This is a genomic window from Enterococcus sp. B2E4 (genome assembly GCF_030499455.1).
In the GTDB taxonomy this organism is placed as follows: domain Bacteria; phylum Bacillota; class Bacilli; order Lactobacillales; family Enterococcaceae; genus Enterococcus_D; species Enterococcus_D casseliflavus.
Genome location: NZ_JAUKPK010000001.1, coordinates 519,043 through 576,713, shown reverse-complemented (window position 1 = coordinate 576,713; position 57,671 = coordinate 519,043). Strand labels below are relative to the sequence as shown.

Annotated in this window: 48 protein-coding genes, 1 tRNA gene and 2 other annotated features (2 of these 51 only partly in view); of the genes, 36 read left to right on the top strand and 13 right to left on the bottom strand. The window is 45.1% G+C overall.

Annotated elements, in window-relative coordinates:
- The 5 genes in view from allD (Q1X33_RS02745) to arcC (Q1X33_RS02725) are tightly spaced (at most 38 nt apart) and all read left to right on the top strand, a layout consistent with a single transcriptional unit that may run on beyond the window.
- Positions 1 to 1,054 carry the 3' portion of an ureidoglycolate dehydrogenase gene (allD, locus tag Q1X33_RS02745; protein ID WP_118214765.1) on the top strand. 23 nt of this gene lie to the left of the window's left edge, so only the last 1,054 of its 1,077 coding nucleotides appear in the window; the start codon falls outside the window, past its left edge; it ends in the stop codon at positions 1,052 to 1,054.
- Positions 1,055 to 1,062: 8 nt separating this feature from the next.
- The gene (fdrA, locus tag Q1X33_RS02740) at positions 1,063 to 2,817 is read left to right on the top strand and encodes an acyl-CoA synthetase FdrA (RefSeq protein ID WP_301969532.1); all 1,755 of its coding nucleotides are present in this window, start codon (positions 1,063 to 1,065) and stop codon (positions 2,815 to 2,817) included.
- A 12-nt stretch (positions 2,818 to 2,829) separates the two neighbouring features.
- On the top strand, positions 2,830 to 4,092 hold the full coding sequence (locus Q1X33_RS02735; protein WP_005234461.1) for a DUF1116 domain-containing protein: 1,263 nt from the start codon (positions 2,830 to 2,832) through the stop codon (positions 4,090 to 4,092).
- Positions 4,093 to 4,130: 38 nt separating this feature from the next.
- Positions 4,131 to 4,994, top strand: coding sequence for a DUF2877 domain-containing protein (locus tag Q1X33_RS02730; protein WP_301969531.1), 864 nt, complete (start codon positions 4,131 to 4,133; stop codon positions 4,992 to 4,994).
- On the top strand, positions 4,967 to 5,902 hold the full coding sequence (gene arcC, locus Q1X33_RS02725) for a carbamate kinase (protein WP_015509188.1): 936 nt from the start codon (positions 4,967 to 4,969) through the stop codon (positions 5,900 to 5,902). Before Q1X33_RS02730 ends, arcC (Q1X33_RS02725) begins: the two co-directional genes overlap by 28 nt.
- A gap of 30 nt (positions 5,903 to 5,932) precedes the next feature.
- On the opposite strand, the gene Q1X33_RS02720 is transcribed toward arcC (Q1X33_RS02725), so the two are convergent.
- On the bottom strand, positions 5,933 to 7,564 hold the full coding sequence (locus tag Q1X33_RS02720) for a PucR family transcriptional regulator (protein ID WP_301969530.1): 1,632 nt from the start codon (positions 7,562 to 7,564) through the stop codon (positions 5,933 to 5,935).
- 130 nt (positions 7,565 to 7,694) lie between these two features.
- Between Q1X33_RS02720 and Q1X33_RS02715 the strand changes: the two genes are divergently transcribed.
- The 4 genes from Q1X33_RS02715 to abc-f all read left to right on the top strand — a co-directional run bounded on the left by Q1X33_RS02715 (position 7,695) and on the right by abc-f (position 13,426).
- On the top strand, positions 7,695 to 8,909 hold the full coding sequence (locus Q1X33_RS02715; protein WP_301969529.1) for an alanine--glyoxylate aminotransferase family protein: 1,215 nt from the start codon (positions 7,695 to 7,697) through the stop codon (positions 8,907 to 8,909).
- A gap of 150 nt (positions 8,910 to 9,059) precedes the next feature.
- Entirely contained in the window at positions 9,060 to 10,310 is a 1,251-nt protein-coding gene (locus tag Q1X33_RS02710) for an MFS transporter (protein WP_005225368.1), read from the top strand.
- A gap of 18 nt (positions 10,311 to 10,328) precedes the next feature.
- Positions 10,329 to 11,597: a dicarboxylate/amino acid:cation symporter gene (locus Q1X33_RS02705; protein WP_301969528.1), complete on the top strand. Its 1,269-nt coding sequence runs from the start codon at positions 10,329 to 10,331 to the stop codon at positions 11,595 to 11,597.
- A 359-nt stretch (positions 11,598 to 11,956) separates the two neighbouring features.
- Positions 11,957 to 13,426: a ribosomal protection-like ABC-F family protein gene (gene abc-f / locus Q1X33_RS02700; protein WP_301969527.1), complete on the top strand. Its 1,470-nt coding sequence runs from the start codon at positions 11,957 to 11,959 to the stop codon at positions 13,424 to 13,426.
- 156 nt (positions 13,427 to 13,582) lie between these two features.
- Here abc-f and Q1X33_RS02695 read toward each other — a convergent pair whose 3' ends face one another.
- The 3 genes from Q1X33_RS02695 to Q1X33_RS02685 form a co-directional block, all read right to left on the bottom strand.
- Positions 13,583 to 14,728 (bottom strand): cation:proton antiporter, encoded by a 1,146-nt coding sequence (locus Q1X33_RS02695; protein ID WP_060791741.1) that lies wholly within the window; start codon positions 14,726 to 14,728, stop codon positions 13,583 to 13,585.
- Between the two features lie 203 nt (positions 14,729 to 14,931).
- Positions 14,932 to 15,729: an alpha/beta hydrolase gene (locus tag Q1X33_RS02690; RefSeq protein WP_121262033.1), complete on the bottom strand. Its 798-nt coding sequence runs from the start codon at positions 15,727 to 15,729 to the stop codon at positions 14,932 to 14,934.
- Positions 15,726 to 17,303: a PucR family transcriptional regulator gene (locus Q1X33_RS02685; RefSeq protein WP_005225373.1), complete on the bottom strand. Its 1,578-nt coding sequence runs from the start codon at positions 17,301 to 17,303 to the stop codon at positions 15,726 to 15,728. Before Q1X33_RS02685 ends, Q1X33_RS02690 begins: the two co-directional genes overlap by 4 nt.
- A 116-nt stretch (positions 17,304 to 17,419) precedes the next feature.
- Between Q1X33_RS02685 and fdrA (Q1X33_RS02680) the strand changes: the two genes are divergently transcribed.
- The 11 genes from fdrA (Q1X33_RS02680) (at position 17,420) to Q1X33_RS02630 (ending at position 33,111) form a co-directional block, all read left to right on the top strand.
- A complete protein-coding gene (gene fdrA / locus Q1X33_RS02680) occupies positions 17,420 to 20,428 on the top strand; it encodes a DUF1116 domain-containing protein (protein WP_301969526.1) in 3,009 nt (1,002 codons plus the stop codon).
- Positions 20,421 to 21,239 carry a DUF2877 domain-containing protein gene (locus Q1X33_RS02675; protein WP_228077377.1) on the top strand — a complete coding sequence of 273 codons (819 nt, stop codon included), beginning with the start codon at positions 20,421 to 20,423 and terminating at the stop codon, positions 21,237 to 21,239. Before fdrA (Q1X33_RS02680) ends, Q1X33_RS02675 begins: the two co-directional genes overlap by 8 nt.
- Before the next feature lie 15 nt (positions 21,240 to 21,254).
- Positions 21,255 to 22,505: an MFS transporter gene (locus Q1X33_RS02670; protein ID WP_301969525.1), complete on the top strand. Its 1,251-nt coding sequence runs from the start codon at positions 21,255 to 21,257 to the stop codon at positions 22,503 to 22,505.
- A complete protein-coding gene (gene arcC / locus Q1X33_RS02665) occupies positions 22,502 to 23,434 on the top strand; it encodes a carbamate kinase (RefSeq protein ID WP_008379201.1) in 933 nt (310 codons plus the stop codon). The genes Q1X33_RS02670 and arcC (Q1X33_RS02665) overlap by 4 nt, the downstream gene beginning before the upstream one ends.
- 13 nt (positions 23,435 to 23,447) lie before the next feature.
- Positions 23,448 to 24,665 (top strand): dicarboxylate/amino acid:cation symporter, encoded by a 1,218-nt coding sequence (locus Q1X33_RS02660; RefSeq protein WP_010747683.1) that lies wholly within the window; start codon positions 23,448 to 23,450, stop codon positions 24,663 to 24,665.
- A gap of 48 nt (positions 24,666 to 24,713) precedes the next feature.
- Positions 24,714 to 25,775 (top strand): ureidoglycolate dehydrogenase, encoded by a 1,062-nt coding sequence (gene allD / locus Q1X33_RS02655; RefSeq protein WP_010747684.1) that lies wholly within the window; start codon positions 24,714 to 24,716, stop codon positions 25,773 to 25,775.
- 228 nt (positions 25,776 to 26,003) lie between these two features.
- Positions 26,004 to 26,486: a single-stranded DNA-binding protein gene (gene ssb / locus Q1X33_RS02650; protein WP_034695396.1), complete on the top strand. Its 483-nt coding sequence runs from the start codon at positions 26,004 to 26,006 to the stop codon at positions 26,484 to 26,486.
- Positions 26,487 to 26,779: 293 nt separating this feature from the next.
- A complete protein-coding gene (locus tag Q1X33_RS02645) occupies positions 26,780 to 27,490 on the top strand; it encodes a gamma-glutamyl-gamma-aminobutyrate hydrolase family protein (RefSeq protein WP_010747687.1) in 711 nt (236 codons plus the stop codon).
- Positions 27,491 to 27,518: 28 nt separating this feature from the next.
- On the top strand, positions 27,519 to 29,162 hold the full coding sequence (locus Q1X33_RS02640; protein WP_010747688.1) for a peptide ABC transporter substrate-binding protein: 1,644 nt from the start codon (positions 27,519 to 27,521) through the stop codon (positions 29,160 to 29,162).
- 462 nt (positions 29,163 to 29,624) lie between these two features.
- Entirely contained in the window at positions 29,625 to 31,379 is a 1,755-nt protein-coding gene (locus Q1X33_RS02635) for an ABC transporter ATP-binding protein (RefSeq protein WP_301969524.1), read from the top strand.
- Complete coding sequence (locus tag Q1X33_RS02630; RefSeq protein WP_060791748.1) at positions 31,363 to 33,111, top strand: ABC transporter ATP-binding protein; 1,749 nt, start codon at positions 31,363 to 31,365, stop codon at positions 33,109 to 33,111. The genes Q1X33_RS02635 and Q1X33_RS02630 overlap by 17 nt, the downstream gene beginning before the upstream one ends.
- 137 nt (positions 33,112 to 33,248) lie before the next feature.
- Here Q1X33_RS02630 and Q1X33_RS02625 read toward each other — a convergent pair whose 3' ends face one another.
- Both Q1X33_RS02625 and Q1X33_RS02620 read right to left on the bottom strand, forming a co-directional pair.
- Positions 33,249 to 34,160, bottom strand: coding sequence for a LysR family transcriptional regulator (locus Q1X33_RS02625; RefSeq protein WP_060791749.1), 912 nt, complete (start codon positions 34,158 to 34,160; stop codon positions 33,249 to 33,251).
- 135 nt (positions 34,161 to 34,295) lie between these two features.
- Positions 34,296 to 35,135: a MetQ/NlpA family ABC transporter substrate-binding protein gene (locus tag Q1X33_RS02620; RefSeq protein ID WP_301969523.1), complete on the bottom strand. Its 840-nt coding sequence runs from the start codon at positions 35,133 to 35,135 to the stop codon at positions 34,296 to 34,298.
- Between the two features lie 49 nt (positions 35,136 to 35,184).
- Positions 35,185 to 35,416: a binding site (T-box leader), on the bottom strand.
- 201 nt (positions 35,417 to 35,617) lie between these two features.
- On the opposite strand from Q1X33_RS02620, the gene Q1X33_RS02615 reads away from it, so the two are divergent.
- Positions 35,618 to 36,223, top strand: coding sequence for a short chain dehydrogenase (locus tag Q1X33_RS02615; protein ID WP_010747693.1), 606 nt, complete (start codon positions 35,618 to 35,620; stop codon positions 36,221 to 36,223).
- Between the two features lie 81 nt (positions 36,224 to 36,304).
- On the opposite strand, the gene Q1X33_RS02610 is transcribed toward Q1X33_RS02615, so the two are convergent.
- From Q1X33_RS02610 to Q1X33_RS02595, 4 genes are all read right to left on the bottom strand, one after another.
- Positions 36,305 to 36,889, bottom strand: coding sequence for an SOS response-associated peptidase (locus tag Q1X33_RS02610; protein WP_005225388.1), 585 nt, complete (start codon positions 36,887 to 36,889; stop codon positions 36,305 to 36,307).
- A 218-nt stretch (positions 36,890 to 37,107) separates the two neighbouring features.
- Positions 37,108 to 37,254: a hypothetical protein gene (locus Q1X33_RS02605; protein WP_005234527.1), complete on the bottom strand. Its 147-nt coding sequence runs from the start codon at positions 37,252 to 37,254 to the stop codon at positions 37,108 to 37,110.
- Positions 37,255 to 37,721: 467 nt separating this feature from the next.
- Positions 37,722 to 39,326, bottom strand: coding sequence for an amidohydrolase (locus Q1X33_RS02600; protein WP_010747694.1), 1,605 nt, complete (start codon positions 39,324 to 39,326; stop codon positions 37,722 to 37,724).
- Positions 39,327 to 40,406: a PotD/PotF family extracellular solute-binding protein gene (locus Q1X33_RS02595; RefSeq protein ID WP_010747695.1), complete on the bottom strand. Its 1,080-nt coding sequence runs from the start codon at positions 40,404 to 40,406 to the stop codon at positions 39,327 to 39,329.
- A gap of 267 nt (positions 40,407 to 40,673) precedes the next feature.
- Between Q1X33_RS02595 and Q1X33_RS02590 the strand changes: the two genes are divergently transcribed.
- The 4 genes from Q1X33_RS02590 to Q1X33_RS02575 all read left to right on the top strand — a co-directional run bounded on the left by Q1X33_RS02590 (position 40,674) and on the right by Q1X33_RS02575 (position 43,942).
- Positions 40,674 to 41,642, top strand: a complete 969-nt coding sequence (locus tag Q1X33_RS02590) for an NADP-dependent oxidoreductase (protein WP_060791754.1) — start codon at positions 40,674 to 40,676, stop codon at positions 41,640 to 41,642.
- 14 nt (positions 41,643 to 41,656) lie between these two features.
- Positions 41,657 to 42,019, top strand: coding sequence for a TIGR02328 family protein (locus Q1X33_RS02585; RefSeq protein ID WP_010747697.1), 363 nt, complete (start codon positions 41,657 to 41,659; stop codon positions 42,017 to 42,019).
- A 152-nt stretch (positions 42,020 to 42,171) separates the two neighbouring features.
- The gene (locus Q1X33_RS02580; protein WP_010747698.1) at positions 42,172 to 43,233 is read left to right on the top strand and encodes an LLM class flavin-dependent oxidoreductase; all 1,062 of its coding nucleotides are present in this window, start codon (positions 42,172 to 42,174) and stop codon (positions 43,231 to 43,233) included.
- Positions 43,226 to 43,942: an NADPH-dependent F420 reductase gene (locus Q1X33_RS02575; protein WP_010747699.1), complete on the top strand. Its 717-nt coding sequence runs from the start codon at positions 43,226 to 43,228 to the stop codon at positions 43,940 to 43,942. Before Q1X33_RS02580 ends, Q1X33_RS02575 begins: the two co-directional genes overlap by 8 nt.
- 236 nt (positions 43,943 to 44,178) lie before the next feature.
- Here Q1X33_RS02575 and Q1X33_RS02570 read toward each other — a convergent pair whose 3' ends face one another.
- Positions 44,179 to 44,631 (bottom strand): DIP1984 family protein, encoded by a 453-nt coding sequence (locus Q1X33_RS02570; protein WP_010747700.1) that lies wholly within the window; start codon positions 44,629 to 44,631, stop codon positions 44,179 to 44,181.
- A gap of 561 nt (positions 44,632 to 45,192) precedes the next feature.
- Here Q1X33_RS02570 and Q1X33_RS02565 point away from each other — a divergent pair.
- Positions 45,193 to 46,845 (top strand): peptide ABC transporter substrate-binding protein, encoded by a 1,653-nt coding sequence (locus Q1X33_RS02565; protein ID WP_060791756.1) that lies wholly within the window; start codon positions 45,193 to 45,195, stop codon positions 46,843 to 46,845.
- Between the two features lie 93 nt (positions 46,846 to 46,938).
- Here Q1X33_RS02565 and Q1X33_RS02560 read toward each other — a convergent pair.
- Positions 46,939 to 47,020: transfer RNA gene (locus Q1X33_RS02560), tRNA-Leu, on the bottom strand.
- A 451-nt stretch (positions 47,021 to 47,471) separates the two neighbouring features.
- Positions 47,472 to 47,711 (top strand) — a binding site (T-box leader).
- A 91-nt stretch (positions 47,712 to 47,802) separates the two neighbouring features.
- On the opposite strand from Q1X33_RS02560, the gene Q1X33_RS02555 reads away from it, so the two are divergent.
- The 6 genes from Q1X33_RS02555 (at position 47,803) to Q1X33_RS02530 (ending at position 53,896) form a co-directional block, all read left to right on the top strand.
- Positions 47,803 to 48,651 carry an S-adenosyl-l-methionine hydroxide adenosyltransferase family protein gene (locus Q1X33_RS02555; RefSeq protein ID WP_005225399.1) on the top strand — a complete coding sequence of 283 codons (849 nt, stop codon included), beginning with the start codon at positions 47,803 to 47,805 and terminating at the stop codon, positions 48,649 to 48,651.
- Positions 48,648 to 49,202, top strand: a complete 555-nt coding sequence (locus Q1X33_RS02550) for an ECF-type riboflavin transporter substrate-binding protein (RefSeq protein ID WP_005225401.1) — start codon at positions 48,648 to 48,650, stop codon at positions 49,200 to 49,202. Before Q1X33_RS02555 ends, Q1X33_RS02550 begins: the two co-directional genes overlap by 4 nt.
- Before the next feature lie 25 nt (positions 49,203 to 49,227).
- Positions 49,228 to 50,937: an ABC transporter ATP-binding protein gene (locus tag Q1X33_RS02545; protein WP_301969522.1), complete on the top strand. Its 1,710-nt coding sequence runs from the start codon at positions 49,228 to 49,230 to the stop codon at positions 50,935 to 50,937.
- On the top strand, positions 50,927 to 51,757 hold the full coding sequence (locus Q1X33_RS02540; RefSeq protein WP_005225404.1) for an energy-coupling factor transporter transmembrane protein EcfT: 831 nt from the start codon (positions 50,927 to 50,929) through the stop codon (positions 51,755 to 51,757). Before Q1X33_RS02545 ends, Q1X33_RS02540 begins: the two co-directional genes overlap by 11 nt.
- 442 nt (positions 51,758 to 52,199) lie before the next feature.
- The gene (locus Q1X33_RS02535) at positions 52,200 to 53,084 is read left to right on the top strand and encodes an ABC transporter ATP-binding protein (protein WP_081116807.1); all 885 of its coding nucleotides are present in this window, start codon (positions 52,200 to 52,202) and stop codon (positions 53,082 to 53,084) included.
- Positions 53,081 to 53,896, top strand: coding sequence for an ABC transporter permease subunit (locus Q1X33_RS02530; RefSeq protein WP_016610651.1), 816 nt, complete (start codon positions 53,081 to 53,083; stop codon positions 53,894 to 53,896). The genes Q1X33_RS02535 and Q1X33_RS02530 overlap by 4 nt, the downstream gene beginning before the upstream one ends.
- A gap of 284 nt (positions 53,897 to 54,180) precedes the next feature.
- Here Q1X33_RS02530 and Q1X33_RS02525 read toward each other — a convergent pair whose 3' ends face one another.
- A complete protein-coding gene (locus Q1X33_RS02525) occupies positions 54,181 to 55,071 on the bottom strand; it encodes a neutral zinc metallopeptidase (RefSeq protein WP_010747705.1) in 891 nt (296 codons plus the stop codon).
- A 201-nt stretch (positions 55,072 to 55,272) separates the two neighbouring features.
- On the opposite strand from Q1X33_RS02525, the gene Q1X33_RS02520 reads away from it, so the two are divergent.
- The 4 genes in view from Q1X33_RS02520 to Q1X33_RS02505 are tightly spaced (at most 12 nt apart) and all read left to right on the top strand, a layout consistent with a single transcriptional unit that may run on beyond the window.
- Positions 55,273 to 56,913, top strand: a complete 1,641-nt coding sequence (locus Q1X33_RS02520) for a PRD domain-containing protein (protein WP_060791760.1) — start codon at positions 55,273 to 55,275, stop codon at positions 56,911 to 56,913.
- On the top strand, positions 56,910 to 57,338 hold the full coding sequence (locus tag Q1X33_RS02515; protein WP_005225412.1) for a PTS sugar transporter subunit IIA: 429 nt from the start codon (positions 56,910 to 56,912) through the stop codon (positions 57,336 to 57,338). The genes Q1X33_RS02520 and Q1X33_RS02515 overlap by 4 nt, the downstream gene beginning before the upstream one ends.
- Positions 57,339 to 57,350: 12 nt before the next feature.
- The gene (locus Q1X33_RS02510) at positions 57,351 to 57,632 is read left to right on the top strand and encodes a PTS sugar transporter subunit IIB (RefSeq protein WP_005225413.1); all 282 of its coding nucleotides are present in this window, start codon (positions 57,351 to 57,353) and stop codon (positions 57,630 to 57,632) included.
- A gap of 2 nt (positions 57,633 to 57,634) precedes the next feature.
- Positions 57,635 to 57,671, top strand: the 5' portion of a protein-coding gene (locus Q1X33_RS02505) for a PTS ascorbate transporter subunit IIC (protein WP_005225414.1). Its footprint extends 1,214 nt past the window's final position; the window shows 37 of its 1,251 coding nt (coding positions 1-37); the start codon lies at positions 57,635 to 57,637; its stop codon lies beyond the right edge, outside the window.

Below are 57,671 nucleotides of genomic sequence, written 5' to 3'. Positions count from 1 at the left end.
GTCACAAGAGTTACAGCAATTGATCCAAAACAAATTAGCGGCTGCTGGTTTGTCTGAAGAGCACGCAGCCATCGTTGCAGAGCATTTGGTTTTTGCCGATGCCAGCGGGATCCACTCTCACGGGGCTGTGCGGGTAGACTATTACGCAGAGCGGATCGCTAAAGGTGGGATGAATCGCACTCCACAGATCACGTTTGAAGAGACTGGGCCGAGCAGCGGGATCGTTCACGGTCAAAATGGCGCAGGGCAGGTCGTCGTATTAGAAGCGACAAAGTATGCCATTGAGATGGCCAAACGTTCTGGGATCGCGGCGGTTGGTGTACGGAAAACGAGTCATAGTGGGGCGCTATCCTATTATGTCAAAAAAGCTGCAGAAGCTGACTTGATTGCATTATCTATGTGCCAATCGGATTCAATGGTGGTTCCTTTTGGCGGCAAAGAAAATTATTTTGGTACCAATCCGATTGCCTTTGCGGCACCGCGAAAGCATGGTGCGCCGGTGGTTTTTGATATGGCAACGACGGTCCAAGCGTGGGGCAAAATTTTAGATGCTCGTTCCAAAGATAAAGAGATTCCAGCAACATGGGCCGTTGATGCCCATGGCAAGCCAACGACAAATCCGCATCATGTTCATGGGTTATTGCCAATCTCAGGACCAAAAGGCTTTGGGTTGATGATGATGGTGGATATCTTGTCTGGAATGCTCCTTGGGCTGCCTTTTGGCAAGCATGTTTCCTCTATGTACAACGATCTGACGAAAGGCCGCGACTTAGGGCAATTTATTTTGCTGATCGATCCGCAACGATTTACAGATTTAGAGACATTTAAAGAGTCAGTCGAAACGATGATCGAAGAGCTACACGCCATACCGGCTGCTGAACAGTTCCAGCAAGTCTATTATCCAGGCGAGATCAATCAACTAACCTATGAAAAATATATGGCAGAAGGCATTCCTATCGAAAAGAACATTTATCGCTATCTCATTAGCGACACGGTTCATTTTGACCAGTATTCTGGGTCAGATGCCTTTGCACAGACAGGAACAGGAAAGTGAGGAGACCCATGTTACACACTATTATTCAAAAAAACAATTACCAAGATTCCATTGTTTTAATGCTTTTGACCAATCGTTTACTGACGATCGAAGGGATCAACAACGCTTCGGTCATGATGGGTACACCTGCCAATAAGGATATCTTCAAGACGGGTGGTCTTTATACCGAGGAGATGAGCAATGCGACCTCCAACGATATGGTGCTCGTGTTAGACATTGAAGAGGAAGAAATCATCGAAACAGTCCTGTCAGAAATCGATGCCTTCTTATCGGACCAAAGCAATAGCGCAGGAGAAGAAACCCAAAGCGTCAAAACTTGGGAAAAAGCCTTAGATCTTGGAAAAGATGCGAAGGTCGCTGTCTTATCGATTCCTGGTACTATGGCAGCACCAGAAATTGAAACCGCATTAGCAGCGGGCAAACATGTTTTTTGTTTCAGTGATAATGTTTCATTGGAAGAGGAAGTTCGGCTAAAGAAAATGGCTCATGAACAAGGACTTCTTTTAATGGGACCAGATTGTGGCACAGGGATTCTCAATGGGATACCAGTAGCCTTCACGAACGCCGTTCGTAAAGGGAAAATCGGTGTTATCGGCGCTTCGGGTACGGGCATCCAAGAAGTCACCACCATCATTCATAAATTGGGTGCCGGTGTGACACAAGCCATCGGAACCGGTGGACGAGATCTCAAAGAAGCCGTCGGTGGGATCACCATGAAAGACAGCATTCTTGCCTTGGAACATGATCCTGATACGGAGGTGATCGTGGTGATCTCCAAACCACCTGCACCACGTGTCCGAGATGAAGTGTTGGCATTATTAAGAAGAGGAACAAAACCTGCAGTCACGATTTTTCTGGGGGAAGAGCCAACGGACCACGAAGAAAATCTTTACCGAGCTTACACGCTGGAAGAAGCGGCTCAATTAGCCGTGCAGCTACTACGTCAAGAACAGATTGGATTAGAGCCAGTAAAAGAGGAAACGGCAGCTGCCGCTTTTGGACCTGAACAGCAAAAAATCAAAGCTTACTATTCTGGCGGAACATTGGCGTACGAAGCAGCGATGCTAGTCAAAGCAGGATTAAATCTAGAACAAGAAGATGCCCATCAGGAAGGGTACATCTTAAAAGCAGCTGGCCATGAGATCATCGATTTAGGTGATGACATCTATACGCAAGGCAAGCCCCATCCGATGATCGACCCAACAAAGCGGATCGAACTGTTGAAACAAGCGGGAGAAGATCCTGAAACGGCAGTGATTTTGTTAGATATCGTTTTAGGGTACGGCTCTCATCAAGATATGGCGAGTGAATTGGCACCGACCATCAAATCGTTGAAGGAAGCAGCACAAGCAGCTGGCCGGGAGTTAGCGGTGATCGCTACGATCGTCGGAACTGATTTAGATCCCCAAGACAGCAACGAGCAAGCAGAGATTTTAACCGCAGCTGGCGTGATTTTGTGTCAAAGCAATGCCCAAGCAGTCAAACAAGCTTTAGCAATGCTCGGTCACCCGTTTTCCCCAATTAGTCGTAAGCTGTTGCCAAAAGCAGTGACAACTGCCGATGCGTTGCCAGAGCCATCTGAAAAGAGCCGTGAATTGTTGGCGAATGACGCGTTCATCAATGTAGGATTGCGTAGCTTTGCGGAAGCAATCCAGGCGCATCACGGTCAAGTCGTTCAATATGACTGGCAGCCAATTGCTGGTGGAAACGTAACGTTACAAAAAGCCTTACGTTTCTTAGCACAAGTGTCACTATCAGAGTAGGAGGAAGTTATCGTGTACGAAACTATTGAAGAAGCAAACCAAGCCGTTATTGCCAAAATCGTTGCGGGTTCGCCTTTTTTGTTGGATGTCGTTCCAGCAGTCAGTGTCATTCCAGAGTTAGGTGAAGGAAAAGTCCTATTGCATGCAGGACCACCGATCCGCTACGATCAGATGATCGATCCGATTCAAGGTGCTTGTGTTGGTGCGGGGCTTTTTGAAGGCTGGGGCGAAACGGAAGAAGAGGTACGTCATTTATTAGCATCTGGGGAGGTTCAACTGATTCCTTGTCACCACGTGCAAGCGGTTGGCCCAATGGGGGGCATCACCTCTGCCAATATGCCAGTGCTCGTGGTGGAAAACAAAACCGATGGCAACCGAGCATATTGTACGATGAACGAAGGGATCGGGGCAGTTTTACGTTTTGGCGCCTATTCTCAAGAAGTCATTGATCGCTTGCATTGGATGAAAAATACGTTAGCACCAGTTTTAAGTGCTGCACTACAAACAAAACCCGATGGCTTGAACATCAATGTCTTAGTCGCAAAAGCTATCGCCATGGGGGATGAGTTCCATCAACGGAATATCGCTGCTTCGTTGGCGTTCTTAAAAGAAGTAGCACCAGCGATCGTTACCCTGGAAGGATTTGAAAAAGAAAAACCAGAAGTCATTCAGTTTCTTGCAGACACGGATCAGTTCTTCTTGAATATCATGATGGCTTCTTCCAAAGCGGTGCTTGATGGCGCCCGGACGATTGAAGAAGGCACGGTTGTGACCGCAATGTGTCGCAACGGGCATGAATTCGGTATCCGTATTTCTGGCATGGGAGACGAGTGGTTTACTGGTCCTGTCAATACACCAAAAGGGCTGTATTTCTCAGGATTCAGTGAAGAAGATGCCTCTCCAGATATGGGCGACAGTGCCATTACGGAAACCTTTGGTGTTGGGGGAATGGCAATGATTGCTGCCCCAGCTGTGACACGCTTCGTTGGTTCTGGTGGATTTCACGATGCGTTGAAAACCAGCAATGAGATGTTAGAGATCTCCATTGATACCAATCCGAATTTTCCCGTTCCTACATGGGACTTCAAAGGGATCTGTTTAGGGATCGATGCTCGTAAAGTCGTGGAAACAGGGATCTTACCGGTGATCAATACAGGGATCGCCAACAAACAAGCTGGACGAGGACAAATTGGTGCCGGGACAGTGACACCACCAATGGATTGCTTTGAAAAAGCTGTCTTGGCTTATGCAAAAAAATTAGGATTTGAAGAATAAATCAGGGACTGAAAACGTGAAAAAGGAGCAACCTAACGATGATACAGGCAAAATGGATCGACCAAGCTTTATTTGAACCCGCATTTATCAATGGCAACTGGCTCGTTCACAGTGTGTTTCAGCATAGTTTCAATCTGCAAGATCCTCGTCAGGATCAGCTGATCTGTGTTTCCAAACAAGCGACTCGCGTGCCCAAAGGGATGATTTTAGCTGCCGACGATTATGCAGCGTTGGCGACAGGCTTAGTTGCTGGTACCACTCTTTTGGTTCAGCAACGGGTGATCCATTTTCCGCATCATCGTCTGTCTTTTCAAAAGGCAGCCCAATTTACAACGACCGTTCCGGCTGGCACAGTCCCATTTGATCGAGAACTGTTTTGGTCAACCCTTCAAAACGTCACGGAAAAGACGGGAATTCAAGAAGCTGTTTCAGCAACCATCCGCAGCAATCATCCGTTTTATGACGCAATCGATCAGCTATGCACGCCTTCATTTAAGGAACAACGGCAAGCAGTCGCTTATTTAGTCGGACGGGGTGTCGGATTGACCCCCACAGGAGATGATATGCTAGTTGGTCATTTGCTGGCTCGCCGAGTGATGGGGCAAGCAGATACCCGCTTGGTGGCTTATCTACAAAGAAGGCTATTGACAGTCAATGATTTAACGACTGACGTCAGTAAACACTATCTTCTGCATGCACTGACAGGCGCATTCAATCAATCGGCATTATCCTTGACCAGGTGTACCGATTCAGGCTCTTTTTCCCAAGTAATCAAAGAGATACTAGCGATCGGTTATACCTCGGGGGCCGACTTTTTGGCAGGGTTTGCTCGCAGTATCGATCAATTTCAAAACAATAGAAATGAGGAATTCATATGGCAAAACGAGTGGTCATCGCTCTAGGGGGCAATGCAATTTTAAAACCGAATCAACCAGCGACCGTAGAGACACAGCTTGCAAATATCCAGTTAAGTGCGGAACAGATCGCTAAAATCGAGAAGCTTGACCATCAAATCGTCGTGACGCACGGCAATGGTCCGCAAGTCGGCAATATTTTACGACAAAATGAAGAAGCCAAAGAAGTCGTGCCGCCTTTTCCACTGGATGTCTGCAATGCAGAGTCACAAGGCTTTATCGGTTATTTAATGGAGCAAAGCATCAAAAATAAAATCGAGCAAGAAGAACTGACCAGCAATGTCGTGACCTTATTGACCCAAGTGGAAGTGGCAGCGGATGATCCCGCGTTTGAAAAGCCAACGAAGCCGATCGGCTTGTTCTACTCAGAAGAAGAAGCAAAAAAGATGGCTGAGGAAAAGCATTGGGTGATGGAAGAAGATGCTGGACGTGGGTACCGTCGCGTCGTGCCATCTCCACAACCTGTGACGATCCACGGCGTGGAATCAATGGTTCATTTATTGAATCAAAATACCATCGTGATCGCTGGTGGTGGCGGAGGGATTCCAGTCGTAAAACAAGCGGAAGGCTTGAAAGGGATCGAAGCAGTCATCGATAAAGACCGAACCGGAAAGAAATTGGCAGAACAAGTGGATGCCGATGTATTTATGATGCTGACCGACGTCAACAACGTTTATATCAATTACGGAACACCGGAGCAAGAAAAATTAACGGGCTTATCCGTAAGTGAAGCGCAAGCATATTTTGATGCGGGGCATTTTGCAGAAGGTAGTATGGGGCCGAAAATGGAAGCGGCGATTGCGTTTGCCAAACAAGGAAAGACAGCAATCATCTGCTCATTGGAAGAAGCGGACTTAGCATTGTTAGGTGAAGCAGGCACAAGGATCGCTGGGTAACACCAGCGATCCAACTGCTTGATTCGCCTATTAGTCGCCTTCTTCGGACAGCTCAAGGGCTAAACGCAAATCCAGGCTGATGCTAGGATCATGCACGTTTTTTCCTAGTAGCTTTTGACACTGTTCGATGCGGTATTTGATCGTGTTGCGATGAACGAACAAGGCTTTGGCGGTGCGGGTGATCTCACATTGATAATCCAAGTAAGCTCGTAAGGTTTTGCGCAATTCGATGGTGGCATCTTCTTGCGGAAACGCCAATTCTTTAAGAATCGTACGGCAGAAATAATGGATATCTTCAGGACTCATTTTTTCAAATAGACTCCGCATTCCCCGTTGATGGTAGAAAGAGACGATGGACGAATCATGTTGGCCTCTTCGTTCTTCATAAGCAGTCTTTGCTTCGATGTAGGAGCTGGCTAAATCATTGATACTTTCACAGATACTCCCTACCCCAAAGGCCATTCGAAATGGCAACCGATTGGTCAAAGCATTGGCGGTCTCGATCAAATGGTCTTCTAAGGCGTCACACTTGTGCTGCACGAAAATCGCAAAGTGATTGCTGCCCTTTAAGCGAAAGAGACAAACATCTTTGATGCGATAAGGCAGTTGTTCACTAAACCACTGATAAACCAAGTCACTTTCTTCTTTTAAGTATTTGTCTTTGCCTTTGGTTTCTTTGGTTGGTTCGCAGGCACCATAGATGACACGATAATGGCGGGCTTTGACTAACCCGTAAGTCTTTCCGAGATCTAACCAATCCTTTTGTTCTTGCTTGGTGGATTGCTGGTATTCGATCATCCGTGTTAAAAAGTCACTTTTTAAATCTTCAAAAGATTCTTGCACTTTTTGGTTTTTGTAGAGCATAAATGACAAGACCAGTGCTGCTTGTTCCAGCGCAAAATCCGAGACAGGATAAGGAATTGCCTCAGGATTCAAAATGACTAAATAATGCGGGAAATAAGTGGAGGTTTCAATGGCATAATAAGAAATTTGTGACGTTTTTTCATGGAGATCTTTGATAGGGATCGCCCCGCTTTTTTCACCAGTAAAAACCCCTTTCGTTTGTCCTAATTGATGGATGTAGTACTCCGCGGGTTTTGACATGCGGGTGAAATGCTTGGAGTGGGCAATCACTTGTTTAAAAGGATTCAACAAAATGATCGGTGTATTGACCATTTGGCCAAAATCAGCGATAAAGCGAGCGATGCTGACATCCTTCATCAAGGAAGCAGAGAACCGTTTTTGGATATCTAAGGCATAACTCAACTGCTCGGTTTTGGTGTTCCATAGTAAATTCAAAAGCTGGTGCATCAAACGACCTAGCGGCATCGTGGCAGGTACTTCTACGATGGGGAAACCTAAACTATCGGCGTAGGCGATGACTTCAGGATCGATGACATCCAAAAAACGACCAATCTTGATGCCTAATCCAGCGGCATTTTTGGCTACGAGAGAATCGATCAGCTCTAGAAGCGCTCCTTGATTATCTTTATAAACCATCGCCGTGCTTAAGATAAAGGTATGCTCAGGAATATAGTGGGCGATATCGGGGGTCTCGGTGATTTCGATACTGTCGACGGGAATTTCCGCGGTAATGGGACCTGTCAACAAACGCAAATTGGAAAAGCGTGGTGTAGCAAGCAATTCAGCAACTAACTTCATAGAGAAACTCCTTTTAGAATTGAACAAAACAAACAAAAACATGTCCTTTTTTAGCTTTATTGTACAACAAACTTGGAAACGTTGACAAGACGATGGACAGTGAAATCAAAAAGAGAAATGAGGGGAAAAGATGTATAAAGAGTTAACGATCGCACAACGTACGATCATGACACCTGGGCCTGTAGAAGCCCATCCTGCTGTTCTACAAGCAATGACCAATCGCATTTTGGGGCAGTTTGATCCGAATTTTTTGGTGATCATGGATGAGGTCAAAGAAATGATCAAACAACCGTTTGGAACCAAAAACAAAGAGGCATTTGCCATTGACGGGACTTCCCGAGCTGGTTTAGAAGCGGCGCTGATCGCTTTGATCGAACCAGGGGACAAAGTCTTGATCCCAGCCTATGGGCGCTTTGCTTTCTTACTGGGAGAAATCTGTGAACGTGCTCAAGCACAAGTCAAATATGTAGAAAAAGAGTGGACGGCTCCTTTTGCACCCGCAGAGGTCATCAAAGAAATCGACGCATTTCAACCCAAGATCGTGGCGATGGTCCACGGGGAAACCGCCAATGGGCAAATGCAGCCGTTAGCAGAAATCGGGCAGTATTGTCGCGCAAAAGATATTTTCTTTGTCGTTGACATGGTGGCGACTTATGGTGGCGTGGCCCTGTCAGTCGATGATTGGTGTGTCGATTTGGCAATTGCGGGTACACAGAAGTGTTTAAGTGTGCCGTCTGGTCTTTCATTAGTGACCTACAACGAGCGAGTCGAAGCCGTCCTTAATGCTCGTTACCAAAAAGAATTAGGCTTGAGTAAAACGGATCGAAACAAGCGGCACATTATGAGCAATTACCTGGATTTGAGTCAACTGCAACGCTATTGGAATAAAGAGCGAATCAACCATCACACAGAAGCGACGAGTATGATCTATGCGCTTCATGAAGGATTACGGATGCTGCTAAACGAAGGCCTTGATGCAGCCTACCAACGTCATTTGACGAATGAAGGCGCGTTGGTCGCTGGACTGGAGGCAATGGGGCTGTCGATTTATGGCGAAAAAGCAACCAAAATGCCGACAGTTACCCCCATCTTTATTCCAAAAGGTGTTGATGGCGAAGCTGTCCGAGAAGAGATGCTTCACTCCTTTGGTGTAGAGATCGCTAGTTCATTTGGTGATCTAAAAGGAAAAATCTGGCGGATTGGAAATATGGGCTACAGCAGCCGCAAAGAAAATATTTTACATGTCCTAGCCGCGTTAGAAGGGGCACTATTGTACCAGCAAGCACCAATTTCTGCTGGCAAAGCGCTCATCGCTGCGTTAAATTACTACCAAAAAACGACTTAAATTTTTAGCACAAATGCACAACGACTGAAAGCGCTTTGTGAAAAATGACAAATGCAATCGTCGGCAAAAAAACGTACACTAAGACTATCTTAAAGCGCTTTCGTTGGCGTGCTTCACAAACTTTACTTGTGTAACTGATGGAGGGAAAAAATGGAAATCAATAAAGAACGTGGTGGGCTTGCCTACTGGAAACAAATTATTATCTTAATGTGTTCAGGCTGGGTCACTATCTGGATTTATCGTGCTGCGTTATCACCGGTCTATCCGCAAATCAATGAGTCACTTGGCGGCAATATTTCTGATACAGCATTAGGATCGATCGCCAGCTTTTACTTTTTCGGCTATGTGATCATGCAGATCCCTGCCGGCTTTTTAGTGGATAAGATTGGGAAGAAAACAGTTCTGCTTCCGGGATTTGTGGTATTTGCACTGGCAGCTTTACTGATTTCACAAGCCTCTTCAATCTCCATGATCTATACCGGTAGCTTTTTAGCAGGGATCGGCTGTGGGTCATTTTATGGTTCCGCGTATTCTTTGACCTCACAGAACATTCCGAAAGAAAAGAAGAGCTTCTCAACAGCGATCGTCAATAGTGGTTCTGCCGTTGGTTCAGGGTTTGGGATGATCTTATCAAGCTTTATCGTTATTCAGATGAACATGCCTTGGCAAACAATGATGTATTTATCCGCTTTCTTGATCGTTTGTATGACGATCGCTTTTGCATTGGTGATCCGCAGCAACAAAGAAGACGTGGCTTTCTTGGAGAGCCAAGCAGCAGCTGAAGAAGAAACAACGGATCAGCCGAAAGAAAAAGTTTCCCTTTCGACCTTGTTCTCACTGCGGATGCTCTTTACTTATGTGTTATATTTTGCGACGTGTTATGCCTACTATATGACGGTTACTTGGCTACCAAACTTCTTAGGAACAGAACGAGGCTTCCAAGGAGTCGCGATCGGTTTCTCTTCTTCATTAGTAGCATTTGCTTCCATTCCTGGGGCATTGTTCTTTAGCCGCTTGGCAGACAAATACATGCACAAAAAAGTAACTTTTATCGTTATTTTAGAAGTATTGGCGGCGTTGATGTTATTAGTAACGGTGCAAGCGACAAATTCGACCTTCTTAATGATCGCGTTGATCTTGTACGGGTTCCTTGGGAAATTAGCGGTTGAACCAATCATCATTTCTTGGCTAGGGGAAAATGCACCCAAAGTTGGGGTCGGTACGACATTAGGGGTCTTCAACTTTTTCGGCATGATGTCTTCCGTTATCGCACCAACATTGACCGGATCGATCTCGGATGCAACAGGGTCAAAAGTAATGGGCTTTTATATCGCAATTATTTTGTTGATCGGTGGTACATTCTTATTCTTGACTGTAAACTCTAAGAAAACAGCCAAGTAGAAAAGTGAGGCAAAACAGATGAAAAAACGATCCTTAAAAATCAGTTTGACCAACCAAATCATGATTGCAACGGTATTGGGGATTTTTTGGGGCGTTTCCTTTCCCGGGTTAGGTGATCAAATGCAGCTAGTCGGGGACTTCTTCTTGCGACTGATTCAAATGTCTGTGGTCGTGCTGGTCATGGGCTCGGTGATTGAAGCGGTGGGAGGACTTGATCCAAAAGAATTAGGTGGGATCGGCGGGAAAGTCTTCCTCTGGTTTACTGGATCGACCCTCGTCGCCGCTATTTTCGGTCTCTTGTTCGCCTTGATCCTCAAGCCTGGCGCCGGCCTTGATCAGTCCCTGCTGCAAAGTACAGAAACCGCATTAAGTACCAGCAGCATGGAAGAAGTCATCTTAAACTTTGTTCCACTGAACATTATTCAAGCCATGGTGGAGCAGAATATGATCCAAGTGATTATTTTTTCGCTCTTCTTTGGCCTTGCCTTGAGCTTGATCAAGCATGAAAAAAAGAATCAGTTGTTTCTAGATATGATCAGCAGTTTTAATAATATTTTGATAAAAATGGTCAGCATGATCATGAAGTTGGCGCCGATCGGGATTTTCGGCCTTGTTGCTTCCTTAGTAGAAGATACCGGTATTCGTGTGTTGGGAATGTTAGCCAGTTTTTTATTGACGTTAGCAGCAGCATCTTTGCTCTTTTTGTTTCTTTGGTTTCTCTTGACGTCACTCTATTGCAAAGTTTCCTTGTTTCGTTTGATAAAGAACATGTGGCGACTCTCGGTGATTTCCTTTACGACCACCTCTTCTGCTGTTTCATTGCCGTTTCAAATCGAAGATGGCAAAGAACGATTTGGGATCAGTGATCGAATCAATAAGCTCGTGATGCCTCTGGGCATGACCTTAAATAGCAATGGGCTCTCCTTATTTTTAGCCCTGGCAATCATAACCGTTGCTCAGGCGTACCAGATCCAATTGAGCTGGGGGGATCTTTTGCAAGTGGTCTTGTTGTCCTCGTTGGCATGCTTGGGAACGATCGTCGTTCCAGGCGGCGGATTAGTCACACTGGCTACGGTTTTACCTATGTTAGGACTGCCTAATGAAAGCATCGCCTTACTGGCTGGGATCGATTGGTTTTCTGGGATGTTTCGGACCCTCTTGAATGTTGACCCTGACGTCACGGTGGCGTTGATCGTTGCTCATGATGAAGGAGAACTGGATCATGCAGTCTTCAATGGTGAAAAAGCCTCGGTTAAATTAGCAGAAAAAATCACCGATGGCGTATAAGACCAATCATTCTTGTGATGAAACTTTACTCTTTTTTGAAAACGTGTTACGATTGATTCGTTGATAGACGAAAGAAGCTTCCTGAAATACCGTAAACGGTAAACAGTAGCGGCTGATTTTCCGCTCGTCATTCAACAGACAACTACGATAAAAAGAGGAGGAAAAAACATGACAGCATCGATGAAATTGTGGATTGACCTTTTGAATAGCTAATTTAAATCTATTTCAAAAGTCTAGGCAATCGTGATTTCAAGGGATGAGTGTCCTCTTTTTTCCAATTTCTTATTAAAATCAGGGTATAGCGGTAGGCTATGCCCTTTTTTTGTGCTTGCGTTTTCCTAGACGGGAAGGACAGACTGATGGAACAATTAAGTGTAAAAATAAACAATCTAATCAAAAATTATGGGTCCAAAGAAGTACTGAACATTGAAGAACTGAGCACCTATCAAACGGATCGTATCGGGATCGTGGGAGCAAACGGGCAAGGCAAGTCTACCTTGCTGAAATTGATTGCGGGAGTCGTCGATCCTGATTCAGGAACGATCCAAAAAGAAAATTCGTTTCACTATTTCCCGCAAATCGCTGAGGTGACTGAAAAGACGGAGGCCCTTGACTGGGCGCTGTTCGGTCGTTTTTCGATCCCAACAAATGAATTGGCGACACTAAGCGGCGGGGAGGAGACCAAATACCGGTTGGCACAAACGTTATCTTCCTATCAGTTAGGACTTTTGCTCGATGAGCCAACGACCCATTTGGACCAGCAAGGAATTCAAGTCTTGATTGAGGAATTGCAGTATTATTATGGCACCCTGATCGTGGTCAGTCATGATCGGTATCTATTGAATCAGCTGGCAACGAAAATCTGGGAAGTCGATCAAGGAAAAGTCACCGAGTATGCTGGCAATTATGACAGTTACCGACAGCAAAAAGAGCAAGCGGCACAGCGTATTGCCTGGGAGGCTGCGCAGTATCAGCAACAAAAACAGCAGTTGACCCAAGCAATCCAAAAGAAAAAAGAACAAGCGATCAAGAGTAGTCGCATTTCTGAAAAAAAGCGACAGCAGAACATCCGACCAGACCGTTTGTCGTCATCAAAACAAAAAGACACGGTGCAAAAGTCATTGCAAAAAACAGTCAAAGCCATGGAAAGCCGCTTGGATCAGTTGGAAGAAGTGAAGGGCGTCGCCCGGCAGCAGGTGATTCGTTTTCCAGTAGTCCCTGCAGTGGAGCTGCATAATAAACGACCGATTCGTGGGGAGCAAGTAACCATTCAAAGAGGGGCGAAACGTTTGCTAGACAGCAGCAGTTTCCAGTTTGCTGCCGGGAAGAAAATCGCTATCGTGGGTCCGAACGGTTCGGGAAAGTCGACTTTACTAAAAGAAATCATCGCAGGCGGAGAGGGAATCTATGTATCACCGAAAATCGTCTTTGCGGTCTACGAGCAAATGGGCTATCGAAAAAACAGCACCACACCGCTTTTGACGGAATTGATGGCTCAAACAGACTATCAGGAACCACTGGTCCGCAGTATTTTACACAATCTGGGATTTAGCCAGATTGACGTGATGAAGCCAGTCAATGTGCTAAGCGGCGGAGAAGCGACACGGGTCGAGCTCGCACGCATCTTTACTCAACCTGCCAATGTTTTGATACTTGATGAACCGACGAACTTTATTGATCTGCCGACAATCACCGTCTTGGAACAATTGATTCGCAGCTATCGAGGCATGGTTTTGTTCACATCTCACGATCAAGCGTTTATCGATGCCGTCGCGGATGATGTGTATCAAATCGATCATGGAAAATTAACATTGGTTTCCAGTAACTAGCAGCATTGTCGCTTTTATACCTGTATAAAGAAAAACAGCGCGGGAAAGGAAGCGACCGCCCAACGTTCGATCAACAATCGGCCGTTGAGCGGTCACTACAAAACCCGTGCTGTTTTTTTCGCAATCATCGGTATCGCCTAGCTGTTGCTACATCGCTTAATAAATCTTTTTCGTAAAGTATTTTAAGATCAGGGGAGAGATCAAGGTACTCAACAAGACAACGATCACCAAAGGGGAATACAATGCGGACGAAATCAATTGGTTTTGTTGACCAATCTGCAAAATGATCAATGCCATTTCACCTCGGGAAATCATTCCAGCTCCCACCATCCAAGCACTGTTGTTCGAGAATTTCGCGATTTTCGCCCCGACATAGCCGCCGACCAGTTTGGTCAAGATCGCGACCACGGTAAAGGCAAGAATAAAGAATAATTGCTCATTTAAGCGGGAAAAATCAACTTCTAAGCCAACGCTGACAAAGAACACCGGAATGAAGACGGCGTAACCTAATGCTTCGACACTGTGTTCCACTTCCTCACGAACCTTCGTTTGACTGACAGCGATCCCTGCGAAGAAGGCACCAATGACAGAGCTTAACCCAACGAGGTCAGCAAGATACGCCATTCCTAAGCAGATGATCAGTGACATGATGATCACCGCGGAATTTGCAAATAGCTTTTCTGCAAGTGCCAATAAGAACGGAGCGATCCATTTCACTAATAGAAAAATCAACACAAAATAAATCAATTCTACCAATAAGGTGACCGGCAGTGGTGTTGCTTGGCTGCTTTCGCCGCCTAAAAAGGAAAGGCTAAGACTCAAAACCAACACGACCAAAATATCATCCACGACGGAAGCACCAAGAATCGTCGACCCTTCTTTCGTATTCACCACATTCAACTCTTTCAATACTTCGACAGAAATACTGACTGAGGTGGCAGCTAATACGATCCCGAAAAAGAACGCTTCTGTGGGACTGCTTTGAAAACCGACCCCCGTGGCATACCCGAAGAGCATTGGGAACACGATCCCCAAAAGGGCAACGAGCATCCCAGGACGAAAATAGCGTTTCAATAAAGAAATATCACTTTCCAGTCCCGCTAAAAACATCAGCAAAATAACACCAATCTCTGAAAAATCATGAACCAGAATATCTGGATGGACCCAATTGAGTCCTGCGCCTCCTAATAAAACCCCTGCTAACAACTGCCCGATAACAGCAGGAACGCCCATCCGCCTCGCCAGATGCGAGAAGAGGGTCGTCGTGATTAGGATCAAACACAAAATCCCGACAAAATGCATAAAACCTCATCCTTCTTTCCTATAACATACTCCCCTTTAGTATAGCATTCTCTCTTGAATTGAGCCTGTATCAAGCCTTTTTTATTAAAAGAGTTTCATTAAACCGCACGTTTTTTGAGATAAGGAGGAAGCGAAGGCAATCAGAGTTTTTCTGTGTACTCGTCGAAATAAAAAAACATTATTTTCACTTTACTTGTATCAAATTATTGTTTGAGCCAACGGGCGAGCTGCTGAAACACCATTTGGACTTGCGGCTCCTCGACGTTTTTCAAAAAGTCGTGGGGCAAATCATAGACAGGGACAAATTTGCTTTTAGGCACTTTCTTCAAGCCTTTGCTGTAACGAAAAGGAACTTCCTCATCGGTACTGCTGGCACTGCTGAAAATTGGAGGAAATTGAGCAAGCAGCTCAGGATCAATGGCATAGTCAGAAAGAGCTTCAGCTGTTAGACCATAGATCGTGGTGAGTTCTTGCTGTTGAACCCAATAAACATAAGGCAAATAGCGCTGAAACTGCGGATCATCCCAAACGATCTCGGTTTGATCCAAAGAAGGGACTTGCTCTTTGCTTAAGAGCGGCTGCTGCAAGACTCGTTTGTTTTCAATAAAAGAAAGATCGGTATACCCATAAAAATTGACCAGTTTTTCAGGCAATCTCTGTTGTTCCTTCAGTAATTGCTGGGTCAGCGCCAGCATCAAATAACCGCCAGCTGAGCGTCCGCACAAACAAAACGGGTTATCTTTAAGCACAGTTGCTTGCAATTCTTGAAAATTTTGCCAGTTCAGCGCCAAAATCTCCGCTAACGAGGAATTGGGCGCCAGTAAATAATCGACTGTGAGGACGCTGTATTGCTGCTCTTGAAATAGTGCGATCAGTGATGCGGGAATGTCTTGACGGGTCCCATAAACAAAACCGCCGCCGTGAAAGTAAATCACGTATTTCTCCGAAGCAGGATAAAGGGACACCGAAGCACCGGTGGTCAATTGCCATTCTTTTTTCATTTTGCTTGACTCCTTTTCTGAAGCTCTAATAAATAGGTGCCGATCTCGTAATTGACTAATTGGATCGGACTTGTCAGATCGATCTCTAGTAGCTGTTCGATTTTGCTTAGCCGATAACGAATCGTTTTGGCATGAAGAAACAAGGTTTCAGCCGTATTTTTGTAATTGCGATTCGTGATAAAAAAGGTATACAGCGTTTTGAACAGCTCTTCATTTTCTTCCGAGAGTTGATACAGCTTGGGGGGAATGCTTTGCTGCAGCTTTTCCAGTTGGTTCTCCTTGATAAAGGAACTAAAGATACCTAAGTCGCTATAGGCAATGATCGGCGCCAAATAAAACTGCCGATTGAAGCGGATCGCATCCAAACACTCTGGCAGGATCTCTTTGATCTGTTCCTTGCGCAAGACTTCGCTGACCACCAAGCAGCCATGTTCATCGGCTAACAGGGCATCATCAAAATGTGTCTGCAGCATCTGTTTCGTCACCTGATGGGCGATCGATTGGAAATTATAGAGGATCACCAAATAATTGTGGTGTTCAAAAAAGACGTGGGGTGTTTTCAACGCCCGTAGCTTGTGCAAAACGACGGACTTACGCTCCTTATCTTTGAAGCTGTTGGAAGCAAAGGCAATGCCTTGGTAGAAATCGTAGCGATCCAGTTGCGCTTCTTCTAACAAAAGATCCAGCTCAGCCAAATTACTAGGAGTGTTTTGTAAGATTGCATCGGCAAGATTGTTCATGCGATTGTAGCGTTCTTTCTTCAACAAATACTCCATTTGGAGGCGTTCATAAATGACGTCGATCACATTTTCAATGATCATGACTTTTGCCTCAGGGATCTGCGAATCTTTCTGATAAACGATCAAGGTACACAGATCATTGTAAGGATTGATGATCTCTACTTTTATGGCAGTCACATATTGATTGTTCTCATGAGAAAATAATTCCAAATATTCGTAGTGGTTCTTGGTAAACTCGATGGTTTTCATGGGTTCTTGTTTGGTCACCACGAAATTCTTAAAGGATTGACCGACGGACACATGCACATCTAAATGGGGGATGCGCAACGAACAAGGCTTTTCGATCAATTGATAGAACTCCTGCATGATCTGATCGAAAGAAGAGTGGTTGCGCTCAACTTTCATGAAGCGCTGGCGAACTTCGTAATAGGTACGCAGCAGCTGGGTTTGGTGATTCAGCAATGGTTCGTAAACCGCTAGCATGATGGCTTCATAGCTGACTTCTTGCTGCACTTTGATCAAAGGGATCTGATAAGCAAAGCTAAGCTCAATCACCCAATCTGGGATCATAGGGATCAAGCGATCCACTTTGATCACTAAACCGCTGACACCGATTTGCTGCATTTTTTCAAAAAAAACACGCAGTTCCTCAGGGGATTGGTCTTTGAAGGCATAAAAAGAAGTCAAAATCAATTGATGGGCTTTGCTCCACTTCTCAATGTCCATCGCTTCCAGCACCATGACGGAACCAACGGAATTTGTTAAACCAATGGAGCCAGTCAGTACTTTACTTTTTTCAAAAAGCGGCAGTTCAACCAATTCTTTTAATTTCATAAAATGCTCCTTTTTTCTCTTTTGGATAAAAAGTATAGCATTTTTTTAGAACTTTATCCAATGAAAACGCAAACAAGGATCGTTAGAATGAGAGTATAAGAAAAGGAGGAGAACAAATGCTGCACACAGTAATCTTAAAGAATAACTACCAAGATTCCATTAACTTAATGCTGCTGACGAATACGATCAATGATCTAGGCGATGTCGAAATGAGTCAAATCATGATGGGGACGGATGCAAACAAAGACATATTAAATAACACTGGCTTGCTTTCTGAAGAGGCTGAAGGTGCTTCACCCAACGATATGATGATCGTAGTCGATAGCCAAAACGAACAGATCATGGATCAAGTAATGCCAGCGATCGATTCATTTTTAGCTGATCTTTCAGCAAAAGATCAAGGCAAAGAAACGCCAGCGGCGGCTTCATGGCAAGAAGCCTTGAGCGCAATGCCAGATGCCAATGTTGCATTATTTAGTATTCCTGGGGAATATGGCGCAGCCGAGATGGAAAAAGCCTTGAAAAATGACTTGCATGTTTTCTCGTTTACGGACAATGTTGCTATCGAAGATGAAGTTCGTTTGAAAAAGCTGGCTCATGAAAAAGGTTTATTGATGATGGGGCCTGACTGTGGGACCGGTATTATTTCCAGCATTCCGATTGCCTTCACGAATGTCGTGGCACCAGGAAATATCGGCGTCGTTGGTGCCTCTGGTACGGGGATTCAAGAAGTGACGACGATCATTGACCGATTAGGCGGTGGTGTCGTTCATGCCATCGGGACCGGCGGACGTGACTTAAGCGACAAAGTTGGGGCGATCACTGTCAAAGATGCCATCGTTGCTTTAGAAAATCATGAACCGACAGATGTGATTTGCGTGATCTCGAAACCACCTGCAAAAGAAGTGCGGGATGAAGTCGTTCAATTGCTGCAAAGTATCAGCAAACCAGTGGTAGCGATTTTCTTAGGAGAAAAACCAGAAGCCCATGAAGGAAAAGTCTATTTGGCACATACTCTGGAAGAAACAGCGCGCATCGCTGTTGATCTTGCCAATGAAGAACCCGTCAAAGCGAACTATTTTGAACGCGTGGCAACCCCAGATGTGCCCAAACTCGCTGAAGACAAAGTGGTCAAAGGTCTTTATTCTGGCGGTACATTAGCTGCCGAAGCAGGAATGCTGATCTCCGAAGCCTTGAATCTAGAAGGCCTTGTAAAACAAGAAGGCTATATCTTGCATTCCCACGGCTATGATGTGATCGACCTTGGTGATGATATCTATACCCAAGGCAAACCGCACCCAATGATCGATCCTGAAGTGCGCATCAAAAAAATCGAAGACTATGCGCAAGATGAGCAAACCGGGGTCATTTTATTTGATGTGGTGTTAGGTTACGGCGCACATGCAGATATGGTAGGTGCACTGTTACCAGCCATCGAAGCTGCACAGCAAACAGCCCAAGCAGCTGATCGCGCGCTATACTTTGTTGCTACCGTCTGCGGAACTGAAAAAGATCCGCAAAACTATCAAGAAGCAGTCAACCGTTTGAAAGCAACTGGCGTCTATGTGGCACCAAGCAATGCTCAAGCAGTGCAATTAGCCCTCGCCTTAAAAGGGGCGACTCTTTCTGAAGCAGACAAAGCGGTCAATGATTATACTGGTAGCAAAGTTGAGGTGCCGACAGTTAGCGAGAAAGTGATGGAGCTGTTGACCACCAAACCACAGATCATCAATGTTGGCTTGCAAAGCTTCAATGAATCGATCCTGCAATATGGCGGGAAAACAGAACAATTTAACTGGCGTCCTCGTGCCAACGGCAACAAGAAAATGATCCGTATTTTAGACGCGTTAGAAGAATTTGACGAAAAAATCACAGCTGAAAACCAAGCAGTGACGGATAAAATCAAAAATGCCCAACCATTCTTGATTGATGTCGTTCCAGCTAAATCAGTGATTGCTGAATTAAACGAAAGCCAGAAAACCTTGCTGCATGCAGGACCGCCGATCCAATGGTCGGAAATGACGGGACCGATGCAAGGGTCTTGTATCGGCGCTGCCTTGTTTGAACGCTGGGCGAAGGATGAAGACGAAGCCCGACGCTTACTCGAAAGTGGGGAAGTCCGCTTTATGCCATGTCACCATGTCCAGGCAGTTGGACCAATGGGGGGAATCACTTCTGGGAATATGCCTGTCTTTGTGGTTGAAAACCGCCTTGTCGGCAACAAAGCCTACTGTATTTTGAACGAAGGGATCGGTAAAGTCTTACGATTTGGTGCCTATTCACAAGAAGTCATCGATCGTTTGGATTGGATCAAAGACGTCTTAGGACCAACCATTGCCAAGGCATTACAATTAACAGAAGAAGGCATCAACTTGAATGTATTGATTGCCCGGTCGATCACAATGGGGGATGAATTCCATCAACGAAATATTGCAGCATCATTGAACTTTTTGAAAGAGATCGCGCCGTTGATCATCCAAACAGAGATCGATGAAAAGCAAAAATATGAAGTGATCAAGTTCTTAGCAGATACCGATCAGTTCTTCTTGAATATCATGATGGCAACCGGGAAAGCCATCGTTGACGGTGCCCGTGTCGATGCCAAAGGAACGATCGTGACCACCATGACGAGAAACGGTGTTAACTTTGGGGTTCGTGTCGCCCAAACAGAAGACCAATGGCATACTGCACCAGTCAATACGCCGAAAGGTTTGTACTTTACTGGGTTTACCGAAGCAGATGGCAATCCTGATATTGGGGACAGTGCCATTACTGAAACCGTCGGTGTCGGAGCAATGGCGATGGTAGCCGCACCAGGGGTAACACGCTTTGTCGGCGCTGGTGGCTTTGAAGATGCGCTGGAAACTTCCAACGAAATGGCAAAAATCTGTTTCGGTCATAATCCGACCTTCTCGATCCCAACATGGGACTTCCAAGGGACTTGTTTGGGGATCGACATCCGTAAAGTCGTTGAAACAGGCATCACCCCAATCATTAATACTGGGATTGCCCATAAAGAAGCAGGTGTCGGTCAAGTCGGCGCAGGCACGGTGCGTGCACCGTTAGGCTGTTTTGAAAATGCCTTGACGGCTTATGCGAAGGATCTGGGGATCGAAGTTGACTGAGAAAATCAAAATCAGTGATTATCTAGACCCACTGCAACGATTCGGTCGTACCGGTCGGGTGCATAGCGTGTTTGATCGTTCATTCAATGTGATGATCGGGCAGCAGCTGGTCAATATCAACAACTATCGCAACTATTTAACTGGCTTCGGCGTCTTTTTACCCGATGCATTGTTTGAACAAGTCCTACCTTTGATCGAAGTCGGCAATCGCGTGCAAGTCCGAGAGCATGGTCTGACCTTTTACAGCACAAAAGGAACATTTTCTCTTTCATTAGAGGAGAAAGAATTGGTTTCGCTGCAGGTGAAGGAGTTATCCTTCACCTCTGCGGAATTGCAGCTTTTGAAAGAAATACTGCTTCAACAAGAACTAGAAACCAAGATTGGGTTGCCAGAAGATGAGAAAACCCAAGCAGTGTTTGCGGCATTGCGGCAGTCTGTCTCAGATTGGGAACCAATCATTGACCACCTGATTGGTCGCGGCAAAGGATTGACACCTAGCGGCGATGATCTTCTCGTTGCCTATCAAGCGATGCTCTATGCCTTGCAGCAGCCAGAAGCCGAAACGTTAGCGCAAGCATTGGCAAAACCGCTGTCTACGACGGATGTCAGCCTTGCATATATTCAAAGTGCCAGTCAAGGGTATGTCAATTCGGTAATGCTGCAATTATTCCAAGACGTAAAAAGCAAAAACCCACAGGTGCTGGAAAACGACGTGCAGCAGCTGATGTCCATCGGTCATTCGTCAGGCAAAGATCTTAGCTTTGGGTTGTTGTTAGCGTTGGAGTCATTGTCACTTGAGGAAAAAGAATAGAAAAGGGGAGAAATCATGGAAATCAGTAACCAGAAAGATGCGGTCAAAGTAAGCAATTCTTACTGGAAAAAAGTCGTTGCTATTTTCTTTGTCGGCTGGATTTTAATGTACGCCACACGGACGATCTTCAATCCAATCATGGGTGTGATCGGTGAAGAATTCAATTTAAGTAACACACAACTAGGACTTGCCAATAGTATTTTCTTTTTGACTTATGCCGTTGCGCAAATTCCTTTTGGGATCATCGGCGACAAAATCGGTCGCAAATTAGTGATCGCTCTAGGCTTTGTTTTATTGGCGGTGACTACGTACTTCAGTGGGCTAGCCACAAGCTTTGTTTTGTTTTTAGTGATTCGTGCCATTGCAGGGATTGGTCAAGGTGCCTATTACGGTCCGCAATACGCATTGTCTACCGAAGCGATTCCCGACAACAAACGAACCGTCGGAAATGCCATTATCAACAGTGGGATGGCGTTTGGAACGTCTGGTGGGTACTTGCTTTCTAGTAAATTAGTCTTGGATAACGGGGGCCATTGGAGCCAACCCTTCTTCCTAATGGCAATTCCGACCTTGATCGCCGGTGTCTTGTTCTATTTTGTTTTGAAAGAAAAAGTGATTCGTCCAGAAGATGAAGGACAAGAAATAAAAGAAGAAGGGCCGAAAGAAAAGATTTCCTTGAAGCAGATTTTTTCAAACCGCAATCTCGTGGCAGCCTTTGTTCTATGCTTTACCAGCATTTATGCAAACTTTGTGATCATTACTTGGCTGCCGCAATTCTTGATTGCCGAGCGTGGCTTTGAAGGGGCGAGTGTCGGCTTTATTGCTTCCTTAGTCCCATGGGCATCAATTCCAGGTGCGTTGATTTTTGCTCGATTGAATGATAAAACAGGCGCAACGAAAAAATTAGTCTATTTATTGGTCCCATTGGCGACCCTTTCCGTATTTGCCATTGCCTTTGTAACGGATCGTACCTTATTGATCACTGTTTTGATTTTGTATGGATTGACTGGCAAGCTGGCGCTTGATCCAATCGTCGTGACCTTTGTGACGAAAAACGCACCAAAAGGCGCCTTAGGAACGACCTTGAGTGCCTATAATTTTATCGGGATGTCGGGGTCGATCTTAGCACCTTATGTTACTGGCTTTTTAGCCGATTCTTTAGGATCGATGCAGGTCGGGTTTTACCTGTCTTGTCTATTACTGCTGATCGGATTAGGTGTTTTTGCCGTATTAGCAAAGGAAAATCAGAAGGAGAGCATAAAATGAGTTTGAATGTGATCGCGTTAGGCGGCAATGCTATTTTAGATAAAGACCCTAGTGATGAAGGACAAAAAGCAGTTGTTGCGCAAGCAGCACGTTATATTGCCGATTTTGTCGAAAAAGGGGAAAAAGTCATTGTTTGTCACGGCAATGGACCACAAGTCGGCAACTTACTGTTGCAGCAAAAAGCAGGGGAAAGTGAAAAAAATCCCCAATTGAAATTAGACAGCTGCGTGGCGATGACCCAAGGAAGTATCGGTTATTGGCTGCAAAATGCCTTGATCAATGAGTTTGCCACACGTCAAGCACATCCTTCGGTGATCTCATTAGTCACCCAAGTTCGTGTCGATCCAGCAGATCCATCCTTTGAGAAACCTTCCAAACCAGTCGGACCTTTTTATAGTGAAGAGGAAGCCAATGCTGCGATGGCAGCCAATGGCGGGGTATATCAAGAAGATGCTGGGCGTGGTTACCGGAAAGTGGTTCCATCCCCGAAACCGCAAGAAATCGTTGAAAAAGAAGCCATCAAAACATTGGTCGATGCTGGTGTGATCACGATTTGCGCCGGTGGTGGTGGCGTACCTGTCGTTCGCAACGACAATGGGTTTACTGGCGTGGAAGCCGTCAACGACAAGGACTTTACCGCTAGTGTCTTAGCAAAAGACGTGCAGGCCGATCGCCTGATCATTTTGACTGGTGTCGACAATATCTACATCAATTACAACCAGCCGAATCAGCAAGCCTTAGGGGAAATCAGTGTGGCACAAGCCAAGGGCTACATCGAGGAAGGCCATTTTGCAGCGGGTAGTATGTTGCCAAAAATAGAAGCTGCGATTGATTTTGTCGAAGAAGATGCAGCCAGAACCGCGATTATTACCTCAATCGAAAAGTTAGCTGAACTGGATCAGCATACAGGAACCATACTTCGAAAATAAAGAGGGGATCAAAGTGAAAGCAAAAAAACTACCGATGGTGACGCAGATCGTTATTGCCGTTCTTCTAGGGATTCTTTGCGGTTTGTTCTTTGGGCAAGCCGCTTCGTTCCTAAAAATTTTGGGCGATCTTTTCTTGCGTCTGATGCAAATGGCGATCCCATTATTGATCGTTGGCCAAATCATTCAAGCAGTTGGGGGGATTGCCCCGAAAGAACTCACTCGTTTGGGTGGAAAAACGATCGCTGTCTTTGGGATTTCCTCCTTATTCGCTGCTGCATGGGGCGTGCTGATGGCGCTCTTCTTTGCTCCAGGCAAAGGGATCGACTTTTCACAAGCTGCCGGCGAACCTCTGCAAGCACAAGAAATTTCTATATCAGAGACAGTGATCAACTTTATTCCCACGAATATTTTCGATGCGTTGAGTAAAGGGTCAATTATTCAAATCATCGTTTTTGGGTTATTTTTTGGTGTTGCCCTCAATCGCTTTGTGCAAAAGAAACCTGAGTCAGCTCTTTATGGGCTGATCGTGGATCTGAATGAGGTCGTCATTGCCATCATTCGTTACGTGATGATCGTGGCACCAATCGGTATTTTTGCTTTGATCGCTTCAACGATCAGCTCCCTGGGCTTGCAGATCATTTTGCCATTAGGCAGCTATTTGCTCGTCTACGGTCTAGCCACCGTCACGTTCCTTGGGCTGTGGCTAGTCTTGTTGACCGTGTATTGTCGGATCAATCCGTTACGATTGATCAAAAATATGAAAAATATGTCGGTCATGGCATTGGCGACAACCTCCTCTGCCATCACGCTGCCGATCGCTATGGAAGAATCCCAGAATAAATTAGGACTCAGTAGCCGCATCACCAATTTGGTATTGCCGTTAGGGATGTCTTTGAACAGCAATGGGTCAGCGATGCATATGGCGATTACAGTCATGACGATCGCCCAAATGTATCAAATCAACTTTGACGGGATCCAAATGGTGACGGTAGCTGTAACTGCGACTTTCGTTTCTTTAGCCAATGCAGTTGTTCCCGGAGCGGGGTTAGTTTCCTTGGCAATCATTGTTCCCCAGCTCGGTTTACCAATCGAAAGCATTGCGCTATTTGCTGGTGTCGAATGGTTTGTTGGTATGCTGCGGACGATCTTGAACGTGAACTCAGACGTCTATTCAGCGCTTTTGATCGCTAAGTCTGCTGATGAACTCGATCATCGCGTGTTTAATCAATAAGAGAAGCCGTTGCCAAGCGTGCTTCTCTTTTTCTAAGGAGGAGAAAAGATGGAAGAAATGAGCAGACGATCTCTGCTGGAATTAGAAGCATTGATGAAAAAGAAACTCTTGGCTGCTGGTTTGCCAGAAGCCGCTGCCAGTGAAACAGCGGCGCATTTGACCTTTGCGGATGCGTGCGGGATCCATTCTCATGGTGCCGTGCGGATGGACTACTATGCCGAGCGCTTAGTAAAAGGCGGCATCACGCTAGAACCAAACATGTCTTTTGAAAAAACAGGCGCCGCTACTGGAATTTTTCACGGAGATAACGGCATGGGGCATTATGTGTGCAACGAAGCGATTGCGATCGCCATTCATCTGGCGAAAGAAGCAGGGATCGCTGCAGTAGGAATCGAGCAGACCAGCCATAGCGGGACGATGGCGTATTACGTCAAACAGGCTGCTGAAGCCGACTTAGTGGCGATCGCCATGTGTCAATCGGATCCGATGGCGGTGCCTTTTGGTGGGACCGAAAACTATTTTGGCACCAATCCAATCGCGTTTGCAGCACCACGAGCCAATCATCCGCCGGTGGTTTTTGATATGGCGACAACGGTTCAAGCGTGGGGCAAAATTTTGGACGCTCGCTCGAAGAAGCAGCAGATCCCCGATACTTGGGCCGTAGACGAGCAAGGCTTGCCTACCACCGACCCCTATGCAGTCCAAGGATTATTGCCAATCGCTGGTGCCAAAGGATATGGCTTGATGATGATGGTGGATATTTTAGCTGGCTCGATGTTGGGCTTGGCTTTTGGTAAACAGGTCACCTCCATGTATGCGGATTTGACGGAAAAACGTCGCTTAGGACAATTTCTTCTTGTGATCGATCCGTCTCGTTTTACGGACACCGAAACCTTCAAGCAAAGCGTCGATCAGATGGTGACTGAGCTGCATGCAATCTCGCCAGTAAAAGGGCAATCACAAGTCTACTATCCTGGAGAGATCAGCCAAATACACTTTGAAAAAGCTCAGCAAGAAGGGGTCCTGATCCCCAAAGCGATCATCGATTATCTCGAAAGCGAAACCCTCCATTTTGATCGCTATGGTAGTCAAGATTCCTTTGCTAAATAAAGATTTGCAGAAGACGGTTGGTTCATAGGGGTATTGAACCAACTGTTTTTTTGCTGTGTGGAGCAAAGAGAATTTTTCCGTCAAAAAATCGCAGCTTTTTGACAGGAGCAGACGAATTCTTTGAGTTGGTTCATTTTTTTCAAAGCATTTCTTAAGCCATTCGCCCTTTGATTGCTTGTTTTTTGGAATATGGTAGAATAGGTCGCATAAGTTTAGATCACTCAAGAAATGAGAGAAAAGCGAGGATGCAGCGTGGCAATGAATAAAGTGGTTCTTACTGGGAAAATCGCAGCGATGCCTAGTAAAGAAGCGTTTGATGCGGCGGACGATCAGGGCGTACGTTTTGATCTTGTCATTGTATCTCAATGGCAAAACAGTGAAGAAGTGCATCATGAATGGTTTGCTTGTGTCGTTCATGGGAAACAGGCAGAGACCTTTTTACGGTATACTCAAAAAGGAGCAAGTATCAAAATCAACGGACACTTGCAAGGCTGTCCGTATGAAACAGCAGAAGGGCAAAGATTTTGTGCGGCAGAAGTGGTGGTGGATACCTTTCAAATTTTAGAGTTAGCAGAAGAACCAGCGACGCCTTTTCCTAAAAAGCGACCATCGACACTTGATGAAACGACGCAAACAAAGTCGATCCGCAATGAAAAAGATCCCCTAAAAACACAGATGCTGGAGTTTTTAAAAGACAATCGATTATTTTAATGACGAAACATGCGGAAAGCCACGGCTTCTCGCATGTTTTTTTACGTAGAGAAAGCATTGGCAAAATTCAACTATATCTGACTAGCGGTGTTCTTTATTGCGAATCAAAGAGGCGGTTGAATAGAATGGTGATTGTAATAAATGATCGCGAAAGTGAAAATAGTGTTTCACAAAAAGTGCCGATTGGTTTAGAATAGTTGAAACATATCTTGAGGGAAAAAGTGGCGCTTGCCTTGTTCAACTGCTAGATGCCGCTTTTTTCTGAAAAATTCGTTAATCAGGGAGGGATGTCGATGGGCAAACCAATTATAGGGATCGCTGCGAATGAAGTGCAAGATGCTGGCGATGTGCTGCATCATTTGCCGATCGCCTACACACCATTAGGGTATGTGCGAGCGATCCAGCAAGCGGGCGGACTGCCATTGCTCTTGCCAATCAGTGAACCAGCTATAGCCAAGGACTATGTTTCACAGATCGATAAACTGGTGTTAGCTGGTGGACAAGATGTTTCACCCAAGTTTTATGGGCAGGAGGCCCATCAGGCAACTGGAAGCGGCTTTTTGGCACGGGATGAGTTTGAACTGGCGCTGATCGATGAAGCGCTGCTGCAAAAGAAACCAATTTTTGCGGTTTGTCGGGGGATGCAGCTGGTCAACGTGGCCTTTGGGGGCACGCTGCAGCAAGACATCAGTACCTTCAGTGAGATCATTCATATGCAGGCGCCGATTCCGAAAGAAGTGCCGACCCATGCCATCGCGACGGCTGAAAAAAGCATGTTGGCTCGTGTATACGGTCAAAAAACAAAGGTCAATTCCTTTCATCATCAAGCGGTGGATCGATTGGCTCGTCCATTGCAAAAGACAGCTTGGAGTCCTGATGGCATCATTGAAGGCATTGAACACGTGGATCAGCGCTTGTTGGCGGTTCAATGGCATCCAGACTTTGCCTATGATGCGCTTTTACAAGAACAAGCGGTTTTCAAGTATGTCGTTGATGTGTTGTAAGAAAGAGGGTCACGCAAGGAGGAGAAAAATGAAAAAGAAAATGATTGGTATCACTGCTTTCACAGTATTGGTTTTAAGTGCCTGCAGTACCACGAGTCCCACGACGGATTCTGGACAGCAAGAGGAGCAAGGCGCTGTTGCGCAAGAGATTCAAGTGTCAACCGCGGGCGCCTTATCGACCCTTGATAGCGGGCAATACACGGATGTCAACAGTTCCGATATGATCGGACAAGTGGCAGAAGGGTTATACCGTCTGGATCAAGAGGGGGATCCTGAGCTTGCGATGGCCGCTGAAGAGCCTACGGTATCAGAAGATGGACTGGTTTATACCTTCACCATTCGTGATGCAACATGGAGCAATGGCGATCCTGTTACAGCGGATGATTTTGTCTACGCCTTTCAATATGTTGCCAATCCAGAGAACGGTTCTAGCAGCAGCAATCAAATGGATGTGTTGAAAAATGGCAGTCAAGTACGTCAAGGAGATGCTGAGGTCAGTGAGTTAGGTGCCAAAGCATTGGACCAGCAGACGTTAGAGCTGACATTGGCAAGTCCAATCTCGTATTTGGATCAGATTCTGGTCGGGACACCTTTTATGCCAAAAAACCAAGCGTTTGCTGAAGAAAAAGGTGCCGATTATGGGTTATCAGCGGAAAATTTTGTTGGCAACGGCCCATTCTTGATCGAAGGGTGGAACGGAACCAATGAATCATGGACGTTAACGAAAAATCCTGATTATTGGGATGCTGAGAATGTCCAATTGACCAAGATCGACGTGCAAGTAGTGAAGGAAACGGCAACTGGTGTCAGCCTTTTTGAAACAGGAGAACTGGACTACACCACCTTAACGGATACGTACGCACAGCAATACCAAAACTCAGCTCAAGCCAACTATGTGCCAAAGGCGCTGGTGGGGTATTTAAGTGCCAACCAAAAACGAGAAGTCACAGGCAATGTCAAGGTACGTCAGGCGATTTTACAAGCTATTGACAAAGAGGCATTTGCTGAAAATATCTTAGGTGATGGGTCCACTGCATTAAACGGCTTTGTGCCAAGCAACTTTGCCAAAGATCCTGAAACAGACCAAGATTTTCGTGAAGAAAATGGCGATTTACTGCCGTATGATCTAACAGCCGCACAAGCGCTTTGGGCACAAGCCAAAGAAGAGTTGGGACAAGACGAGATCACTTTGGAACTGTTGTCAGCAGATACAGCAGCAGCCAAGAAAACCATCGAATTTGTCCAAGGACAGTTAGAAACCAATTTGCCTGGATTAACCATCGATGCCAAGTCGATTCCTTTACAAAACCGCTTGGACTTGCAATCCCAAGGTGAATTTGATCTCGTCTTCGGGACTTGGACACCAGATTACGCGGACCCGATCAACTTCTTAGAATTTTATGATTCGACAGGTGGCTTGAATACCTCTGGGTATGCTAGTGAAAGGTACGACCAAGGGTTACAAGAAGCACGGACGACTTTAGCAAACGATCCAGTTGCCCGTTGGGACTTATTGAAAGAACTCGAGAAACAATTGATCGTTGAAGATACAGCCGTCTTGCCGTTATATCAAGGAGCGGTAGCGTATTTGAAAACAGATCGTTTGCAAGGAGTGCAAGTGTTTCCTTTTGGACGAACAGTATCCTATCGCCTAGCATCTGTCTCAGAATAAACAGGAAGTAAGAAAACAGAGGAACTTTTTTTCAACCAAGTGTGCTGACCAAACAACGCTTGTTGAAGTGAGGGGCATCTGTTTTTTTATTTTGCCAAATTCCTTGCAACGCTTAGGATAAACCGAGAATTCGTTTTCAAAAAATAGTTGTAAAAAACGAGAAATTGAGAAACGCCTTTTTAGAAAAGTCAATCTTTTTGAAAAAAAATTAATAAAAATTGTTGCATTCTCAGAAACTTATCTGTAAAGTGTTAGGTGTAGTCAGCAAAAATAAAAAGAGAAGGAGGGATTACGATGCAAAAAGTATTTGATAAAAAAACAACCAAATTGAATAAAGTGAATCCCTCATTCGGTAACCATTAGTGTACAGATAATGTCTATAATAACGACGTTTATGCTCTGTCCTTTTTCCGAAGGGACAGAGCTTTTTTGTGTACTTTTTTAGAATGTGAGGGATAAAACATGAAGTATGTATTAAAACAATTAACAACGTATTTTAAAGAACATAAGGTGCGCTATACCTTTGTATTCGTCTTTATGGTGATCGCTAGTGCGATGTATGTCGCACCGATCTATATTCTGCGCTTGTTCATCGATGCGTTGATTCAAGATAATTTTGATTACTCCGTACTGATCCAATATGTGAGCCTCTTCGCGGGAGCTATCTTGTTAGGATATTTGGCGGAATTTGTTTGGACGTTTAATTTATTTATTGGTTCCTACGATCTGCAAAAACAATTACGGGAACAATTGATGAGCCACTTTCTCAAAATGGGGGCGCCGTTTTACCATCGTTTCCGAACAGGTGATTTAATGACTCGTTCCAGTGACGATGTCCAAGTGATGGGGATGACCATTGGGTATGGACTGATGGTTTTCTTAAATACTAGTTTGTATCTAAGTTTTATCGTAGCGATGATGGCTGGGACGGTTTCTTGGCTACTGACCTTGATTGCCTTGATTCCAATGCCGCTTTTAGTCTATTACATTTTCAAATGGGGCTCGCAAGTCGATAAGGCGTTTACGGAAGCGCAGAATTCTGTTTCTGAGATGAACAGTGAAGTGCTGGAGATCATTGATGGCATTCGGGTCGTCCGAGCTTATGGACTAGAAGGAGCCACCACGGAACAGTTTCAAAAGAAAACACTGGAAACACGAGCGAAAAACAATATCGTTTCTGAGATCGATTCCCGTTTTGGGCCGCTGATTACCATCATCTTAGCGATCAGTTTCGTGATGAGCTTTGGTGTGGGGGCGTTTCTTGTTGCCAACCAAACGATCACCATCGGTGCGATGGTCTCTTTCCAAGTGTACTTGACTATGGTCGTTTGGCCGATGATCTCAGCAGGAGATCTTGTGAATGTGATGCAGCAAGGTGCCGCATCCTGGCGTCGGATCAATGAAGTGCTGCAGACGGGGGATGAATTAGAAACGCCAGGCGAAGCCGACCTGCAAGCCATCAATACGATCCGTTTTGAAGCATACCATTTCCAATACCCGCAAGCAGCTCGTTATGTGTTAGAAGGACTGGATTTGACGATCACTCGTGGAGAAGTCTTAGGGATCGTTGGGAAGACCGGCAGCGGAAAAACGACGCTGCTAAGACAATTCGGTCACCGCTATCCATACTCTGATCAAGTCCCCTTGATCAACGAGCAGCCGTTGACGGCCTATCAAACAACAGCAGTGCGCAACCACTTTGCAGAAGTACCGCAAGAACATACCTTGTTTTCACGAACGATTCGCGAGAACTTGTTATTCGGGCAACCAGACGCTTCCGAAGAAGTATTGTGGGAAGCACTGGAAGCTGCTTGCTTTAGCGAAGACATCAAGCGGATGCCAGAAGGGCTCGAAACGGTCGTCGGTGAGAAAGGAGTTTCCCTTTCTGGTGGACAAAAACAACGCTTGTCCTTAGCACGGGCGTTTTTACGAAACAGTGAAGTCCTCTTACTGGATGATGCCCTTTCGGCAGTTGATGCCAAAACGGAACAAGCCATCATCACGAATTTGAAAACGATGAAGCAGGCACCGACCTCCATCATCGTGACCCATCGATTGTCCGCCATCACCGAAGCGGATCAAATCATCGTCTTAGAAGACGGTCGGATCACACAACGTGGTACCCATCAGGAGTTGATCGAAACGCCAGGCTGGTACCAAGAGCAGTATTATCATCAACAGTTAAAGGAGGACGATACGAGTGTTCTCAACGATTAAACGTTTGCTCACGTATTTGAGCTATTATAAAAAACAATTTATCGTGGGTGCGATCTTGCTGTTGCTGGCTGCAGCGCTCGAACTGACTTCCCCACTGATTGCCAAGCAGCTGATCGACCGAGTGATGACACCGGCGGTTAACAGTAGCAATTTAGACACGATGCTTTTGATCCAATTACTCGCTGGGTATTTGCTGGTCAATTTGATTGGTTCCCTCTTTCGTTATATCAGCTTGCTGCAATTGCGAAAAATGTCCAACAGTATCGTCAAAAAAATGCGGGATCAACTTTTTGACCATATGCACAAATTACCGGTTTCTTACTTTGACCAGATCCCAGCAGGTAAAGTCGTCGCACGAATCACGAATGACACTGAAGTCTTGCGGTCGAATTTCTACGTGATCGTGATCAGTAATTTGTTAAGCAACATCATCCAAATCATTGGGGCGTTTATTGCATTGTTTCTTTTGAACCGCACCTTAGGAGCAGCGATGCTGATTTTGATCCCGATTTTAGGAATCTGGCAGCATTTTTATACCAAATATGCCTCCCGTTACAATTTAGCAATGCGGGAATACATCTCACAAATCAGTGGGCAGTTGAATGAATTTGTCCAAGGAATGGCGATCATCCAAGCCTTCCAACGAGAAAATCAGTTGCAGAAAGAATTTAATGAAACAGTAGAGAAATGGTTCAAAACTGGACGTAAATACCTCTTGCTCGATTCAAGTATCGCTTGGGGATTAGGCAACTTGTTGCGAAATTCAACGATCTTGATTTTGATCACGACCTTGGCCGCCTTTTTCCTTGATGGTCGCTTGGCGATCTCAGCAGGCTTGCTGTATGCCTTTATTGATTACATCAACCGCCTGTATGATCCCATCGAAGGGCTTGTCCAAACCATCACCAATGTGCAGCAATCATTAGCTGCTGGACAGCGGGTCTTTGAGTTTGCTGATCAGCCGGTTGAAAAACAACAAAGTGAGCAGCTGACTGTTACGAATGGCGATGTTTCTTTCCAACAAGTGACCTTTGGCTACGACCCTGAGCAAGCGATCTTGCACGATATCAACTTTGACGTTGCCGCAGGAGAGACCATTGCTTTAGTTGGTCATACTGGTTCTGGAAAATCGAGTATTTTGAACCTGTTGTTCCGTTTTTATGATCCGCAGCAGGGAAAAATCGTTGTGGATGGACAAGTGATCGCTGATTATGATCGTCATAGTTTAAGAGATTCAATGGCGATCGTCATGCAAGATCCCTATCTATTTACTGGAACGATCGCCAGCAACATCGGGATGAACGATCCAACGATCACCGAAGCGATGATTATCGATGCCTTGAAGCAAGTCGGCGCTGACTACCTTTTGAGCCGCTACGAAAAAGGCATCCATCATCCAGTCGTTGAAAAAGGCAATGAGTTTTCTAGTGGAGAACGCCAGCTGATCAGTTTCGCCCGTGCGCTGGTGTTTGATCCAAAAATCTTGATTCTGGATGAAGCGACGAGCCATGTGGACACTGAAACAGAGTCCATCATTCAAAAGGCGATGACCGTCTTGCAAAAAGGACGGACGACCTTCATGATCGCTCACCGTTTGTCAACGATCAAACAAGCCGATCAAATCTTGGTCCTAGACCAAGGGAAGATCGTGGAACGGGGAACCCATGCGAGTCTTGTCCAAGGGCAAGGAATCTATCAGCAAATGTATCAAATGCAGGCAGAGCAGCTGTAATCAGCGGTGATTGCCGACAACAGTAACCGTAAAAGAAAATCCTTGAGCCTCCTGCATGGGAAGTGGCTCAAGGATTTTTTATATAATGCGAAGGTGCAGCCAATCATCTATGGGGAGTAGGAAGAGGAGGCCTTCGCTTATATATCAGTAGGAAAAGCGGCAAGGTGTTGTCGTAATTTTGTTAAGAAACGCTCGCCGATCACTGATAATGGGCGATCGTTCTTTTTAATGAGGATGATCTCACCCTCGGACGCGTCGATCAAAGGAAGAAAAGCCAAGCCTTGGCGTTCTGGTTGGGCAACGATCCCCGAGCCGGTTCCATAAAGATCCGTCTGCTGTAATAGCTGGACCATTGTGCCTCGATCGCTGACATGCACCACTTGAGGGCTTTGAGCAAAGTCGATCAAATCCTCGGAAAAGAACGAATAGCGTTCATCTTCTTGCAAAAAGCGTACTTGCGGATAAGGCGCAAGATCCTTTAAGGAAAGCTGCTTTTTTTCTGTCAAGGGATGAGTCGCTCGTAAAAAGACATGGGGGCGAAACCGTCCCAACGCTTCGAAGGACAATTGGGCGCCTTGTAACAGTCGTTCCAATCCTGCTTGGTTTTGCTCATTCAAATAAAGAACCCCAAATTCACTTCGATATTGCTGCACGTCCGTGATCACCTTTAAGGTCGTGGTTTCTAATAGGCGAAACTGGCGGCAGTTGGGAAATTCCTGTAGCAGTTCACTGAAAATTCCAGCCGTGAAATCATAGTGCTGGCTTGCGATGGCGAAGGTTTGACTCGCTGCTTGCTTGCTGGAATAACGCGTTTGCAGCTGCGCCACTTGACTCAAGATCGGCTGGGCATGGTCTAGAAATTCCGAGCCTTCGGCAGTCAAGCGGGCACCTTGATTCGTACGCTCGAAAAGCTGGACCTCCAATTCTGCTTCCAACTCTTTCACGGCTTGGGAAAGACTTGGCTGTGAGAGATACAGCCGTTTGGCTGCTTCACGAAAACTTCCATGGTCAGCGATCGCTTGCACGATCCGCATTTGTTGAATATTCAATTTTTGACCTCCTTTACAAAGATTCAGACGGAAAAAGGGTTCACCAATCAATAGTAGTCAGTTCTTTTCCTTCTATAATAGAAGCTTCTTAAAAAATAAGACGACAGTTGCTGCTTATTGCTACTTGTGAAGCGGTTATTGCAATTCTTCAGGAATAAACCAATAGCCCGTTTGATTCTCTTCTGCCAGCAGTTCTTTAAAGGCTTCAGAACGATATGCTGCCACCACTGCCTGTGCCCAATCACTGTCTTGGTTGGCTTCTTTGACCGTTGCCACCAGTTCATACTCTTGCAAAATGTCTTCACTTAATAAGCTTTCCTCTGCAGCAATTCCAGCACTATAAACGATGCTGCCGGGAATCACCGCATAGTCTAAGTCTGCTAAGCTGCGGGGGATTTGCGCAGAATCCATCTCGACGATATCCAGGTTATAAGGATTGTCAGTAATGGTTCTTAACGTCGCGTCAATGGGCGCCACTTCGGGGTCAAGTTCGATCCAGCCAGCTTTTTGCAGCAGCAACAGGGCACGGGCGCTGTTTGACGGATCATTGGGAATCCCGATGGTATCGTTTGCTTCAATCGCTGCTAAATTGTCCTTTCTGCCAGGATACAAGCCAGCTGGAACGGTAGGGATCGGTGTGATACCCACCAAATCGGCACCCGTGTTTTCATTAAAGTTCTCTAAATAGGCGGTATGCTGATCCACGTTTAAGTCGATTTCGCCATCGTTCAGTGCAATGTCTACTTCCAACACCCCAGTAAAGCCAATATCGGTCACGGTATAGCCAGCTTCTTCTAAAATCGGTTTGATTCCCTGAAGAAACAGCTCGCTGTAAGGTCCTGGTGTCGTACCAACTCTGATTTCTGTCTGCTGTTCTTCGGCATTTCCGGTCACTTCTTCTTGGTTGCCACAGCCCGTAAATAAGACCAAGGACAACAGACCAATGCCCATACCTAATCGAATCCTTCGTTTCATACCTCTTCCTCCTTTTTTATAAAAAAAACCTTCCCAAAGACAATTCTTTGGGAAGGACGATCATTTCGCGGTACCACCTTCATTTGTTTTTTGTTGAAACAAAAAACCTCAGTCAGTTCATCAAATAAACTGCATTGCGCTATCGGGCTTTCTCCGTCGGGGATTGTTCGTCCACGAATGCTCAAAGGTCATCTTCGGATCGTCTTCCTTACTCGTTTCCACCAGTTCCGAGCTCTCTTGAAAGAAAGGGGGGATCGTACTCTTCTTCTCACTGCATGTGTATGAAATTAGTAGTATCTTAGAACAAGATGAGAAAGTTGTCAATTGCTTTCGTGATAGGTGATTCCAATCACTACGCAGGTAGTAGGGGAACAAATGGGGAAGGGTAAGAATAGATCAATAAGGCAGGAAAAGCAGATGAATGGTCGAAATCGCTTGGTTGGGTTAGAATCGAAGCACAAAACAAAAAAAGAGGCGAGGAAATGAAATTACTTTTGATTGGACATACCGGCACACTTGGGCAGCTTTTAGTTGAAGGCTTTCAGCAGCTACCAGAGGTGGAGCTGATCACGGCTAGCCGTAGCAGCGGCGATCATCAAGTCGAAATTGCGGATGCAGACAGTGTCAGCCAGCTATTTGCAGCTACTGGGAAAGTGGATGCCATTGTTTCCGCTGCGGGAAGCACAGTGTTTAAACCCTTTGAGGAATTGACGCCAGCAGATATTCAACAGTCGGTGGCTTCGAAGCTGCAAGGACAAGTCAACCTTGCGTTGATTGGCCAGCATTTTCTCAATGAAGGCGGCAGTATCACACTGACTTCTGGAATTATCAAAGACGAATTTATCCCAATGGGCACGCCTTCAGCACTGGTCAACGGCGGTTTAGAAGCCTTCGTGGCATCGGCAGCTTTTGAGATCGGTCATGGGGTACGAATCAATGCAGTCAGTCCCAATGCACTTGTGGGCTCTTGGGAAACCTTCGCCGATTCTTTCAAAGGCTTTATTCCCGTTGGTGACGCACCCGTTTTTGCAGCGTATCAAAAAGCAGTCTTTGGGATCATGACTGGCAAAACCTTCACCGTTTATTAAGAAAAAGCAAAAGTAGGAAAAACCGCCAAATCAAAGCTGACTTGGCGGTTTTTGTTCTGCTGAAAAAGAAGTAGCAAGCAGTTAAGAAGAGAGCAATTGGGTTTTCAGCTTGGGCATTTCTGCTTTGAGTTGTTGGCGAGCAAAAGCCAAGTCATTGATCCAAGAAGCAATCGCTTCTTTTTCTAAGAACAGAGGCATTCGATCATGGACTGGTTCAACAGAATCGTTCGCGGCAGTCGTTAGAATGATTGATTCGGTTTCGATCTGATCCTCTTTTTGAAGGATGCGATAAAAACCAGCGGCATAAATCACGTGATCTTGCGAAAAGAGAAACTTTTCCTTTTCATGATTCCATTCATAGAAACCAGACATCGGAAAGACACAGCGATGCTCTTGGAAAGGTTTGCGAAAAGTCGGTTTTTCTTCAACGGTCTCAGAACGGGCATTGATCATCAAATGCCCTTTTTTAAAGCCGGTAAAGCCCCATCTTGTCACACCAGCTACAACTTGTTGTTGTTGATTTGCACCGATGGTTACGACATGATTGGAAGGGAAAACATCATTGACAGCGACAGTCTGTTGGCGCTTGCGGGCTTTCGCCGCGGCTTCTTGATAATATTCTGACAATTCGCCAGTTGTTGGGTCAAATAAGTATCGGCCGCACATGGACGGGTCACTCCTTTTTTTGGATTGGCTGGTGCCTTTGTTTCAGTATAAAGACTCAAGGCGTCAAAACCAACTAACTTGCTTCACTTCTCGATTCAACAAGAAAAGGAGCTTAAACATATGTAAAAAGTCAGGAGTATTGCTTGATTTGCTGGAAATCAGATAACAAAAAAAGGCAGTCACCTACTGAGGTTGACAGCCTTTTTTATTCTAGTTGGTTAGCCAATTTTTTTAACTCTCCCGCCGATTTTATTTGCGAAACGTTCAGCATCTTCTCTGCAAGTATAGGTTAATGCAATTGTTTTGTCCCGTGTTCTTTTTCCTTCGGCGGTTAGATAACCATGAAAGATTTTAATCGCATACAATAGATAAACACCTCCTTATCCTTGGTAATAATAACAAATTTATCGCTTACATTCAAGGGATATAGTAAAAGTTTATTTTTTGTTAGTTATTTTATTAAGAATTTATTCAAAGGTTTAAAAAACGATTGAAGGAGAAAGTAAGGGGTGATGGAATAGACCAATGTTTGCTGTTAAAAGGAAAAAAACTCCAAGGAAAAAGAGGCATGTTTCTGAATTTCCATCAAATAAAGAAACTGGCAACCGCTTAAATTATTCTTTTGCTGCGCCAATCGAATAGACCAATCCACGCGAATCAAAATGGCCGAAAGAAAACCTATGATAAAGCATAGCTGCCAAGCAGGGAATCCATCGTAAGGGATAGGGGCAAGTACGAAAAGGGAGAGTGGTCCAAACTAAGCACCTGTTTCTGTATTTTTTTATCAAAGAAAAACACCAGACCTTGTACTTTCACAAGATCTAGTGTTTCATCAGTTGCCCCGATAAACAAATTGCCCATCAAATACGGTCGCTTCAACAGTCGTTTGAAGCAATTCTTCGGCAGTCAAAGGCAAGATATTTTGGGACAAAATACAAAGATCGGCTAAACAGCCAACTTCTAATCGACCGATATCTTGCCGACTCAAGGCTTTGGCGGCGCCTGCGGTGTGGGCATAGAGGGCATCGGCGATGGAGATTTTTTCTTGTGGCATCAATCCGCCTGCTGGCTGGCCGTTTTTTTCCTGCCGAGCAACCGCATAATACAGCGAGTCTAAAGGAGTCACGTCGATCACGACTGGCGTATCAGTCCCAAAAGCCAAGGTTGCGCCTTGCTCTAGAAAGGACTGAAAAGGAAACATTTGACTGGCACGCTGAGGGCCTACTTCTTCATCGAGGGTCTCATAACCGACTAATAAATGGCTAGGCTGTACGGAGAGTACCAGTTGTTCTTGGCGAACTAGTGGCAGATCAGCGGCATCCATCACTTCCAAGTGTTCCAAAGTATTGGCTTTGCCTTTAGAAAGCGGGTGAGCAGCAGCACTTTCTTGATAAAAGAGGAGTGCTTGTCGAATCGCTTCATCACCGATGGTATGGATGCGCATCGGCCAGTCTTGCTGGTTGGCTTGTAAAATAAAGCGGCGCATCCGTTGAACATCGATCAACGGCATCCCGACATCACCAGCAAAATACGGTGTTTCATATTCCTCTTTTAAAAAAGCCGTGTGCGTACTCGTCACACCATCAAAAAATTGTTTGACGCCGCCCATTTGTACTTTTTCGGAGCGATAAGTACGGTAAGTTTTTTTCAGTTGCGTGATGTCTTCTCGCATGGCTGGATAAAAGACAGCGCGCAAGGTCGCTTCTGCTTCTGTTTGCCGATAAAGAGTGGGGTAGACCAAATCGTCCCAGCTTTCTCCTGTCAAGGCAACATCACCGATCGTCGTAATGCCGTATTGATTGAGCTGCTTCATATAGGTCAGAAAGGCAGCAGGGCTTTGTGCTTGGAAAGACTGTAAGACCTTTGCTAAATAATGAATGGCGATCGCTTCTAAAAAGCAGCCGCTTAATTGTCCGCTGTTTTCGTCAAGCAGTGCCTCGCCGCTGATCCCTGCTGGTAAGTTCTCAGGTGTGATCCCTAAAGCAGCGATCCCTTGGCTATTCAACCAAATACTGTGGGCATCACCTGAAATCAGCATGACAGGCGTGTCGGCACAATAGTTGTCGATCGAATCTTTCGTCGGGTAGACTTGCTGACCGAAATCACTGCTGAACCAGCCGATGCCGATTTTCCATCCATGAGTGATGGGCAAGGCGGGCACTTGCTGGGCAACGGCTTCTTCTGTCACTCCCGTAAGATGGGTCAGTGCCCCTTGATGGAGTAATGCGGAAAGATAAAAATGAACATGAGCATCAATAAAGCCTGGAATGATCATTTGTTCTTTGAGATCAATGACCTGGGTGTCTTCAGCAAGTGTTGGCAGCGCTGAAAGAGGACCTACAGCCGTGATTTTCTGGTCTTCTATCAGGAGAAAGCCCGCAAAAGTCGTTTTCGTTTTGGTATCAAAGATGTGTTCAGATTTTAGTAATAGTGACAATTATAATCCCAACTTCCATTCAAGGAAAAGGTCGTTATAAAGCTCAACCGCTTCTTTTCCTAAGTATTCATAATGTTCCATTTGTTCCATCGCACTTGGCTCAGGGTAGAAAGCCTTGTCAGCAGTCAGTTCTACTGGCAGCATGGCTTTGGCCGTTTCACTCGGCGTGGCGTAGCCCACGTATTCGGCATTTTGTGCGGCATTTTCTGGTCGCAGCATAAAATTGATGAAGGCGTAGGCTCCCTCAAGATTGCCAACGGTTTTCGGGATCGCAAAATTGTCTGTCCAAATCGCACCGCCGTCATTGGGAACGATATAGGTGACGGCAGGATTTTCCGCCATCACATAAGCGGCATCGCCCGAATATCCGATTCCTAAAGGGGCATCGTTGTTGATCATCAAGGTTTTGATCTCGTCGGTCAAAACTGCTTTGACATTGGGACGGATACTTTCCAGCTTCTTCAAGGCTTTGGTGACCTTGGTCGGGTCTTTTTCATTTTGGGAAAGACCGAGCGTCTGTAACGCGATTCCTAAGGTTTCGCGAGCACCATCCACCATCAATACATCATTTTTAAATGCAGGGTCCCATAAATCACTCCAGCCATGGATCGAAGAAACATCAACTTCTTCAGTATTTGCCATGATTCCGATCGTGCCCCAAAAATAGGGGATCGAGTAGGTATTGTCAGGATCAAAGGCTTGATCCATCAAAAAAGGCGACAGATCTTCCGTTCCCGTCAATTTCTGATGGTCTAAAGGCACTAACAGTCCTTCTTCGATCATTTTCGGAATGATCGATTCGCTAGGGAAAACCAAATCATAGCGCGAGCCGCCTTGTTTGATTTTCGTTTCCATCGCTTCGTTGGAGTCAAATGTATTATAAATCACTGAGTAACCAGTCTCAGTTTCGAATGTTTTGATCAATTCGGGGTCAATATATTCGCCCCAATTGTAAATAATCACTGTATTTTTGTCGGACGACGTTGCTGCCCCCGATTCTTTCGTTAACACCGAAGCACCTAAAAACAGCAACGCGGTGATGCCGATCACACCGCCAAAAAATACCCACAACCTTTTCAATTCATCAATTCCTTCTTTCTCTACAATTTCGTATTTCTTGAGTAGCGTAATTGATTTTTAAAGAAAAGGCAATAAAAAAATGAAGAAAAAATAAACCCGTTTCTTTCAAGGCTTTGAAGGAGGAACGGCCAGGTGGCTGGGGCAGTTTCCAAACATATCATTTGTCAAATTCCCTCCTTTTTCCTAAGCTAGGGAAGTGAGAAATCAAGGGATGGAAAAACAGGAACCTCTCTTTGATGAAGAATGAATGTAAGGAGTGAAGCATCAATGGAAACACGTGCTGTCGTTATTGAAGCCTATGGTGGAAAAGACCAATTAAAAGAAGCAACGGTCCAATTACCAGAATTAAAAGCAAATCAATTATTAGTCAAAGTTGCCGCAACATCCATCAACCCGATCGATTGGAAATTAAGAGAAGGCTATTTAAAACAAATGTTTCCGTGGGACTTCCCAATTATTTTAGGCTGGGATGTCGCAGGGGATATCGTAGAAATAGGTGCTGACGTGACAGAATTCAAAGTTGGTGATGCGATCTATGCCCGCCCTGAAACGACTCGTTTTGGGACGTATGCTGATTACGCCATCGTGGATGCTGAGTTAGCAGCGATCAAACCAGAAAACCAAAACTACGCAGAAGCAGCTGCAGTGCCATTAGCTGGTTTGACTGCTTACCAAGCGTTGTTTGAACACGGTCGTTTAAAAGAAGGGGAAAAAGTCTTGATCCATGCCGGAGCAGGCGGAGTTGGTACCTATGCGATCCAACTAGCAAAAGCAGCTGGCGCTTACGTCATCACGACGGCTAGTCCTCGTAACCATGAGTTATTGCAAAAACTTGGTGCCGATGAGATCATCGATTACCATACGACAGATTTTGAAGAAGTCTTGCAAGACATCGATTTGGTCTTTGATACGATGGGGGGCGACACCCAGAAGAAAAGTTTCACTGTCTTAAAACCTAAGGGCCGTCTGATCTCAATTTTGAGTATTGAAGACGAAGACTTGGCAAAAGAAAAAGACATCTTCGCCAAAGCAATTTGGTTACGAACCAACGGCAAACAATTGGCAGAATTGACAGAGCTGATCGAAGCAGAAAAAGTCAACAGTGTCATCGGTGCAACCTTCCCATTGACGGCACAAGGAATTTACGATGCCCACGCATTGAGTGAGACACACCATGCAGTCGGCAAGATCGTTATTGAAAATCAAGACAATTTCATCAGCCAGGACGCAGAATAAAGGAGGCTGAACCGATGCGCTTATGGCATGAAGCGCTGATACCTGCTTTGCCTCGGCAGCAGCTGTTAGGCCAGCATCGTGAAGCAGCAGCCTTACGGGGGCTAGGCTGGGGTAAGAAGCACGCAACCGTCGATTACGTTTTTACCCATCCGCCCTATAAATTGTTTCAATACCATCAGTTAGTGCTGGATGAAATGACCTATCGAGGCTATCGGCCAGCACCTGAATGGTACGATCCAGCGTATCGTGGCAAAAATCTGCCGCTGGAACCCTCCGTTCAAGCTGTTCCTTTGACTACGCCGATCTATCCAGAACATGATGAAGCATACTTGGAAGAATGCTTAGTGAATCTCCATAGTAAAGGGATCTATCTTTAAAGACCAAACACTTTCCTGAATTTTTGTTCGGGAAAGTGTTTTTTTGCTTTAAAATTGGAAACTTACAAAAAGTAAGCATATTGTTCGCAACTTTTTTTGTTCCTTGTTATAGTGAGAACAGAGAATCAGTAATGAGAAATGAGGAAAAGAAAATGACCATCAATCACAGAAATCTTGAATTTGGGTTAGATACGTTTGGCGATCTAGCCTTTGATGATACAACGAAAGAACGGATCAGTTATAGCGAATCGTTGCGCAATATCGTGGCAGAAGGGAAATTAGCCGATGAAGTCGGCATCGATGTCATTGCCTTAGGGGAGCACCATCGGGAAGAATATTCGATCTCAAGTCCTGATACGGTACTAGCGGCTTTAGCGATGGTTACCAATACCATCAAATTAGGTACCGGTGTAACTGTCTTGAGTTCGGATGATCCCGTGCGGGTCTACGAACGGTTTGCGACCGTTGACGCGTTGTCGAACGGTCGTGCACAAATCATGCTGGGACGAGGATCTTTTACTGAATCATTCCCTCTATTCGGCTATGACTTGCAAGATTATGAAGAACTATTTGAAGAAAAAACAGCGATGTTTAGTGAACTGAGAAAAGGCAAACCATTAACTTGGGAAGGCAAGTTCACGCAATCCTTAAAAAATGCCGACGTTTTTCCAAAAATCGAGGGACACCAATTAGATACCTATGTAGGTGTCGGTGGAACCCCTGAATCGATCATTCGTGCCGTCCGTTATGGGTTTCCCGTTATGTTAGCGATCATCGGTGGCGAGCCTGCTCGTTTTGCGCCCTATGTTGATCTGTATAAAAAGGCAGCGCAGCAATTGGGGCAACCGATTTTGCCAATCGGCATGCACTCCCATGGTGTGATCGCCGACACCGACGAAGAAGCCTATGAAATCGGCTGGAACTACATCAAAAAGAGCATGGACAAAATCGGTCTTGATCGCGGCTGGCCAGCCATGAGCAAAGAGCGCTTTGACTTTGAAGTCGAACATGGATCTTACTATGTAGGCAGTCCAGAAACCGTGGCGCAAAAAATCGCCCGTATGATGCCGCAAGTCGGTGTAGAACGCTTTGATCTGGTTTACGGTACTGGCGGACAGCTGCAAAAAGACCGTTTCAAAACGATTGAATTGTATGGAACCAAAGTGATTCCACGGGTGAAAGAATTGTTGGCAGCAGGTGATAGCAATGCCTAAAACCATCGGTATTTTAGGCGCAGGCAAGTTAGGCTTAGCACTCGCAAATCTTGGTGCCCAGGCGGGCTATCGGGTCTTGATCGCCAGTACGAAGCCAGCAGAAAAAATCGCCTTGTCCGTTTCTGTGTTGGCTCCGGGAGCGATCGCAAAAAATGCCGTTGAGGTGATGACAGAAGCCCAAACGATCCTTTTGGCAATCCCATTGAGTAAGTACCAACAGCTGCCAGCAGAAGCTTTGGCTGGCAAGCTAGTGATCGATGCCATGAATTATTGGTGGGAAGTCGATGGCAAAGAAACAGAATACTCATCCATCGAGCAGACTTCTTCGGAACGTGTGCAACGCTATTTTTCCCAAAGTAAAGTAGTCAAAGGATTCAATCATATGGGGTACCACGATATCCAAGAGGAATCCTTGCTGACGAGAACGGCTGCTCAAGGAACTGCCAAAAAAGCCATCGCCATTGCTGGTGATGACCAAACCGCCCTCGATCAGATAGCAGAAATCGTTGCTGCCTTCGGCTTTGATCCCTTTCCTATCGGTGCTTTAGCTAATGGCATCATGTTAGAACCCGGCAGTCCTTTCTTTGGTGCCAATCAAACCAAAGAGGGATTGACGGCATTGATGAAGGCGTTTTGGAGCAGTGAGAAAGGGCAAGCGTTTCTGGCGCGTCCTTCCGCTGTGAGTAACAAGCAGCAGGTTCCTCAGTAAAAGAGCCGGCTCCACGTACGGCTGGATACGATAAAAACAACCCTCTTCTCAAAAAAAGAAGAGGGTTTTTCCCATCCAGTCAAATCAGCACGTGGTCGCTAAAAAATACAATGTGATTGTTACGATTGTGATTCGTAAGCAGTGGTTGTTACGTTTACGTCTCTGCCAGACGTTCCATAGTGTACATATTAGCCTGTACCTGCTTTGTGCTCGCCTTTGACACCCACCCATGTTTGTTAAAGATCGACTAGCCAGTTGGTTTGTTGGATCTTTCCATCTAATTCTCGCAGCTGTTTGGCGGTCGTATTCAATTGCTCCGTTAGCGTTTTTGTATCGATCGTGCGCACCAGTCGAATTTCGTTGCGACCCATTCGGGGAGCTGCTTTGGTTTCATCCAGTGCTTGCGTAAGCAGTGCATGCTTGCGGCGCAGCTGTTCTCGCTGTTCTAGTGCTTCCATCAGCAATAACGCACTATCTGCTAAAGAGGCAGTCGCATTTTTCCGATTGATGGCTACGACTAATTCTGAATACTGTTGATTGATCTCATCGTATTCCTTGAACAATTCTGTGATACTACGATCCAAGGTATCGCCTTCTTGGACTAACACACTGCTAGAGATTTCGTTGCGCAATTGAAACAGACGATTGTTCAAATCTCGTCTTAAAAGTAACGCTTCTGCTAATTTCATTTTGGCACACTCCTTTTTACAAATGAGAAGGCTTATCTAGTTCTTATCCTAGAGAAGAACGTGACGAAAGGCAAGCAAGACGCAAAACAAGCTCTGATAGAAAAATCATAAAAAACTGAATATTCGCAATTCTTGTTGACTTCCAAAAACACCAATAGTATACTTTAAAACAATCATGAAATAGACAAAAAAACGTCATTTACCTGTTTTTTAGATAAAAAGAAAGACGATGAAGAGAAGAGTAGCTTTGGAATCTGTTAGAAGAGAACCCGGATGGTGAGAAAGGGCAGCAGAAAAAAAGTGAAGATGAGCTCTGAGTGATCTGATTTGTTCACGCAAATCAGACGGAAAGCAGCCGTTACCGTGCCAAGTATCTTAGCGTACTGTTGAGGTGCCATTTGTGAGAATGGTGCGAAAAAGGGTGGTAACACGAAAATCTCGTCCCTTTGTTTGTCAAAGTTGATAAGCAAAGGGATGAGGTTTTTTCTTTTTATCGTTGAATGCGTTTTTTGCTGTCATGAAAAACACTTGCGTTGGTTGCGCAATCACATAGGAGGAAGAATGAAAATGATCTGGAAGAAGCGTTTATTGGTTGCAGCAGGAGTGATTGGGTTGACCCTTTCTGGCTGCACGACAACAGGAAATACCGAGGGATCAGAGGCTGAAACTAACGGTGCGCCGAATCAAGCGATTGCGGTGAGTCTACCTGCTGAGCTGACGACTCTCGATACGACCCAAACGACGGATAAAGCAACGTTTACCATCGTACAACATTTATTCGAAGGGCTCTACCGTTTCGATGAAAACAGTGAACCAGTTCCAGGCTTGGCAGAAGGAGTCGAAATCAGTGAAGATGGCAAAACCTATACCTTTACTTTGCGAGATGATGCGAAGTGGAGCAATGGCGAAGCGATCACTTCGGCTGACTTTGCTTATGCGTGGAAAAAGTTAGTTGATCCAGCAACGATGGGACCAAACGCCTATTTGTTGGATAATGTAGTCAATAGTAAAGACATTCGTGAAGGCAATGCAGACGTAGAAACGATTGGTCTGGAAACCCCAGATGACGCGACCTTTATCGTACAGTTGGAGCAGCCGCAGCCTTCGTTTTTATCCTTGATTTCCATCGGCTGGTTGGCACCGCAAAATCAAGCCTTTGTTGAAGAAAAAGGCGAGACCTATGCCCGGACAAGTGAAGATTTGTTGTATTCTGGTCCCTTTACTTTAACCGATTGGCAACAGACAGGAGACGAGTGGACGCTAGTGAAAAACGACCAATACTACGATGCTGATGTCGTTCAATTGGAGGAAATCAAAGGCTCCACCATCAAAGAAGAAAATACGGGGATCCAATTGTTTGAAAGCGGCGACCTTGATTTGCAAAAAATCAGCGGGATCTACGTCCAACAATACGGGGACAATGAAGAACTAGTTACGCAAAACGATGTGGCGAACTTTTTCTTAGACTTCAATAAAACCGCCAACGATGCCTTAGCAAATGTTCATGTGCGTAAAGCAATCGCGTTGGCGATCGACAAAGAAAGTCTCGTGGATAATGTGTTGAACGATGGAGCGAAAGTTTTAAATGGATTGATCCCTACTGGCTTAGCTGCGAATCCAAATACTGGCGAAGATTTTCGAGCATATAGCGGTGATTATAATCTGTATGATTTAGAGGCTGCCAAGGAAGAGTGGGAAAAAGCCCAAGCGGAAATTGGTGAAAGTACGACGCTGCGTTTATTAGTGACAGATGATGACAATGGTCAAAAAATCGGGGAGTACTTGCAAAGCCAACTGCAAGAAAACTTGCCAGGCTTGTCGATCTCCATCAACAAACAGCCACGTGCCAGCTTAAATCAATCAAGAGCAAATAGTGATTATGAGCTTTCCGTTTCTGGCTGGATCGCTGGAAGCAGTGACATGGATATGTTCTTTATCTTATACAAAAACGGCGCTTCCTTTAATTACGGCGGCTATGTCAATGAAGAATATACGGCGTTGACGGAAGATGCGCGCACCGTTCATGCCAATGACCCCGATCAATATTTTGAAGATTACAAAGCGGCAGAAGAAATTTTGTTGGAACAAGATGCTGCGCAAGTCCCTCTTTACCAAAGTGCTTCAAATTATTTGATCAAATCAAATGTTAAAGACATCCAATTCCCAGCTTATGGTGCGCATTTCTTTTTCCGCACCGCCTATGTTAGTGAATAAGGGGAAAAATAGTTGAATGAAACGCGCATGTTTATTCGATGAACATGCGCGTTTTGCAACAAAAAAAGCAGTTCAGAAAGCTGAACTGCTAAATGCGGAAGATGGGAGTTGAACCCACACGAGATAAACTCACACGCGCCTGAAGCGTGCGCGTCTGCCATTCCGCCACTTCCGCATAAGATAAAGATAATCCTTTCTAGGAAGAAAATCAAATCCAATCTCACAAAAAGGAGCCCGCCAGCGGGGACTGGCGGGAAGGAGTAAAAATGAAAAAGTGTTAGGGTTGTTCGTTGGTATGCATTTATAATAGCGGGAAAATGTGAAAAAAAGTTGACGAATCAAACAGAATTCTGAGAAGAAATCGCCAAGAAAAAGTGAAACCATCTAGAACAGTCAGAAGGCAAAAAGGAGCCCGCCAGCGGGGACTGGCGGGAAGGAGTAAAAATGAAAAAGTGTTAGGGTTGTTTGTTGGTATACAGGTATCATACCGAGAAAATATGAAGAATTTTCGAGTGAAATTTAGAAATTGCGTGAATCTTTTGACAAATTATGGCTTCTGTTTGAATTTTTTCTTAAAAGAGAATTGACAAAAGGCACAAGCTTTGATAATTTTAATGAAACAAAATGCAAACGCGATGAAAAAGAAAGTAGAATCACGGGCGTTGTCTAGCAGAGAGTTCCAGCAGGTGAGAAGGAACGACAACAAATGATTTGAAAATGACTTTGGAGCGGATTTTCTGACTAATTAGGAAAATACGGTTGCCCCGTTAACAAGCGACAGTCTCCGAGTGTTTTCGGGTACTGAATGAGGTGAGGCCTGTGAAGGTTTTACAGATTAAGGTGGTACCGCAGGTGATGCCCTTAGCTTTGGCTAAGGGCTTTTTTTGTGTCTGTAGGGTCAGCTGTTTCATGCGAAGGTTTTGTTGAAAAGGAGAAAGGTTGTTGGGAGGAGAGAAAATGCACAAATTAGTGGTTCAAACCGATTTTGGTTTGCAAGATGGAGCGGTCAATGCGATGTACGGGGTAGCCTATCAAGTGGCACCAGAGCTGGTCATTGCGGATTTGACTCATGAGATCGAGCCATACAACATTCATGACGCCAGCTATCGCCTGCTACAAAGCGTCACCTATTGGCCAGCAGGAACCGTCTTTGTTTCAGTGGTCGATCCTGGCGTAGGGTCTGATCGACGAAGTGTGGTTGCCAAGCTGGCGACCGGGCAGTTGGTTTTGACACCAGATAACGGCACCCTGACCTATTTAGCGACTTATATCGGAATCGCTGAACTTCGGGTGATCAATGAGGCAACTGAGCGCTTGGCAGGATCAGCCGAAAGCCATACGTTTCATGGTCGGGATGTTTATATGTATAATGCCGCTCGGCTCGCCAGCGGCGCCATCAGCTTTGAAGAGCTAGGAACACCTGAACCTAAAGAAGCGATCCAAGTTTTTGCCATTGAAAAGCCAAGCCAAACAGCTGAAACGATCACAGGGACGATCGATATTCTCGATATCCGCTTTGGTTCGTTGTGGACGAATATTCCCCACACGTTCTTTAAGCAATGGCAGGTCCAATACAATGAGTCGCTGCTCGTCAGTATCTACTACCAAGATACCCTGCGTTATCAAGAAGAAGTGCGTTTCGGACGCTCCTTTGCGCAAGTGGCAGAACAAGAACCCGTCTTATATGTCAATTCCTTGCTGAATATCGGTTTAGGGCTCAACTTGGCTTCATTTGCTGAAACCTATAAAATAGGGACTGGCACGAATTGGAAAATTACCCTTAAAAAAAGGAGAAATGAAAAATGAATCAATCAAAATTTACAGTAAAACACATTGTTGCAATCGGTATCGGTGCTGCGGTCTTTTTCGTCTTAAAACGTTTCGTCACGATTCCGACGGGTTTCCCAAATACAGATATCGCCACAGCCTATCCTTTCTTGGCTCTATTAGGCGTTGTCTACGGTCCGATCGTGGCTGGTTTAGCAGGTTTTATCGGTCATGCTCTAGGAGATTTAACGACTTATGGTCCATGGTGGTCTTGGATCGCCGCCTCTGGGATCTTAGGGGTGTTCTTTGGACTTTTGACTCGTTGGATTCCAATCCAGCAAGGAACCTTTGGCGCTAAAGAAATTCGGACCTTCTTGATCGGTGAAACGATCGCAAATTTGGTCGTCTGGGTGATCATTGCCCCGATCGGGGATATTTTGATCTATGGCGAACCAGCGAACAAAGTCTTTACGCAAGGAGTCATTGCGGGATTGACCAATGCAGTCGTAACTGGGATAATCGGAGTGATCCTGCTAAAAGCCTATGCCCAAACCAAAACCAAAAAAGGCAGCTTGAGTAAGGAATCCTAACCAAAGAAATGTGTGAAGGCTAAAAATGAAACAAAAAATCATTCAATTTACGAATTTTTCTTTCCAATATGATGCACAAGCGGAACCGACCTTGAAAAACATCGATCTAACGATCTATGAAGGAGAAAAAGTCCTGATCGTCGGTGCCAGCGGTTCTGGCAAAAGTACATTAGGAAAATGTTTGAACGGTTTGATCCCGCAAAACGACAAAGGCAGTAGTACTGGAGAATTGACAATCGGTACCAATGCCTTTGGGCAAGCTTCCATCTATGAGCTGTCTTTGACCGTCGGCACGGTGCTGCAAGACACCGATAGCCAATTTGTAGGCTTGACCGTAGCAGAAGATATCGTGTTTTCATTGGAAAACGATCAGCGCAGTCAAGCAGTGATGCAAGAGGCGCTGCGTTTTTGGGCAGAAAAGGCTGACTTAATGGATCATTTGGCGAAAAAACCGCAGGAATTATCGGGTGGCCAAAAGCAACGTGTTTCAATGGCAGGTGTTTTGATCGATGAAACACCGATTCTACTGTTTGATGAGCCGCTAGCCAACTTGGATCCGCAAACAGGTGTGGAAGCCATCAAAATGATCGACCAGCTGTATCAAGAGAAGCGTTTTACCACCATCATCATTGAACATCGCTTAGAAGAAGTGTTAGCCGCAGCTGTCGATCGCATCATCGTGATGGAAGAAGGCCGCATCCTTGCCGACAGTACACCGAATGAACTATTAAAAACGGATATGCTGCAGCAAGTCGGCATTCGTGAACCGCTGTATTTAGCTGCTTTAAAAAAAGCGGGGGTTCCCGTGACCGACGCTGCTGATTTGGTCGCGGTAGAAGCATTTGCATCACCTGAGATTGCCGAAAAACTGACTCAGTTTCAAGAAAAATTTCCGAAACCGGCGCTTCCTAGCCACCAGCCGCCGTTGTTGGAAGCGAAGAATCTATCGTTTTCCTACCAAGTGGGCAAACCCATTTTGCAAGCACTGGATTTTACCATCCATCAAGGAGAAATGATTAGTTTGGTCGGGCATAATGGCGCAGGAAAATCGACCTTGTCCCATTTGATTACCGGCTTTTTAACTCCGACTTCTGGCAAGTTGCTTTGGCAAGGAACGAACATGGGCAATGATTCCATCAAAGAACGAGCGCAAAAAATCGGGTATGTGTTGCAAAACAGCAATCAAATGCTGTCAAAAAACTTCCTGTTTGACGAAGTTGCCTTAGGCTTGCGCAACCGAAACGTTCCAGAGGCTGAAATTACAGAAAAAGTTCATCAGACCTTGAAAATTTGTGGTCTTTATCCGTTTCGTTCATGGCCATTGTCGGCACTAAGTCATGGGCAAAAACGCCGAGCCGCCATTGCAGCGATCCTCGTCTTAGATCCTGAACTCATTTTATTGGATGAGCCGACAGCGGGACAAGACTATCGCCATTACACCGAAATGATGCAATTTTTACAGGAGTTGAACCAGCGGGGATTAACGATCGTTATGATCACCCACGATATGCATTTGATGTTGGAGTATACACAGCGGACGATCGTTTTGACAAAAGGAACGATTTTGCTGGACGCTCCGCCAGAAGTTGTCTTAGCAGACAAACAAGTGGTGAGTGCCGCAAACCTCAAAGAAACCAGCTTGTATACACTGGCGACCCTTAACCAGCTGACAGATCCCGCCGCTTTTACTGCCGCCTTCATTGCCAGCGAGAAGGAGGGACACGATGGAGAGTAATCTAATCGGCTATCTTGACCGCAAAACGTGGATTCACCAATTAAGCGGTGCTGCAAAACTGATTTGTTTTTTGCTGCTATCCGTCATCGGGATGATTTCTTATGATACGCGCTTTCTCATTGGACTGGCATTGTTTTCGGTCTTTCTATTTGCCAGTGCTGGAATTCGCTACCGAGATATCGCTTTTGTATTAAAATTTATCATCTTCTTTTCGCTTTTGAATTTGGTGGCGGTCTATCTTTTCGCACCAGAATACGGGGTGGAGATCTACGGTACGCGCCACGTGATTTTCGAAGGGATCGGTCGGTATACATTGACCCAAGAGCAAGTGTTTTATGAGTTGAATCTATTGATCAAATATTTTGTCACGATTCCGCCAGGATTGATTTTCCTGTTTACCACCAATCCTAGTGAGTTAGCGTCCAGCATCAACCGCATCGGGATTTCCTACAAGATCGCCTATGCAGTCGCACTGGCTTTGCGTTACATTCCCGATATTCAAGATGATTTTCGGACCATTGCCAAAGCGCAGCAAGCACGGGGCGTGGAGCTTTCTAAAAAAGCACCTTTGCGCAAGCGAGTGGCAGGCAATGTCGCGATCGCGATTCCTTTGATTTTTTCCAGCTTGGAACGGATCGACCATATTTCTGCTGCCATGGAGCTAAGAAGGTTTGGCAAACATAAGCAGCGTACCTGGCTGAAAGCTAAGCCGATCCAAGGCAAAGATCTTTTGGCGATTGCTGTCGTTTGCTTGATCGTGGCGCTCGGATTGTCCTTGATGGTACTTAATGGCGGACGTTTCTACAATCCGTTTCGTTAACAAATCACCCCATGAAAACTAAAAAAACGGACGCATTGTCAATAATGAAAGTGGGACGGATGATTCAGAATTGATTCATCCGTCCCAGAAATGATCGAGCCAAAAAACGCAGGATAGTCAGTCAATTGACTTTAGCGAGTGCTACATTTGCTAAAGTCAGTTGCTGCTAGGTCTGCGTTTTTTTGCCGCAAAAAAAAGGAGCCCGCCAGCGGGGACTGGCGGGATAGGAGTAAAAATGAAAAAGTGTTAGGGTTGTTTGTTGGTATGTATTTATAGTAACGGGAAAATGTGAAAAAAATAGGAAGAGAAAGCAATAGAAGTGTGTCAATCTGTTGATGATTTTCGTAAAACATTCCAGCGGAAGCCTTTTAGATCTTTGATTGACGGAAACGCCAAATAAGGCTACACTGATGGCATCAAAGCAGTACAAGGAGGGGACAGGATGGATGCCATTACGATCAACGGACTAAGCAAACAATACAACAAGAAGTACGCCATCGAGAACGTATCATTGCAAGTGGCAGAAGGAGAGATTTTTGGCTTTATTGGACCAAATGGTGCGGGAAAATCAACGACCATCAAAGTATTGTTGAATTTTATCAAACCAGATGCAGGACAGGCGGCGATTTTTGGACGAGATTGCCAACAAGCAGCCAAAGAGATCAAAACGTTTACTGGGTATGTTTCCAGTGATGTACGGTTTTATTCAAAAATGACGACAGCAGAACTACTGGCATTTACGGCGGATTTTCATCAAGTCAAGCAGCCAAAAAAAGAGATTCAGGAGTTGATGGAGCTTTTTCAAATTGATCCAAACAAATCGATCGCAGAACTTTCTTTAGGGAACAAGAAAAAAGTCGGGCTTGCGAGCGCCTTGATTGCACAACCGAGAATGTTGATTTTAGATGAGCCGACCAATGGCTTAGATCCCTTGATCCAAAAACGGCTGTTTGAAGAGCTCCTTAGAAGAAACAAACAGGGGATGACGATTTTTCTATCTAGCCATGATTTGCATGAAATTCAGACCTATGCCCATCGGACCGCCTTTATTCGTGAAGGACAGATCATCACCGTGAAAGAACTGAGTGAGGAAGAAAATTTCGGCAAAGTTGTAACGCTCACGAATGAGGGTAGCCTCTCATTAGCCGGCTTGGAAAACGTACAGGTTCTTGCTCAGGAATCACACAGCTTGCGTTTTTTCTATCAAGGGGACATGAATCAGCTGGCACATTTTTTAACCAATCCTGCCATTAAAGAGTTCACGATCGAACACCCAACCCTTGAACAGCAATTTATGCTCCTGTATGAAGGAGGTTCTCAAAAATGACTTTAATGAAAATCGATCTTAAAAATACCTTCAAAGGCTGGCTAGTCTGGGCGATCCTTTTTGCAGCAATCATTTTTGCATTTACGGCTATCTATCCTCAAATGATCACGCCAGAAATGAAAACGTCGTTAGACCAGATGTTGGGCTCTTTCAGCCCAGAATTACTAGGCATCTTTAACATCCAACTGACAGGACCCTCAAGCTTGGTTTCCCCGACAGGCTTTTTCGGGTACTACTTTCAATACTTATTTATCGCTGCGTGTATTTATGGGATGCTTTTAGGCTTGAACAGTCTGATCACTGAAGAATCAGAAGGAACGATCGAGTATTTATACGCTCAGCCTATTAGCCGCAGAGAAATCGTTGGGTGGAAGTTCCTCGCTCGATTGTTGTTGCTGACTGGCTTTTGGCTGATTGCTTATGGCAGTAGTCTGGCCTCATTTGCTTTGTTCAAACTACCTGAAGATGACCTGTCCGCTTTTATAGAAGAAATCAGCAAAATCTTCGTTGCCGAGTACGGTGTCTTAGTCTTTTTCCTCTGTCTAGGTTTCTTTTTATCCACGATCTTGCGTTCCAGCAAACAAACCGCCAGCGTCGGCTTAGGCTGCGTGTTCGGTCTGTATTTGCTCGGCATCGTGGGGGAACTCTACGATAAATTGGAATGGCTGGCAGGACTTTCACCTGTGCGGATGGCATTACCCGTCCAACTCATGGATAACGGCGCGACATCAGTCCTTTGGGTACTGCTGATCGGTATCATCTGTTTCTTTGGCACCTTTTCCCGTTATGAGCGTAAAGACTTGCAGGTCTGAGTATATCAATCAAAAGACAAAAAAGAGCCTGTCAGCGGGGACTGACAGGCAAAGGAGTAAAAATGAAAAAGTGTTAGGGTTGTTTGTTGGTATGCTTATATAATAGTCTCGAAATGTGAAAAAAGTATGACGAAGCAGGCACGTTTTTGCGAAAAAATCATTGCGAAAGTTAAGAAAGCGTAAAGCGTCCCTTCACCAAAAGGCTTGAAGGGGCAACAAGAACCTAAAATCACTCCGAAGCAGCAGGCGGTTCATGCTGTTTCGGAGTGATTTTTTAATTGAAGCTACTTGCTCAAGTCAAGGCTATCGACATTAAAGGTGTCGCCATGTGCTAAGTCACCATAACGATAGCCACGGTTAAACCAGTCCACGCGTTGCTGCGATGTGCCGTGCGTAAAACTATCTGGAACAACATAGCCTTGGTATTCTTTTTGCAGCGTATCATCCCCGATGGCATTGGCAGCTGTGATTGCTTCTTGAATGTCGCCAGCTTCTAAGATCGGTTGTCCTTGATAGGTTTCGCCTTGCAAGTATTTCGCAAAAGTACCAGCTAAGTAGTCAGCTTGCAGTTCCAAACGAACGCTGTACTGATTGTATTCCTTTTCTGAAACTTGCTGGCGGATTTTGTCCAATTGTTGGGTGATCCCCAGCTCATTTTGCACATGATGACCGACTTCATGGGCGATGACATAGGCCATTGCGAAGTCGCCGCTTGCGCCATATTTATCGGAAAGCTCATTGGCAAAGCTAAGATCAAGGTACACATTCTCATCTGCTGGGCAATAAAACGGACCAACCTGTGACGTGGCATAGCCGCATGCCGACTGCACGCTTCCCGTAAATAATACGAGTGTCGGGTCTTGATAGGTTTCTTGCCGCTCTTGAAAAACGTCTTGCCAATAATCTTCTAAATAGCCGAATACGACTGCGGAAAACTCTTTTTCCTCCGTGTACTCACTGGTGCCCACATTTTCTGTCTGGTAATTGGCTGCTTGACCGCTGCCACCCAAGACATCCGGCAGCGAATTTAAATCACCACCGCTAAACAGGAAAAATAAAACAGCGATGATCACCGTACCGATCCCGCCACCAGCAGCCAGCATCCCGCCTGAGCCAGATGATCGCCCCGTTCGATCATCGACATTTCTGCTTTGTCTACCCCCACGCCATTTCATGTTATCTCCTCCTATATAAATCCTAGCTTAATTATAAGAGAAAGGCGGCAGATTGTGAAAAAAAGCGCCTTGAAATTGTTATAAAATGCCTGCAGGAGCCTTGAAAATCAAAGTGTACACTCCTTTTAATCATTCTTTAATCTAACAATTAGCCTTCTAATTTGGTACAGTAGCAATAAAATAGAGGTAGAGGGTGAGCGTATGAAAATGAATTATTCGGGGACATCGGAACGAAGGATTTTGATTTTTAAACGGTTGATTGCTGGCGAGCACCTCAGCTATCAGCAGTTAGCAGAGGATTATTTCGTTTCCCGCAGCAGTATTGCAAAAGATATTTCTTATTTAAAAGAACTGTTTCAAAAAGAAAGCTTGCGCCTGAGATTTGATAATTCAGGTACATTTTTTGAAGGAAGTGAATCCCAGATCCATCGGGTGCTCAAACGCTTTTGCTTAATGATGCTGGATCAACCAGCGGCGTTTTCCTTGTTGGTGGAACCTGCGAAATACCAGGAAGTAAATCAGGCGTTTCGTCGAGCGTTAATGGAAAAACAAGTGGAAATGCCCGACAGCTACATCCAAAGTATCGTCCTTTCCATCGTGCTGCTGATCGAACGGGCGAGTCATGCGGAAAACTTAGTGATTGAAGAAAATCGCCAAGTGGGGAAACTGTTTTTGGAGTTCGACAAATATCCGTTAGTCTATGAGCTACTGAAAGAAATCGAAGAACAGCACATTTATCAATTTTCACCAAAAGAAGTGCAATATCTAACCTACCTGATTGTCGGTAGCGGCTTGAAATTTTTTATGAAAAGTGAAAAAGTTCCTTTCGTCTTTCGGGGAAAAGTGCGCAACTTGATTCAAAAAATCAGCGAAGGCTTAGGCACCGACTTGACCCAAGACAATCGATTGGAAGAAGATGTGACGATCCATCTGTATCAACTGCTGTTGCGGATCGAAGCGCAAACCACAGTCGTCAACCCTTTGTTAGAGGAAATCAAGCAAAACTATCCTGCCTTGTATGGCGTGGTCTGGTTCTCGCTCCATGATTTTTTGAAAGCGTATCAAGTGGGGATCTCTGATGATGAGATCGGATTTGTCACAATCCATTTTCAAGCAGCGATCGAGCGAATGCGCCGCATGAATAAAATCATTTTTGTCTGTCCCAATGGCGTCGGCACTAGCTCGTTTGTCTCTGCGAAAATTCGTCGCATTCTGCCAGAGATCGACAGTATCGAAACCGTTTCAGTTGAAAAATTAAAGCAGATGGACATCTCGGCGATCGATTTTATTATTTCAACCATCGATCTTGTCGGGATTCAAAAACCTGTGGTGCGGATCTCGCCTATGGTGACCAATCGCGACATGAAGCGGATCATGAATCACTACATCGATTTAGTCATCGATAATGAGGCGGTGGTCGATCAAAATGGTTTACTTCTTCAAGCCCAATCGATGATCCAGCCAACCGTCTTTTTCGAGCGATTTGCCAGCAAAACAGAAGCCATCAATTTTCTGATCGAACAAACCCCTTTTAGTGATGAAAAACGAAAAGCGCAGTTTCAGCAATCCGTCATTGAAAGAGAGCAGCTACAATCAACCTATTTAGATAATGGCTTTGCCATCCCTCATGGCAATCCGAATTATGTCGAAAAAACAGCCATCTCGATTTTGCTTTTGGATCAGCCAGTAGAATGGGGCAACCAAAAAGCCGACATCATTATTTTATTGATGATCCGAGAGGATGAGACGCAAAAGGTGGAACCAATGATGAAATTGATCATGCAAGGAATCGAAAACAAAGAATGGTTCCTATCAAAAATGTTGGAGGTTAAATCAGAATGAAAGTGAAGGATTCTTTGCCTGAAAAGCATATACAAACGGATGAGACAGTGACAGATTGGCGCTCAGCCGTAAAATTAGCCAGCCAGCCCTTGCTGGATGAAGCGCTGATCACGTCAGCTTACATCGAAGCGATGATTCAAAGCGTGGAAGAAAATGGTCCTTACATGGTGTTGGCGGATTACTTTGCGCTGATGCATGCACGTCCTGGAGAAGGGGTTTTGGAACAAAGTATGAGCCTTTTAGTAACGAAACAGCCCATCGATCTTGAGGGCAAACCGGTGCGGATATTTCTTGTCTTAGCCGCCGCAGATAGTCAAAGCCATCTAGAAAGCTTGAAAGAGATCATGGCAATCTTTATGGATGAAGAAAAATACAACGTGATATTAAATGGCGATCGGGAACAAATTTGTCAATTATTCCAATAGGAGGAAAAGGATATGAAAATTTTAGCAGTATGTGGATTTGGTGTAGGAAGCTCAATGGTATTGAAAATGACGATCGACAAGGTGATCAAAGAGTTAGGGTTGACGGCAACTGCCGAGAATACTGATTTATCAACGGCAAAAGCGACACCAGCAGATGTTTATTTTACGAGTAATGAATTATTAAATGAGTTAAAAGCATCCGTGAAAGCACCCGTTTATCCAATCAAAAAGTATATGGATAAAGAAGAAGTCAAACAGCAAATGGAAAAATTTTTAGCTGAAAGAGAGGGATAATCATGAATTTTGTCACGGATTATATTTTAAAAAATCCGC

Excerpts from the sequence above, each read along its gene's own strand:
- fdrA (WP_301969532.1), top strand. The coding sequence starts at position 1,063 with ATGTTACACACTATTATTCAAAAAAACAATTACCAAGATTCCATTGTT.
- Q1X33_RS02730 (WP_301969531.1), top strand. The coding sequence starts at position 4,131 with ATGATACAGGCAAAATGGATCGACCAAGCTTTATTTGAACCCGCATTT.
- arcC (WP_015509188.1), top strand. The coding sequence starts at position 4,967 with ATGGCAAAACGAGTGGTCATCGCTCTAGGGGGCAATGCAATTTTAAAA.
- Q1X33_RS02720 (WP_301969530.1), bottom strand. The coding sequence starts at position 7,564 with ATGAAGTTAGTTGCTGAATTGCTTGCTACACCACGCTTTTCCAATTTG.
- Q1X33_RS02715 (WP_301969529.1), top strand. The coding sequence starts at position 7,695 with ATGTATAAAGAGTTAACGATCGCACAACGTACGATCATGACACCTGGG.
- Q1X33_RS02710 (WP_005225368.1), top strand. The coding sequence starts at position 9,060 with ATGGAAATCAATAAAGAACGTGGTGGGCTTGCCTACTGGAAACAAATT.
- Q1X33_RS02705 (WP_301969528.1), top strand. The coding sequence starts at position 10,329 with ATGAAAAAACGATCCTTAAAAATCAGTTTGACCAACCAAATCATGATT.
- abc-f (WP_301969527.1), top strand. The coding sequence starts at position 11,957 with ATGGAACAATTAAGTGTAAAAATAAACAATCTAATCAAAAATTATGGG.
- Q1X33_RS02695 (WP_060791741.1), bottom strand. The coding sequence starts at position 14,728 with ATGCATTTTGTCGGGATTTTGTGTTTGATCCTAATCACGACGACCCTC.
- Q1X33_RS02690 (WP_121262033.1), bottom strand. The coding sequence starts at position 15,729 with ATGAAAAAAGAATGGCAATTGACCACCGGTGCTTCGGTGTCCCTTTAT.
- Q1X33_RS02685 (WP_005225373.1), bottom strand. The coding sequence starts at position 17,303 with ATGAAATTAAAAGAATTGGTTGAACTGCCGCTTTTTGAAAAAAGTAAA.
- fdrA (WP_301969526.1), top strand. The coding sequence starts at position 17,420 with ATGCTGCACACAGTAATCTTAAAGAATAACTACCAAGATTCCATTAAC.
- Q1X33_RS02670 (WP_301969525.1), top strand. The coding sequence starts at position 21,255 with ATGGAAATCAGTAACCAGAAAGATGCGGTCAAAGTAAGCAATTCTTAC.
- arcC (WP_008379201.1), top strand. The coding sequence starts at position 22,502 with ATGAGTTTGAATGTGATCGCGTTAGGCGGCAATGCTATTTTAGATAAA.
- allD (WP_010747684.1), top strand. The coding sequence starts at position 24,714 with ATGGAAGAAATGAGCAGACGATCTCTGCTGGAATTAGAAGCATTGATG.
- ssb (WP_034695396.1), top strand. The coding sequence starts at position 26,004 with ATGAGAGAAAAGCGAGGATGCAGCGTGGCAATGAATAAAGTGGTTCTT.
- Q1X33_RS02645 (WP_010747687.1), top strand. The coding sequence starts at position 26,780 with ATGGGCAAACCAATTATAGGGATCGCTGCGAATGAAGTGCAAGATGCT.
- Q1X33_RS02640 (WP_010747688.1), top strand. The coding sequence starts at position 27,519 with ATGAAAAAGAAAATGATTGGTATCACTGCTTTCACAGTATTGGTTTTA.
- Q1X33_RS02635 (WP_301969524.1), top strand. The coding sequence starts at position 29,625 with ATGAAGTATGTATTAAAACAATTAACAACGTATTTTAAAGAACATAAG.
- Q1X33_RS02620 (WP_301969523.1), bottom strand. The coding sequence starts at position 35,135 with ATGAAACGAAGGATTCGATTAGGTATGGGCATTGGTCTGTTGTCCTTG.
- Q1X33_RS02615 (WP_010747693.1), top strand. The coding sequence starts at position 35,618 with ATGAAATTACTTTTGATTGGACATACCGGCACACTTGGGCAGCTTTTA.
- Q1X33_RS02610 (WP_005225388.1), bottom strand. The coding sequence starts at position 36,889 with ATGTGCGGCCGATACTTATTTGACCCAACAACTGGCGAATTGTCAGAA.
- Q1X33_RS02590 (WP_060791754.1), top strand. The coding sequence starts at position 40,674 with ATGGAAACACGTGCTGTCGTTATTGAAGCCTATGGTGGAAAAGACCAA.
- Q1X33_RS02585 (WP_010747697.1), top strand. The coding sequence starts at position 41,657 with ATGCGCTTATGGCATGAAGCGCTGATACCTGCTTTGCCTCGGCAGCAG.
- Q1X33_RS02580 (WP_010747698.1), top strand. The coding sequence starts at position 42,172 with ATGACCATCAATCACAGAAATCTTGAATTTGGGTTAGATACGTTTGGC.
- Q1X33_RS02575 (WP_010747699.1), top strand. The coding sequence starts at position 43,226 with ATGCCTAAAACCATCGGTATTTTAGGCGCAGGCAAGTTAGGCTTAGCA.
- Q1X33_RS02570 (WP_010747700.1), bottom strand. The coding sequence starts at position 44,631 with ATGAAATTAGCAGAAGCGTTACTTTTAAGACGAGATTTGAACAATCGT.
- Q1X33_RS02565 (WP_060791756.1), top strand. The coding sequence starts at position 45,193 with ATGAAAATGATCTGGAAGAAGCGTTTATTGGTTGCAGCAGGAGTGATT.
- Q1X33_RS02555 (WP_005225399.1), top strand. The coding sequence starts at position 47,803 with ATGCACAAATTAGTGGTTCAAACCGATTTTGGTTTGCAAGATGGAGCG.
- Q1X33_RS02550 (WP_005225401.1), top strand. The coding sequence starts at position 48,648 with ATGAATCAATCAAAATTTACAGTAAAACACATTGTTGCAATCGGTATC.
- Q1X33_RS02545 (WP_301969522.1), top strand. The coding sequence starts at position 49,228 with ATGAAACAAAAAATCATTCAATTTACGAATTTTTCTTTCCAATATGAT.
- Q1X33_RS02540 (WP_005225404.1), top strand. The coding sequence starts at position 50,927 with ATGGAGAGTAATCTAATCGGCTATCTTGACCGCAAAACGTGGATTCAC.
- Q1X33_RS02535 (WP_081116807.1), top strand. The coding sequence starts at position 52,200 with ATGGATGCCATTACGATCAACGGACTAAGCAAACAATACAACAAGAAG.
- Q1X33_RS02530 (WP_016610651.1), top strand. The coding sequence starts at position 53,081 with ATGACTTTAATGAAAATCGATCTTAAAAATACCTTCAAAGGCTGGCTA.
- Q1X33_RS02525 (WP_010747705.1), bottom strand. The coding sequence starts at position 55,071 with ATGAAATGGCGTGGGGGTAGACAAAGCAGAAATGTCGATGATCGAACG.
- Q1X33_RS02520 (WP_060791760.1), top strand. The coding sequence starts at position 55,273 with ATGAAAATGAATTATTCGGGGACATCGGAACGAAGGATTTTGATTTTT.
- Q1X33_RS02515 (WP_005225412.1), top strand. The coding sequence starts at position 56,910 with ATGAAAGTGAAGGATTCTTTGCCTGAAAAGCATATACAAACGGATGAG.
- Q1X33_RS02510 (WP_005225413.1), top strand. The coding sequence starts at position 57,351 with ATGAAAATTTTAGCAGTATGTGGATTTGGTGTAGGAAGCTCAATGGTA.